The 57,671-nt window shown below is 60.7% G+C and carries 27 protein-coding genes and 3 pseudogenes (1 of these 30 running past the window's edge); 17 read left to right on the top strand and 13 right to left on the bottom strand.

Going from position 1 to position 57,671, the window contains the following annotated elements:
• The 3 genes from FQ187_RS24195 to FQ187_RS24180 all read left to right on the top strand — a co-directional run.
• A protein-coding gene (locus FQ187_RS24195) for a non-ribosomal peptide synthetase (RefSeq protein WP_149631406.1) crosses the window boundary here: on the top strand, window positions 1-10,902 show its 3' portion. The gene continues 87 nt to the left of window position 1, outside the view; 10,902 of the gene's 10,989 nt are visible here — the last part of the coding sequence; its start codon lies beyond the left edge, outside the window; it ends in the stop codon at window positions 10,900-10,902.
• Complete coding sequence (locus FQ187_RS24190; RefSeq protein WP_149631405.1) at window positions 10,902-22,664, top strand: non-ribosomal peptide synthetase; 11,763 nt, start codon at window positions 10,902-10,904, stop codon at window positions 22,662-22,664. The genes FQ187_RS24195 and FQ187_RS24190 overlap by 1 nt, the downstream gene beginning before the upstream one ends.
• A 164-nt stretch (window positions 22,665-22,828) precedes the next feature.
• Complete coding sequence (locus FQ187_RS24180; protein WP_149631403.1) at window positions 22,829-23,785, top strand: alpha/beta hydrolase; 957 nt, start codon at window positions 22,829-22,831, stop codon at window positions 23,783-23,785.
• A 67-nt stretch (window positions 23,786-23,852) separates the two neighbouring features.
• Here the strand turns inward: FQ187_RS24180 and FQ187_RS24175 are convergent, their stop codons facing one another.
• The 5 genes from FQ187_RS24175 to pvdM all read right to left on the bottom strand — a co-directional run bounded on the left by FQ187_RS24175 (window position 23,853) and on the right by pvdM (window position 31,893).
• Window positions 23,853-26,330, bottom strand: a complete 2,478-nt coding sequence (locus tag FQ187_RS24175) for a TonB-dependent siderophore receptor (RefSeq protein ID WP_149631402.1) — start codon at window positions 26,328-26,330, stop codon at window positions 23,853-23,855.
• 130 nt (window positions 26,331-26,460) lie between these two features.
• Complete coding sequence (locus FQ187_RS24170) at window positions 26,461-28,110, bottom strand: cyclic peptide export ABC transporter (protein WP_149631401.1); 1,650 nt, start codon at window positions 28,108-28,110, stop codon at window positions 26,461-26,463.
• A 98-nt stretch (window positions 28,111-28,208) separates the two neighbouring features.
• Window positions 28,209-29,087 carry a formylglycine-generating enzyme family protein gene (locus tag FQ187_RS24165; protein WP_149631400.1) on the bottom strand — a complete coding sequence of 293 codons (879 nt, stop codon included), beginning with the start codon at window positions 29,085-29,087 and terminating at the stop codon, window positions 28,209-28,211.
• Between the two features lie 145 nt (window positions 29,088-29,232).
• Window positions 29,233-30,513, bottom strand: a complete 1,281-nt coding sequence (locus FQ187_RS24155; protein WP_149631399.1) for an aminotransferase class V-fold PLP-dependent enzyme — start codon at window positions 30,511-30,513, stop codon at window positions 29,233-29,235.
• A 30-nt stretch (window positions 30,514-30,543) separates the two neighbouring features.
• Window positions 30,544-31,893: a pyoverdine-tailoring dipeptidase-like protein PvdM gene (gene pvdM, locus FQ187_RS24150; protein WP_149631398.1), complete on the bottom strand. Its 1,350-nt coding sequence runs from the start codon at window positions 31,891-31,893 to the stop codon at window positions 30,544-30,546.
• A gap of 196 nt (window positions 31,894-32,089) precedes the next feature.
• Between pvdM and FQ187_RS24145 the strand changes: the two genes are divergently transcribed.
• On the top strand, window positions 32,090-33,709 hold the full coding sequence (locus tag FQ187_RS24145; RefSeq protein ID WP_149631397.1) for a PvdJ/PvdD/PvdP-like protein: 1,620 nt from the start codon (window positions 32,090-32,092) through the stop codon (window positions 33,707-33,709).
• Window positions 33,710-33,842: 133 nt separating this feature from the next.
• Here FQ187_RS24145 and FQ187_RS24140 read toward each other — a convergent pair whose 3' ends face one another.
• Genes FQ187_RS24140 through FQ187_RS24130 form a run of 3 tightly spaced genes read right to left on the bottom strand, consistent with a single transcriptional unit; the run spans window position 33,843 to window position 38,391 of the window.
• Entirely contained in the window at window positions 33,843-35,237 is a 1,395-nt protein-coding gene (locus FQ187_RS24140; RefSeq protein WP_149631396.1) for an efflux transporter outer membrane subunit, read from the bottom strand.
• A 7-nt stretch (window positions 35,238-35,244) separates the two neighbouring features.
• On the bottom strand, window positions 35,245-37,218 hold the full coding sequence (locus FQ187_RS24135) for a MacB family efflux pump subunit (RefSeq protein WP_149631395.1): 1,974 nt from the start codon (window positions 37,216-37,218) through the stop codon (window positions 35,245-35,247).
• On the bottom strand, window positions 37,219-38,391 hold the full coding sequence (locus tag FQ187_RS24130; protein ID WP_149631394.1) for an efflux RND transporter periplasmic adaptor subunit: 1,173 nt from the start codon (window positions 38,389-38,391) through the stop codon (window positions 37,219-37,221).
• 320 nt (window positions 38,392-38,711) lie between these two features.
• Here FQ187_RS24130 and FQ187_RS24125 point away from each other — a divergent pair, with 320 nt between their 5' ends.
• The 6 genes from FQ187_RS24125 to FQ187_RS24100 all read left to right on the top strand — a co-directional run bounded on the left by FQ187_RS24125 (window position 38,712) and on the right by FQ187_RS24100 (window position 48,432).
• Window positions 38,712-39,194: a sigma-70 family RNA polymerase sigma factor gene (locus FQ187_RS24125; RefSeq protein WP_149631393.1), complete on the top strand. Its 483-nt coding sequence runs from the start codon at window positions 38,712-38,714 to the stop codon at window positions 39,192-39,194.
• Window positions 39,195-39,340: 146 nt separating this feature from the next.
• A complete protein-coding gene (locus FQ187_RS24120; RefSeq protein WP_149631392.1) occupies window positions 39,341-40,678 on the top strand; it encodes a lysine N(6)-hydroxylase/L-ornithine N(5)-oxygenase family protein in 1,338 nt (445 codons plus the stop codon).
• Between the two features lie 497 nt (window positions 40,679-41,175).
• A complete protein-coding gene (gene mgtA / locus FQ187_RS24115) occupies window positions 41,176-43,878 on the top strand; it encodes a magnesium-translocating P-type ATPase (RefSeq protein ID WP_149631391.1) in 2,703 nt (900 codons plus the stop codon).
• Window positions 43,879-44,050: 172 nt separating this feature from the next.
• Window positions 44,051-44,464 (top strand): response regulator, encoded by a 414-nt coding sequence (locus FQ187_RS24110; RefSeq protein WP_149631390.1) that lies wholly within the window; start codon window positions 44,051-44,053, stop codon window positions 44,462-44,464.
• Between the two features lie 110 nt (window positions 44,465-44,574).
• Window positions 44,575-45,201 (top strand): response regulator transcription factor, encoded by a 627-nt coding sequence (locus tag FQ187_RS24105; protein ID WP_149631389.1) that lies wholly within the window; start codon window positions 44,575-44,577, stop codon window positions 45,199-45,201.
• A gap of 12 nt (window positions 45,202-45,213) precedes the next feature.
• Window positions 45,214-48,432 (top strand): transporter substrate-binding domain-containing protein, encoded by a 3,219-nt coding sequence (locus FQ187_RS24100; protein ID WP_149631388.1) that lies wholly within the window; start codon window positions 45,214-45,216, stop codon window positions 48,430-48,432.
• A gap of 3 nt (window positions 48,433-48,435) precedes the next feature.
• Here FQ187_RS24100 and dkgB read toward each other — a convergent pair whose 3' ends face one another.
• The gene (dkgB, locus tag FQ187_RS24095) at window positions 48,436-49,239 is read right to left on the bottom strand and encodes a 2,5-didehydrogluconate reductase DkgB (protein WP_149631387.1); all 804 of its coding nucleotides are present in this window, start codon (window positions 49,237-49,239) and stop codon (window positions 48,436-48,438) included.
• Window positions 49,240-49,381: 142 nt separating this feature from the next.
• A complete protein-coding gene (locus tag FQ187_RS24090) occupies window positions 49,382-50,290 on the bottom strand; it encodes a LysR substrate-binding domain-containing protein (protein WP_129437126.1) in 909 nt (302 codons plus the stop codon).
• A gap of 104 nt (window positions 50,291-50,394) precedes the next feature.
• Here FQ187_RS24090 and FQ187_RS24085 point away from each other — a divergent pair, with 104 nt between their 5' ends.
• The 4 genes from FQ187_RS24085 (at window position 50,395) to FQ187_RS24070 (ending at window position 54,191) form a co-directional block, all read left to right on the top strand.
• Complete coding sequence (locus FQ187_RS24085) at window positions 50,395-51,261, top strand: pirin family protein (RefSeq protein ID WP_149631386.1); 867 nt, start codon at window positions 50,395-50,397, stop codon at window positions 51,259-51,261.
• A gap of 128 nt (window positions 51,262-51,389) precedes the next feature.
• Entirely contained in the window at window positions 51,390-52,016 is a 627-nt protein-coding gene (gene ycaC, locus FQ187_RS24080; RefSeq protein WP_149631385.1) for an isochorismate family cysteine hydrolase YcaC, read from the top strand.
• A 144-nt stretch (window positions 52,017-52,160) separates the two neighbouring features.
• The gene (locus tag FQ187_RS24075) at window positions 52,161-53,603 is read left to right on the top strand and encodes a mechanosensitive ion channel family protein (RefSeq protein ID WP_149631384.1); all 1,443 of its coding nucleotides are present in this window, start codon (window positions 52,161-52,163) and stop codon (window positions 53,601-53,603) included.
• 147 nt (window positions 53,604-53,750) lie between these two features.
• On the top strand, window positions 53,751-54,191 hold the full coding sequence (locus FQ187_RS24070) for a carboxymuconolactone decarboxylase family protein (protein ID WP_149631383.1): 441 nt from the start codon (window positions 53,751-53,753) through the stop codon (window positions 54,189-54,191).
• A gap of 10 nt (window positions 54,192-54,201) precedes the next feature.
• Here FQ187_RS24070 and FQ187_RS24065 read toward each other — a convergent pair.
• A pseudogene (locus tag FQ187_RS24065) lies at window positions 54,202-54,663 on the bottom strand (EmrB/QacA family drug resistance transporter); the annotation flags it as partial.
• Window positions 54,664-54,816: 153 nt separating this feature from the next.
• Here FQ187_RS24065 and FQ187_RS24060 point away from each other — a divergent pair.
• Window positions 54,817-54,918, top strand: a pseudogene (locus FQ187_RS24060) (7-cyano-7-deazaguanine synthase); the annotation flags it as partial.
• On the opposite strand, the gene FQ187_RS24055 reads toward FQ187_RS24060, so the two are convergent.
• Window positions 54,917-55,786 carry a queuosine precursor transporter gene (locus tag FQ187_RS24055; protein WP_149631382.1) on the bottom strand — a complete coding sequence of 290 codons (870 nt, stop codon included), beginning with the start codon at window positions 55,784-55,786 and terminating at the stop codon, window positions 54,917-54,919. The pseudogene FQ187_RS24060 and the gene FQ187_RS24055 overlap by 2 nt on opposite strands.
• Window positions 55,779-56,374: pseudogene (locus FQ187_RS24050) on the bottom strand (transcriptional regulator). Before FQ187_RS24050 ends, FQ187_RS24055 begins: the two are co-directional and overlap by 8 nt.
• Before the next feature lie 461 nt (window positions 56,375-56,835).
• Here FQ187_RS24050 and FQ187_RS24045 point away from each other — a divergent pair.
• Both FQ187_RS24045 and FQ187_RS24040 read left to right on the top strand, forming a co-directional pair.
• Window positions 56,836-57,222, top strand: coding sequence for a DUF6124 family protein (locus tag FQ187_RS24045; protein WP_149631381.1), 387 nt, complete (start codon window positions 56,836-56,838; stop codon window positions 57,220-57,222).
• A gap of 33 nt (window positions 57,223-57,255) precedes the next feature.
• Window positions 57,256-57,522 carry a hypothetical protein gene (locus FQ187_RS24040; RefSeq protein WP_149631380.1) on the top strand — a complete coding sequence of 89 codons (267 nt, stop codon included), beginning with the start codon at window positions 57,256-57,258 and terminating at the stop codon, window positions 57,520-57,522.
• The last annotated feature ends 149 nt before the right edge of the window (window positions 57,523-57,671 follow it).

Here is a 57,671-nt window from a genome sequence, read left to right as displayed (position 1 = left end):
AAGGAAGGCGTTGATTTCGCCCGGTTCCCCATTCCTGCCGACGCCTGCGCCGACGATCGACAGGCGCTGTCGTACGCCCAGCAACGCATGTGGTTTCTCTGGCAACTGGACCCGCAAAGCGGCGCGTACAACCTGCCCGGTGCGGTGCGTCTGACCGGGCAGTTGAACCTGCCCGCGCTGGAGCAAGCGTTCGCCAGCCTCGTTGAACGTCACGAAACCCTGCGCACCGTGTTCCAGCGCCAGGCCGACGACACGTTGCTGCAAGTACCGGCCAGCGCGCCGCTGGTCATCGATCTGGTGGATTTCAGCGCGTTGCCGGTCATTGAACGCGAGCGAGCAGTCGCCCAAGCGGCCGAGCAGCAATCGGTGCTGCCGTTTGATCTGGCAACCGGCCCATTGCTGCGCGTCACCTTGCTCAAACTCGCCGAGCAGGAACACGTCCTCCTGCTGACCCTGCACCACATCGTTTCCGATGGCTGGTCGATGAACGTGCTGATCGACGAATTCATCCGCTGCTACGACGCCTTTGAAGCGGGCGAACAACCGCAACTCGCGCCATTGCCGATCCAGTACAGCGACTATGCGTTGTGGCAACGTCGCTGGCTGGAGGCGGGCGAGCAGGCGCGTCAACTCGACTACTGGCAGGCGCAACTCGGCGACGAGCACCCGGTGCTGGAACTGCCCGCCGATCATCCGCGCCCGGCGATGCCGAGCTATCGCGGCACCCGTTACGAGTTCGCCGTCGACGGTCAGTTGGCCGAGCAACTGCGGGCCACGGCGCAGAAACACAACATCACCCTGTTCATGCTGCTGCTCGGCGCCTTCAACGCGCTGCTGCACCGTTACACCGGGCAGACCGACATCCGCGTCGGCGTGCCGATCGCCAACCGTAACCGCGCCGAGATCGAAGGCCTGATCGGCTTCTTCGTCAACACCCAGGTGCTGCGCACCCAGCTCGACGGCCAGACCCGCGTCGACGACCTGCTGCGCGCCATCAAGGAAACCGCCCTCGGTGCCCAGGCCCATCAGGATTTGCCGTTCGAGCGCCTGGTCGAGGCGCTGAAACTGGAGCGCAGCCTCAGCCACACGCCGCTGTTCCAGGTGATGTACAACCACCAGCCGCAGGTCGCGGACATTTCCACGGTCAGCACCGCGTCCGGTCTAGTGCTGGGCGTGATCGAATGGGAAGGGCGCACCACCCAGTTCGATCTGACCCTCGATACTTATGACCTCAACACCAATGAAAAGCGCGGCAAGCTGCACGCCGCGCTGACTTACGCCAACGACCTGTTCGACGCCGCGACCATCGCGCGCATGGCGCAGCACTGGACGCATTTGCTGCAGGGCATGGTCGGTGATTCGCAGCAACGCATCAGTGATTTGCCGCTGCTTGAGCGCGCGGAATACCAGCGCATCGTGCATGACTGGAACCGTGCTGACGAAAGCTTCCCGCAAGACCTGTGCATTCATGAGCTGATCAGCCAGCAAGTCGCCGCGAACCCGACTGCGTTGGCGGTGACCTTTGCCACGAAGCAGCTGACTTACGCCGAGCTCGACAATCAGGCCAATCGCCTGGCCCACAGGCTGATCGAATTGGGTGTCGGCCCGGAAGTCCGGGTCGGCGTGGCGATGCAACGTTCCGACAGCTTGTTGGTCGCGTTGCTCGCGGTACTCAAGGCCGGTGGTGCATACGTGCCACTGGACCCGGACTACCCGGCCGAACGTGTTGCCTACATGCTCGAAGACAGCCGCGCCCTGGTGCTGCTGACCGAGCAAGCTGTCGCCGCAACATTGACCGTCACCGCCGACACCCAAGTGTTGCTGATGGACGATAGGGCGTGGGCTGCTTACCCAGGCAACGCGCCGGTGACCCGCGTCACGCCGGACAACCTCGCCTACGTGATCTACACCTCCGGCTCCACCGGTAAACCCAAAGGCGTGGCCATCGCCCATCGCAACGTGCTGGCGCTGATCGACTGGTCGAAATCGGTCTACAGCCGTGAAGACATTCAAGGCGTATTGGCCTCGACATCGGTGTGCTTCGACCTGTCGGTGTGGGAGCTGTTTGTGACCCTCGCCAACGGCGGCTCGGTGATCATCGCCCGCAATGCCATGGAATTACCGCAGCTGCCGGCCCGGGATCAGGTGCGCCTGATCAACACCGTGCCGTCGGCGATCAATGCGTTGCAGCGCGACGGGCAGATCCCGCCGAGCGTGCACATCATCAACCTCGCCGGCGAACCGTTGAAGCAGAGCCTGGTGGACGCGCTGTATCAGCAGTCGACGGTCGAGCATGTCTACGATTTGTACGGTCCGTCGGAAGACACCACCTATTCGACCTGGACCCGCCGCGAGGCCGCTGGCCGCGCGAACATCGGCCGGCCACTCAAGCACACCGCCAGCTATTTGCTCGATGCTGACCTGCAACCGGTGCCGCAAGGTGTGTCCGCCGAGTTGTTCCTGTCAGGCGCCGGCATCACCCGCGGTTACCTGGCGCGTCCGGGCATGACCGCCGAAAAGTATGTGCCAAACCCGTTTTCCAGCAATGGCGAGCGCCTGTACCGCACCGGCGACCTGACCCGTTATCAGGCCGACGGCGCCTTGCAATACGTCGGTCGCATCGACCATCAGGTCAAGGTCCGTGGCTTCCGTATCGAACTGGGTGAAATCGAAGCGCGGCTGTTGCAGCAGGACGCGGTACGCGAGCTGGCGGTGCTGGCGCAGGACGGCGTCAACGGTCAGCAACTGGTCGCCTATATCGTTCCAACCGATCTGGCGTTGCTGGGCGACATCGACGCTCAAGCGACCCAGCGTGAAACCTTGAAAGCCGCGCTGCGCCAACACCTGCCGGACTACATGGTCCCGGCGTTTCTACTGTTCCTCGAACAGCTGCCACTGACTCCCAACGGCAAACTCGACCGCAAGGCCTTGCCAGCGATTGACGGTTCGCAGCAACAACGCGAACACGTCGCGCCGCGCACGGCGATGGAAAAATCCCTGGCCGCGATTTGGCAGGATGTGTTGGCCATCGAAAATGTGGGTCTGGAAGACAACTTCTTCGAACTGGGCGGCGACTCCATCGTTTCCATGCAAGTGGTCAGCCGTGCGCGTCAGGCCGGGATCGTGTTGAGCCCCAAAGACCTGTTTCAGCACCAGACCGTCCGCAGCCTGGCCCAGGCCGCCCGCAACGGGGAGCAACCGTTGATCGATCAAGGTCCGGCGGTTGGCGCGGTGGCGCTGGCGCCGGTGCAACAGAGGTTCTTCGAACAAGCGATCCCCGAGCGTCAGCACTGGAACCAGTCGCTGCTGCTGGTGCCGCGCGAGGCGTTGAGCGTTGAGGCGCTGGATCGCGCTCTTGAGCAATTGCTGACCCATCACGACAGCCTGCGCCTGCGTTATGAACAAACCGCCGAAGGCTGGCAGCAAATCTACGCCGCCCCGACCACGGAGTCGGTGTTGTGGCAGCGTCAGGCGCAATCGGTCGAGGATTTGAACGTTCTGTGCGACGAAGCCCAACGCAGCCTCGACTTGCAGCACGGCCCATTGATGCGGGCGCTTCTGGTAGCGATGGCCGACGGCACTCAACGTTTGCTGCTGGTCATTCATCACTTGGCGGTGGACGGTGTTTCCTGGCGCGTGCTGCTGGAAGACCTTCAGCAGTTCTACAGCGGCAGCCATGCTTCGATGGCGAAAACCAGCACCTATCAACGCTGGGTCGCCCGTCTGCAAGCTCACGTTCCTGCCTTTGAAAACAGCCTCGGTCACTGGCAGACCCAACTGCGCGACGCACCATCCGATCTGCCGTGCGACCGCCCAACCGGCGCGCTGGAAAACCGATTCGAACGCAAACTCGAACTCAAACTCGACGCCGAACAAACCCGCAAACTGCTGCAACAGGCCCCGGCGGCGTATCGCACCCAGGTCAACGACCTGCTGCTGACCGCGCTGGCGCGCGCGGTTTGCCGCTGGAACGGGCAGGGCAGCACGCTGATCCAGCTCGAAGGCCATGGTCGCGAAGACCTGTTCGATGACATCGACCTGACCCGCACCGTCGGCTGGTTCACCAGCCTGTTCCCGGTCAACCTGATGCCATCGAGCGATCTCGGTGCGTCGATCAAATCCATCAAAGAACAACTGCGTGCAGTGCCGGACAAAGGCCTCGGCTATGGCGCGCTGCGCTACCTCGGCACCCCGGCGATTCGCGCCGAATTGGCCGCGTTGCCGCAACCGCGCATCACCTTCAACTACCTGGGTCAGTTCGACCGTCAATTCGACGACGCGGCGATGTTTGTGCCGTCCACCGAAGGCAACGGCATCGCGCAAGATCCATCGGCACCGCTGGGCAACTGGCTGACGGTCGAAGGCCAGGTCTATGGCGGCGAGTTGTCGCTGAGCTGGGGCTTCAGCCGTGAGATGTTCGACACCGCGACCATCCAGCGTCTGGCGGACGAATACGCGCTGGAACTCAACGTGTTGATCGATCACTGCTGTGCCGTTGAAGCGCCGCAAGCCACACCGTCGGACTTCCCGTTGGCGCGGATCAATCAGGCGCAACTCGATGCACTACCGGTGGCTGTTTCGACCCTGGAAGACCTTTATCCACTGTCGCCGATGCAGCAGGGCATGCTGTTCCACACCCTGTACGAACCCGAAGTCGGCGCCTACATCAGTCAGCTGCGTCTGGACATCCAGGGCCTCGATCCAGTGCGATTCGCTCAGGCCTGGCAAACCGCGCTGAAGCGTCATGACATCCTGCGCAGCAGTTTCCACTGGCAGAGTCTCGACGCCGCGCACCAGGCGATTGTCCGCCACGTCGCGTTGCCGCTTGAAGTGCTTGAAGCGACCGACACCGATGCGCTGGCCGACGCTGAACGCGCCGAAGGTTTTGAACTGGGCAGCGCGCCGCTATTGCGCTTGAAACTGGCCCGCACGGGCGTCCATGACTGGCACCTGATCTACACCAGCCACCACATTTTGATGGACGGCTGGAGCAACGCACAGTTGCTGGCCGAAGTGATCCAGCACTACGCCGCCGGGCAATCACTGCCGGCACCGGCCGGGCAATATCGCGATTATCTGGGCTGGTTACAGCAGCAATCCGCCGCAGCGGGCGAGCAGTTCTGGACAGCAACATTGGCGCCGCTGGAAGCGCCAACGTTGCTGGCCGAAGCGTTGCGGCCACCGGTAGGCGCCGAGGGCAGTGAGGAATACCGCGTCACCCTCGACAGCCGCGCGACCCAGCGTCTGGCCGAGTTCGCCCGTCAGCAGAAAGTCACCCTCAACACCTTGCTGCAAGCGGCCTGGAGTCTTTTGCTGCAGCGCTACACCGGTCAGGATTGCGTGGTGTTCGGCGCCACGGTCGCCGGGCGTTCGGCGCCGCTGCCGGGGATCGAAGAGCAGCTCGGGCTGTTCATCAACACGCTGCCGCTGGTGTGCGCGATCAAGCCGGATCAAACCGTCAGCCAATGGCTGGGCGAGCTGCAAGGGCTGAATCTGGCCATGCGGGAATTCGAGCATGTGCCGCTTTACGACATTCAGGGTTGGGCGGGGCAGCAGGGTTCGGCGCTGTTCGACAGCCTGCTGGTGTTCGAGAACTTCCCGGTGGCTGAGGCGCTGAAACAGGGCGCACCGGCCGGGCTGTCGTTCAGCAACCTGCACAACCATGAGCGCACGCACTATCCGTTGACCTTGGGCATCGAATTGGGCGAAGGCCTGAGCCTGGACTTCAGCTACGACGCGGTACGGTTCAGTGCGGCGCAGGTCGCTGAGTTGTCGGCCAATCTGCAGCATCTGCTGACGCAACTGGTGGCGCTGCCGGACGCGGCACTGGGCACGCTGGAACTGCTCGATGTCGATGGCAAAAACGCGGTACTCGCGATCAGTCAGCCGGTGACGGTTGAGTTATCCACAACGCTTTTGGTTCACGAACAAATCGCGGCTCAGGCTGCCGCCACTCCGCAAGCATTGGCATTGCAGGTCGATGGTCAGACCTTGAGCTACGGCCAGTTGAACGCGCAGGCCAACCGCCTGGCACATCGCCTGATCGACAACGGCGCTGGTCAAGGCAAGCGTGTCGGTCTAGCGCTGCATCGCGGCCCGCAGCTGATCGTCAGCCTGCTGGCGGTGCTCAAAACCGGTGCGGCCTATGTGCCTTTGGACACGAAATACCCGGCTGAACGCCTGGCGTACATGATCGACGACAGCCGTCTCGACGTGCTGCTGTGCGAGTCCGGTCTGCTGGAAGAGGTGCCCGGCGTGCTACGCCTCAGCCTCGACGCCAACGCCGGCTACTCCGACAGCAATCCGCAAAACCATGCGGTCTCCGAAGATCTGGCCTACATCATCTACACCTCCGGTTCCACCGGCCAACCCAAAGGCGTGGCCATCGCCCATGCCGCGCTGCGCGAGTTCTGCCGGACCGCCGCCGACTATTCGCGGCTGTCGGCCTCGGACCGCGTGTTGCAGTTCGCGACCTTCAGTTTCGATGGTTTCGTCGAGCAATGCTTCCCGGCGTTGTGCGTCGGCGCGGCGTTGATCATGCGCGGCGACGATGTGTGGGATGCCGGGCGACTGGCCGCCGAAATCGTCCAGCAAGGCATGACCGTGGCGGATTTGCCGGCGGCTTACTGGTACTTGCTGGCCCGCGAATGCGCGAGCGGTGTGGTGCGCAATCTCGGTGAGTTGCGCCAGGTTCACGTCGGTGGCGAAGCGATGTCGGTTGAAGGTCTGCGCTCGTGGCATCAAGCAGGTTTGAGTCATGTGCGTTTGCTCAACACCTACGGCCCGACCGAGGCGACCGTGGTGTCCAGCATTCATGAATGCCATCTCGAGGATGCCAGCGACGCGTTCGGCATCCCGATTGGTCGAGCCATCGCCGGTCGCGCGCTGTACGTGCTGGACGCTGCCGGTCAATTGCTGCCAAACGGTGGCGTTGGCGAATTGTGCATCGGTGCGCCGGCCAGCCTGGCGCAAAGCTACTTCGATCGCCCGGCGCTGACCGCTGAACGTTTCCTGCCAGATCCTTTCGCCCGTGAGCCGGGCGCGCGGCTGTACCGCAGCGGCGACTTGGCGCGCTACAACGCTGACGGGAATCTGGAATACGTCGGCCGCATCGACCATCAAGTGAAGATTCGCGGTTTCCGCATTGAAATGGGCGAGATCGAAGCCTGCCTGCAAGCCCGTGAGGACGTGCGCGAAGCGGCGGTCATCGCTCAGGACGGCACGCAACTGGTGGCGTATGTCGTGGCCAACGGCGCGGTGGTTTCAGAGACGGAATATCTGCAAGGCCTCAAGGCCGTCTTGCGTCAGTCGCTGCCGGAATACATGGTGCCGAATCACCTGATCCTGCTGGCCAAACTGCCGCTCAACAACAACGGCAAACTCGATCGCAGAGCCTTGCCGCGAGCTGAAGCTGGCGATGCACAACGTGCGTTCGTAGCCCCGGCCGAAGGGCTGGAAACGCAACTCGCGCTGATCTGGCAGGACGTGTTGCAGGTCGAACGCGTGGGCCGTGACGACAACTTCTTCGAGTTGGGTGGACACTCGTTGCTGGTGCTTCAGGTGATCTCTCGCGTGCGTCAGCAGTTGCAGCTCGAACTGTCTGTAAGCAGCCTGTTCTCCGCCGCCAATCTGACGGAATTTGCCGAGCGTGCGGCACTGGCGAACGCCAGCGGCCAACCGGTGCTGCAACGTGCAGCGGTCGATCAGCCACAAATTCTGTCGTACGCCCAACAGCGCCAATGGATTCTCTGGCAACTGGACCCGCAAAGTTCGGCCTACAACATTCCCGCCGCACTGCGCCTCAAGGGAACGCTGAACCGCGAAGCCCTGCGCGAAGCCTTTGCGCAATTGCAGGCCCGTCACCAAACCCTGCGCACAACCTTTGAGCAGGACGGCCAGCAGGCGCGTCCCGTGCTGCACGACAATCTGGCGCTGCAACTGGAGGAACGCACGCTCGATCAGTCGTCGATCGACAATGCCGTAGCCGAAGAAATCGCCCGTCCGTTCGACCTGCGCAACGGCCCGCTATGGCGCGTGTTGCTGCTGCAAGTGAACACCGACGAACACGTGCTGGTGCTCACCGTGCACCACATCGCTGCCGATGGCTGGTCGATGCAGGTCATGGTCGATGAGTTCAGCGCGCTGTATCAGGCGGCCGTTGAAGGCAAGGCTGCGAACCTGTCGCGTCTGCCGGTGAACTACAGCGACTACGCCCGTTGGCAGCGTGACTGGCTGGAGGCCGGGGAGGGCGCACGCCAACTGACGTGGTGGCGCGAGCAACTGGACGGCAGCCAGGCACCGCTTGAATTGCCGAGTGAACTGACCCGTTCGGCCCGTCGCACCGAGCGCGGCGCCAGCCTGGTGTTGAACGTTGACCGCGAATTGCTCGCCGGTTTGCGTCAACGCGCCCAGGAACAGCAGGTGACGCTGTTCATGCTGTTGCTGGCGAGTTTCCAGACCTTGCTGCATCGCCAGAGCGGGCAGCCCCGCATCAGCGTCGGCGTGCCGAGCGCCGGGCGTTCGCGCCTCGAAACCGAAGGCCTGATTGGTTTCTTCATCAACACCCAAGTGCTGAGGGCCGAGATCGACGGGCAGCAGACTTTCAGCACCTTGCTGCAACAGGTCAAGCGTGTGGCATTGGGCGCTCAGGCCCATCAGGACTTGCCGTTCGAGCAGTTGGTCGACACCTTGCAGCCGGACCGCAGCCTCAATCACAGCCCATTGTTCCAGGTGCTCTATAACCATCAGCAGCAGTTGGGTGCGAGCGTTGAGCGTAGCGTCGCCGACTTGCAGGTCGAGCGTTTGCACTGGCAGCAGCACACCACGCAATTCGATCTGGTGCTCGACACTCAAGAGCAGGGCGAAGCGCTGGATGCCAGCCTGACCTACGCCACGGATTTGTACGATGAGGCGTCGATGCACCGCCTCGCCGAGCAGTGGCTGAACCTGTTGCGAGCGGTGGTCGCCGATCCGCAGCAGCGCGTCGCCGAACTGCCATTGCTGCAAGCACCGCAACGCGATGCGTTGATCCAGCACTGGAACCCGACGTTCCAGGCGCAACCGCCGTCGCCAACCTTGCATCACTTGTTCGAAGTTCAAGCCGCACAACGGCCGAACGCAATCGCGCTGGTTTACGAAGGCGTGCACCTGACCTACGCAGCGCTCAATGCTCAGGCCAATCGACTGGCGCGCAAACTGCGTGAACAAGGCGTCGGCCCCGAGGTGCGCGTCGGCATCGCCACCGAGCGAGCGATGCCGCTGGTGGTTGGCTTGCTGGCGATTCTCAAGGCGGGTGGCGCCTATGTACCGCTCGATCCGCAATACCCGGCCGAGCGCCTGAGCTACATGATCGAAGACAGCGGCATCACGCTGCTGTTGACTCAACAACACCTGATCGACGGTTTGCCGGCCTGCGACGGCGTGCAAGTGCTGAGCCTGGAGTCGTTGCAGCTGGACGCTTACAGCGACGACAACCTGTCGGCGCTGGCGTCCCCGGACAATCTCGCCTACGTGATCTACACCTCCGGTTCCACCGGTCGCCCGAAGGGCGCATTGCTCAGCCACGGCAACGTCGGGCGTCTGCTCACGGCCACCGCTGACGAGTTCAACTTCGGCCCGGACGATGTCTGGACGCTGTTCCATTCCTACGCCTTCGATTTCTCGGTGTGGGAGCTGTTTGGCTCGCTGTGCACCGGCGGGCGCGTGGTGATCGTGCCGTATTACATCAGCCGTGAGCCGCAAGAGTTTCACCGCTTGCTCTGCGATGAAGGCGTGACGGTGTTGAACCAGACGCCGACTGCGTTCCGCCAGTTGTTACCGATTGCCTGCGCCAGCGAGCGAAACCTGGCGCTGCGTCAGGTGATTTTCGGCGGCGAAGCGCTGGAAGTCGCGAGCCTGCGTCCATGGTTCGAACGCTTCGGCGACCAACAGTCAACCCTGGTCAACATGTATGGGATCACCGAAACCACGGTGCACGTGACCTACCGCGCCATCCGCCTGGCCGATCTCGACGGCAAGGCCCAAAGCCCGATTGGCCTGCCGATCCGCGACCTGCGCTGGTACTTGCTCGACAGTCAGTTGCAGCCGGTGCCGGTGGGCGTGGCGGGTGAGTTGTACATCGCCGGCGCTGGCCTGGCGCGCGGTTATCACGGACGTTTCGGCCTGACCGCCGAGCGCTTTGTGCCGAGCCCATTCGATGCGTCGCAGCGTCTCTATCGCAGCGGCGACCTGGCGCGTCAGCGTGCCGACGGCAGCATCGATTACCTCGGCCGGATCGACCAGCAAGTGAAGATCCGTGGCTTCCGCATCGAACTGGGTGAAATCGAAGCCGCGCTGCTGGCCCAACCGGGCGTGCGCCAAGCGGTGTTGAGCGTGCATACCGGCGATGGCGGCCCGCAGCTGTGCGCCTACGTCGTGGCCGAGCAAACCCCGCACGACCCGATTGCCTGGCGCGACAACCTGCGTGCCGCGCTCAAGGTGGATCTGCCGGATTACATGGTGCCGAGTCACTGGCTGCTGCTCGATGCCTTGCCGCTGACCGGCAACGGCAAGCTCGACCGCAAGGCCTTGCCGGTGCCCGACGCGCAGGAATGGCAGCGACCGTTCGAAGCTCCCGAAGGCGATCTCGAACAGCAATTGGCGGCGATTTGGGCCGACGTGTTGGGCGTGGCGCAGATCGGCCGGCGCGACAACTTCTTTGAACTGGGCGGGCATTCGCTGCTCGCCGCCCAGGCCAGTGCCCGTGTGGAACTGGAGCTGGGCATCGAGCTGCCGCTTCGCGCGCTGTTCGAATCCACCGACCTTCAGGCTTATGCCGCCATGGCCGGGCAACACGCCCCGGCTGACAACGATGCACGTCTTGATGCGCTTGAGTCGCTTCTCGACGAGATGGAGATCAACTGATGGAACACACCACTGCCCAGCGTATCGCCACCCGCTTCGCCGGCCTGCCTGCCGACAAGCGCCGCGAGTTTCTGCAACGCATGCAAGAGCAGGGCGTGAGTTTTGGCCAACTGCCGATTCCGCCCGCTGGCGAGCCGCAAACGACCTTCGAACTGTCGTACGCGCAGCAGCGCCAATGGTTCCTCTGGCAGCTTGATCCGCAAAGCTCGGCGTACAACATTCCGGCCGCCTTGCGTTTGCAGGGGCCGCTGAACGGAGCGGCGTTGCAGCAGAGCTTCGACGTGCTGCTGGAGCGTCATCAGAGCTTGCGCAGCCGTTTCGTCGAGGATGATGGTCAAGTGGTGCAGACACTGGCCGGGTTCACTTCGCTGCCGATCGAACAGATCGACCTGCGCGGTGAACCTCAGAAACAGCGTCTCGATCTGGCCATGAACGCGGTCGAGCAGGCCATCTCCCGGCCGTTCGATCTTCAGCACGGCCCGCTGTTGCGGGTCAGCCTGTTGCAACTCGATACCGAAGACCATGTGCTGTTGCTGACCCTGCACCACATCGTCACCGATGGTTGGTCGATGGGCGTGTTGGTCGAGGAGTTTTCCCGGCTCTACGCCGCGCATTGCCAAGGGCAGAATGCAGCGCTGGAAGCGCTGCCGATTCAGTATTCCGACTACGCCCTGTGGCAACGCCGCTGGATGGAAGCGGGGGAACTGGAGCGTCAACTCAACTGGTGGCGTGAAACACTGGGCAGCGAACAACCGCTGCTCGAATTGCCGACAGACCGTCCGCGTCCGGCGCAACCGAGTCAGCGCGGTGCGCGTCTGGATTTCGCCCTCGATGCGACCTTGGCCGGCGGTCTGATGAGCCTGGCCAAACAGCGCGGCGTCACGCCGTTCATGCTGTTGCTGGCGAGCTTTCAGGCCTTGCTCTATCGCTACAGCGGCCAGTCCGACCTGCGGGTCGGCGTGCCGATTGCCAACCGTAATCGCGCGGAAACCCGTGGCCTGATCGGTTTCTTCGTCAACACCCAGGTGATGCGTGCTGAACTGGACGGACGTCTGCCATTCAGCCAATTGCTCGACCAGACCCGCGCAGCTTCGCTGGACGCCCAGGACTATCAGGACTTGCCGTTCGAGCGTCTGGTGCAAGCCCTGCAAGGTGAGCGCAGCCTGAGCCACAGCCCGTTATTCCAGGTGATGTACAACCACCAGCAAGCCAAACCGGCGGCGGTCAGCGGTTTGCTCGCAGGGTTGCGCGTCGAAGCGCTGAACGCCACGGCGCACACCACGCAATTCGACCTGCAACTGGACACTCAGGAAGAGGGCGACAAGCTGTTCGCCAGCCTGACGTACGCCACCGATTTGTTCGATGCCGAGCGCATCGAGCATTTAGCGCGTCATTGGCGGAATTTGTTGGCCGGTGTGCTGGCGAACCCGCAATGCCCGCTCGCCGAGTTGCCGTTGCTGGATGCCGACGAGCGTCTGCGCATCCTCGATGACCTGAACGACACGGCTCAAACCTATCCGGGTGAGGTCTGCGTGCAGCGGCATTTCGAAGCGCGCATGGCTGAAAACGGGGAGGCGACGGCGCTGGTGTTCCAGGGCCAAAACCTGAGTTACGCCGAGTTGAACTTGCGCGCCAACCGTCTGGCCCATCACTTGCGCGCCCAGGGCGTTGGCCCGGAAGTGCTGGTGGGGATTGCCTGCGACCGCTCGTTTGAAATGGTCGTCGGCCTGCTGGCGATCCTCAAGGCAGGTGGCGCTTATGTGCCGCTGGACCCGGAGTACCCGATTGATCGCCTGAGCTACATGATCGAAGACAGCGGCATTTCGTTGTTGCTGACTCAGGAGCATCTGCTGGCGCAATTGCCGACGCCGGACAACGTGCGCACCTTGTGCCTTCACGCCGAGGCCGATTGGCTGAGCGATCTGCCGGGCTCCGATCTGCCCAACCTTGCTGTCGCAGAAAACCTCGCCTACGTGATTTACACCTCCGGTTCCACCGGCAAACCCAAAGGCGCGGGCAACCGCCATGTGGCGTTGCATAACCGTTTGGAGTGGATGCAGCAAGCCTACAACCTGCTGCCGAGCGACCGCGTGCTGCAAAAGACGCCGTTCAGTTTCGACGTGTCGGTGTGGGAGTTTTTCTGGCCGCTGATGAAGGGCGCCACCCTGGTGATCGCCGCACCGGGCGAACACCGCGATCCGCAACGCCTCGGCGCGTTGATCGTCGAGCAGGCGATCACCACGCTGCACTTTGTGCCGTCGATGCTCTCCGCATTCATCGGTGCCGACGAGGCGCTGGCTTGCACGTCTTTGCAACGGATCATCTGCAGCGGCGAAGCGCTGCCGATGGAGCTGCAACGCCAGACCTTGCGCCGCCTGCCGCAAGCCAATCTCTACAACCTGTATGGCCCGACCGAAGCGGCCATCGACGTGACCCACTGGACCTGCGTGGAAGAGGGGCGCGACAGCGTGCCAATCGGCCGCCCGATCGCCAACCTGCGTACCTGCATTCTCGACAGCGAATTGCAACCGTTGCCGCTGGGCGCGGTGGGCGAGTTGTACCTGGGCGGCGTCGGTCTGGCTCGCGGTTATCACCGCCGTGGCGCGCTGACTGCGGAACGTTTCGTGGTCGACCCGTTCGGCAGCGGCGAGCGCCTGTATCGCACCGGTGACCTGGCGCGCTATCGCGCTGACGGCGCCATCGACTACTGCGGGCGTATTGACCATCAAGTGAAGATTCGCGGTTTGCGCATCGAACTGGGCGAAATCGAAGCGCGCCTGCAAGAACATGCCGACGTGCAGGAAGCCGTGGTGCTGGCCCTCGATGGCCCGAGCGGTAAGCAATTGGTCGCGTACATCGTGCCGCAAGATCGAGCCTTGGTCAGCGCCGATGCCGAGCAGCAAGGCGCGTGGCGTGAAACCCTGAAAAGCCATCTGCTGGCGAGCCTGCCGGACTACATGGTGCCGGCGCAGACCGTGCTGATCGAACAAATGCCGTTGAGTCCGAACGGCAAACTCGACCGCAAACGCCTGCCAGCGCCGACCGCACACGTCAGCCAACGCGCCTTCGAAGCGCCCCGCAGCGAACACGAACAGGTGCTGGCGCAGATCTGGCAGGACGTGTTGGGCGTGGAGCAGGTCGGGCGTCAGGACAACTTCTTTGAACTGGGCGGCGACTCGATCATTTCCATTCAAGTGGTCAGCCGTGCCCGTCGTGCCGGCCTGAGCCTGCAACCGCGGGACCTGTTCCAGCAGCAAACCTTGCAAGCGCTGGCTACGGTAGTGAAAGAACAGGCTGCACCGCTGGCGCAACAAGGGCCGGTGGACGGTGTGCAAATACTCACGCCGATTCAGCGTTGGTTCTTCGACGAGCCGATTCCGCAGCGTGCGCACTGGAACCAGGCGGTGCTGCTGGTGCCGCGTGAAACCCTCGAACTTCCACGCCTGCAAGCGGCGCTGCAACGTCTGCTCAAGCAGCACGATGCCCTGCGTTTGCGCTTCAGCCAGGTCGATGGCCAATGGTCGGCGCGTTACGTCGGGGCCGACAGCGCCGATGTGATCGACATGCTCTGGACCGCCCGCGTGGCCAGCGATGCCTCGCTGGAATCGGTGTGCGACGAAGCCCAGCGTAGCCTTAGCCTACAAGACGGTCCACTGCTGCGCGTGGCGTTGATCGCCCAGGCGGATGGTTCCCAGCGGTTGCTGTTGGTGATCCACCATTTGGCGGTGGACGGTGTGTCCTGGCGGGTGTTGCTGGAAGACTTGCAGGCGGTTTATCAAGGGCAAGACCTGCCGCCGAAGACCAGCGCTTTCCAGGCTTGGGCCGACAAGCTTGACGCCTATGCCCGTTCCGAAACCGCTGCCGGCGAACTGAACTGGTGGCAAGCGCAACTGAGCGTCGCCAATGGTTCGCTGCCGGCCGCCAACGCCCAAGCCAGTCAGGCCGGGCATCTGCGCCAGGGCGTCAGCATCGGCCTGGACCGAGAGCAGACCCGCCAGTTGCTGCAACAGGCGCCAGCGATCTACCGCACCCAAGTCAACGACCTGCTGCTGACCGCGCTGGCCCGCACCCTCAGCCGCTGGACTGGTAACGATTCGGCACTGATTCAGCTCGAAGGCCACGGCCGCGAAGAGCTGTTCGACGACATCGACCTGACCCGCACCGTCGGCTGGTTCTCCAGCCTGTTCCCGGTACGCCTAACGCCGACCGCCGACCTCTCGGGTTCGATCAAGGCGATCAAGCAGCAACTGCGCGAAATCCCCGGCAAAGGCATGGGCTACGGCCTGCTGCGTTACATGGGCGATGCCGCGACCCAAGCGGCGCTGGCAGCGTTGCCGCAAGCACGCGTGACGTTCAACTACCTCGGCCAGTTCGACCAGAGCTTTGCCGACGACGCACTGTTCACCCCGGCGCGCGAATCCAGCGGTGCCGCGCAATCGGCGGACGCACCGTTGCCAAACTGGTTGTCGGTGGACGGTCAGGTCTATGGCGGTGAACTGAAACTCGACTGGACCTTCAGCCGCGAATGTTTCGATCAGTGTGAAATCGAAGCACTGGCTGCGGATTACCAAAGCGAGCTGCTGGCGCTGATCGCCCATTGCCTGAGCGATGGCGCGGGTGGCGTGACCCCGGCGGACTTCCCGTTGGCGCGCCTGACCCAGGCGCAACTCGACGGTTTGCCGGTGCCACCGGCGCAGATCGAGGACCTGTATCCGCTGTCGCCGATGCAGGCCGGTTTGCTGTTCCACAGCTTGTACGAATCCGATTCCGGCGCCTACGTGAACCAGCTCAGTGTCGAAGCCCGTGGCCTCGATGCCGAACGGCTCGGCCGCGCGTGGCAAGCGGTGCTCGACACTCATCCGATCCTGCGCAGCAGCTTCCATTTCCCCGATGGCTTTGAAGCGCCGGTGCAATTGGTGCATCGTCACCTGCAATTGCCGCTGACTTGCCTCGACTGGCGCAGCCGCAGCGATCAGGCCGAAGCGTTGGTTCAACTGATCGACAGCGAACGCTTGCAGCTCGATTCGACTCGCGCGCCGTTGATGCGTTTGACCCTGGTACGACTCGACGATGAGCGTCAGCAACTGATCTACACCCACCATCACTTGTTGCTCGATGGCTGGAGTAATTCGCTGCTGTTAAGCGAAGTCCTGCAGCGTTATGCCGGGCAAGACGTGCAGGCACCGAATGGGCGTTTTGCCGATTACATTGGCTGGCTGCAAAGTCAGGATGCCCACGCCGACGAGATCTTCTGGCGCGAGCAACTGGCGACCCTCGACAACCCGACCCTGCTGGCCCAGAGCCTGGCCCATGGCGACAGTAAAAACCTGTCGACGGCAGAGTTCGCCGACCACCGCCAGACCTTCGATGTCGCCACCAGCCAACGCTTCAGCGACTTTGCCCGTCAGCAAAAGGTCACCCTCAACACCTTGGTCCAAGGTGCCTGGGCACTCTTGCTGCAACGCTACAGCGGTCAACGCAGCGTCGCCTTCGGCGCGACCGTGGCGGGGCGGCCGGTGGACCTGCCGGGGGCTGAAAGTCAGCTCGGCCTGTTCATCAACACCCTGCCGGTGATCAGCTCGCCGGACGCGGTTGAAAGCGTCGGTCAATGGCTAACCCGTTTGCAGGCGCAGAATCTGGAACTGCGTGAGCATGAATTCACCGCATTGGGTGACATTCAGCGTTGGGCCGGGCGTGCCGGCGAGCCGCTGTTCGACAGCCTGCTGGTGTTCGAAAACTTCCCGGTGGCTGAAGCCTTGCAGCAGGGTGCGCCGGCCGGTTTGAGCTTCTCGATTCCACAGAACCACGAACGCACCAACGTCCCGCTGACGCTGGCGGCCACTGCCGAAAGCCAGCTCAGCCTGAACTGGAGCTACCAGTGCGCCCACTTCAGCGGCGAGGCGATTGCTCGCATGAGCGAGCATCTGGCCGCGTTGCTGGCGGCGATGGTCGCTGCGCCAGACACTGCATTGAGTGAACTGGACCTGCTGACCGCGCCGGAACGTGCGCAACAGTTAGTGGAGTGGAACCCGCCGTTCACCGCAACGGAAAACCCGCTCTGCGTGCATCAGTTGATCGAGGCCCAGGCCGTCATCCGACCAGACGCCACGGCACTGATCTTCAACGATCTGGAATTGAGCTTCGACCAACTCAACCGTCGCGCCAACCAATTGGCCCATCGCTTGCGCGCACTGGGCATCGGCCCGGAAGTGCGGGTCGGCCTGGCGATGCAGCGTTCGCCTGAGATGATCATTGGCCTGCTGGCGATCCTCAAGGCCGGCGGCGCGTACGTGCCGCTGGACCCGGCGTACCCGGCCGAGCGCCTGCGTTATCTGATGGGAGACAGCGGCATTTCGTTGCTGATCAGCCAATCATGGCTGCGAGAAAAACTGCCCTTGCCGGAAGGCTTGTCGGTGCTGGAAATCGACCACGAGCCGCTGGAGCAAATGTCGGAAGCCAACCCGGTCAACCTGACCTGCGGCGAAAACCTCGCCTACCTGATTTACACCTCGGGCTCCACCGGACGGCCGAAAGGCGTCAGCGTAGCCCAAGGTCCGCTGGCCATGCATTGCCTGTCGATCGGCGAGTTGTACGGCATGACCCCGGACGATCGCGAGCTGCAATTTGCCTCGATCAGCTTCGACGGCGCCCACGAGCGCTGGCTCACGCCGCTGGTGTTCGGTTCGGCAGTGATGCCGCGCGATGACGAGTTGTGGAGCGTGGAACGCACCTGCGCCGAGATCGAAAAGCATGGCATCACCATCGCCTGCTTCACCCCGAGTTACCTGTTGCAGATGGCCGATTTCATGGGCGAAGCGGGGCGTGATCTGCCGATCCGTTCCTACACCCCGTGCGGTGAAGGCATGGCCAAACATGCGTTCGACGAGGTCCAGCAGGTGCTGCAACCCAAGCGCCTGATCAACGGCTATGGCCCGACCGAAACGGTGATCACGCCGCTGATCTGGCTGGCGTATCCGGATACCGAATTCGACTCGGCGTTCATGCCGATTGGCCGGCCGGTCGGCAACCGTAGCGCCTATATTCTGGACGGCGGCTTGCAGCCGTTGCCGGTTGGCGTGGCGGGTGAGTTGTACCTGGGCGGCGAGGGCGTCGCGCGGGGTTACCATCAGCGTCCGGACCTGACCGCTGAACGCTTCGTGCCGGATCCGTTCGTGCCAGGTGCGCGTTTGTATCGCAGTGGCGACCTCGCGCGGTTCCGCGCTGATGGCGTCGTTGAATACCTCGGTCGTATCGACCAGCAAGTGAAGATTCGCGGGTTCCGTATCGAACTCGGCGAAATCGAAGCCTGCCTGCTGGAACACGAAGGCGTGCGTGAAGCGTTCGTGATCGATCGCGAAGGCCCGGTGAGCCGCCAGTTGGTTGGCTACATGGTGCCCCGCGATCCGCTCGCCGATGAGCACGATTTGCGTGAAGCGCTGACGGCTCACCTTCGCAGCCGTCTGCCGGCGCACATGCTGCCGGCGCATTTGATGTGCCTGGCCGCGTTGCCGCTGACGCCGAACGGCAAACTTGATCGCCAAGGCCTGCCAGCGCCTGAAGCAACCCGGCAGAACCACGATCAAGTCGCCGCTGCGTCGCCGGGCGAAGCGTTGCTGGTGGCGATCTGGCAAGAGCTGTTGGGGCTGGAGTCGGTGGGCGTCACCGAGAACTTCTTCGAGCTGGGCGGTGACTCGATCATCTCGCTGCAAGCGGTGAGTCGCGCCGGGCAGCGCGGGCTGGTGTTCAGTCCGAAGCAACTGTTCGAGCAGCAGACCATTCGGGCACTCGCTGCGGTGGCGAGCAGCCGTGAAGCCGCGTTGATCGAAGTGCCGAAAGTCGAGGCTTTTTCGCAGGTTCCGCACATCGACATCGCTGCCCGTGAAGGGCTGCAAGACTTGTATCCGCTGTCGCCGATGCAGCAAGGCATGCTGTTCCATTGCCTCGATTCGCCGGAGCTGAACCCCTACGTCAACCAGTTGAGCGTGGCGGTGGACGGGTTGCAGGTGCCGCGTTTCCGCGCCGCTTGGCAAACGCTGGTGGAACGTCATGAAGTGCTGCGTGCGGCATTCCGCTGGCGCGATGGTTTGGCCGATCCGCTGCAAGCGGTGTTCGCCGACGTCGAGTTGCCGATCGAAGAACTCGACTGGCGTGACCGCACCGACACCGAACAGGCCTTGAGCGAACTGGCGGCGGCGGAACAGGCCAAAGGTTTCGACCTGAGCTGCCCGCCACTGATGCGTTTCATCCTGGTTCGCCTGGGTGATGACCGTTACCAGATGATCTGGATCTACCATCACTTGTTGCTGGACGGCTGGAGCGCCTCGCGTCTGCTGGGCGACATGTTGCGCCTGTACCACAACGACACTCTGCCGACCCTGACCGGTCGCTACGCCGACTACATCGCCTGGCTGCAACGTCAGGACGGCGCGCAGGCGCAAGGGTTCTGGCGCGAGCGCCTGGCGTTGCTCGAGGAACCGACCATTCTGGCCAAGGCTTCGGGGGCCGCAGGTTCCGGTCACGGCGTGATGTACAGCAACCTCGACGCCGAGGCGACGCGCAAACTGCATAGCTTCGCCAAACGTCAGCGCGTGACCCTCAACACACTGGTGCAAGGCGCGTGGCTGTTGCTGCTGCAACGCCACAGCGGTCAGCGCAGTGTCGCGTTCGGCGCCACGGTGGCGGGGCGTCCGACCGGGTTGGCCGGTGCGCAGGACATGCTCGGTCTGTTCATCAACACCTTGCCGGTGATCCAGACGCTTGATCCGCAACAGCCGTTGGGCGAGTGGTTGCGTGCCTTGCAGGATTACAACCTGATGGTCCGCGACTACGAGCACACGCCGTTGTCGGACATTCAGCGCTGGGCCGGGCAGGGTGGCCAAGGCTTGTTCGACAGCATCATCGTGTTCGAAAACCATCCGGTGGATCGCGCCTTGAAAGGAGGTGAGGAAGGTGAGCTGCGCTTTGCCGAAGTCGGCAGTGGCGGGGTGACCAACTTCCCGATGGACTTGATGGTCAGCGCCAACGAAGAAGGCCTGGAGGTTGAGTACCTGTTCCTGCGTGATCGCTTCAGTGACGTGGAAGTAGAGCGGATTCGTGCGCAGCTCGAGGGTTTATTGCGTGCGTTGCCGGAGGATGCCACGCGCCTGCTTGGCAACATTGGCTTGCCTGAGGCGCGTTTGAGTCTGCCGCAGGTGTCCGACGACAACGCTGATTTGCTGCACGCGTTCAATCAGCACGTGCGCACTCAACCACAGAAAATCGCGTTGATCTGCGAGGATCGGGAAGTCAGTTATGCACAGCTTGAGGCACAGGCAAATGGGTTGGCGCAGCAACTGATCGGTCGCGGCATCGGGCCGGAAAGTCTGGTGGCAGTGGCGCTGCCGCGTTCCGAACGCACCATCGTTGCGTTCCTCGCGGTGCTCAAGGCCGGGGCAGCTTATCTGCCGCTGGACTTGGCGTACCCGGCCGAGCGACTGGCTTACATGCTCAGCGATTCGGCCGCCAGCCTGTTGCTTTGCGACAGTGATCTGGGCGAGCGACTGACCCTGGCTGATAGCCCGCCACGGCTGTTGCTCGATCAGCTGGCCATTGCTGGCAACACCGAATGCCCAGTTTCCAATCCGCTTGCGGGGCACCTGGCGTACCTGATTTACACCTCCGGTTCCACCGGCCAACCGAAAGGCGTGGCCGTGGCGCGCGGACCGATTGCCCGGCATTGCTGCGGCATCATCGAGCTCTACGAACTGGCGCCGCGCAGTCGCGAGTTGCACTTCATGTCGTTCGCTTTCGACGGTGCTCAGGAGCGCTGGCTGAGTGTGCTGTTGGCCGGCGGCAGTCTGGTGATCCGCGATGACAGTTTGTGGACGCCGGAACAAACCCTGGAAGTGCTGCATCGTCACGCCGTCAACGTGGCCTGCTTCCCGCCGGCGTACCTGCAACAGATGGCCGAGGTGGCTGAACGTCTGGGCAATCCACCCGCGGTCGAGGTGTACTGCTTTGGCGGTGATGCGGTGCCGGAGGCCAGTTTCGAGCAGGTCAAACGCGCCTTGCGTCCGCAGCGTCTGGTCAACGGTTACGGCCCGACCGAAACCGTGGTCACGCCTTTGTTGTGGCGTGCCGAGGTCAGCGAAACCTGCGATGCGGCGTATGCGCCGATTGGTCGTGGTGTGGCCGGGCGGGGCTTGTACGTGCTGGATGCCGATCTCAATCCGCTACCGGTCGGTGTCAGCGGCGAGTTGTACCTGGGCGGCGAATGCCTGGCGCGCGGTTATCACCAACGCCCCGGCATGAGCGCCGAGCGTTTCATCCCCGACCCGTTCGAGGCCGGTGGCCGCATGTACCGCACCGGCGACCTGGTGCGCCAGCGCGAGTGCGGGTTGATCGACTATCTGGGGCGTCTCGACCAGCAAGTGAAGATCCGTGGTTTCCGCATCGAACTGGGCGAAATCGAAGCCCGTCTGCGCGACTGCGCCGGGGTGCAGGATGCCGCCGTGGTGGTGCACGACACGCCGACCGGCAAGCAATTGGTGGGTTATGTGGTGGCGGCCGGTGCTGTTGGGCTTGATCGTCGCTTGAAGTCTGAACTGCAAGCACAACTGCCGGACTACATGGTGCCGGCGCGAATCATGGTGCTGGAGCGCTTCCCGCTGTCGGCCAATGGCAAGCTTGATCGTCGCGCATTGCCTACGCCTGAATGGGCGCTCGGCGGTTATCGCGCGCCGCGCAACGCACTGGAAACGGCGCTGACCGCGATCTGGCAAGAGGTGCTCGGCGTGCCGCAAGTGGGCATCGACGACAACTTCTTCGAACTCGGCGGCGACTCGTTGCAGGTGCTCAAAGTCATTTCGCGGGTACGCAGTCAGCCGCAACTGGGCTTTGAATTGAAGCTGCGCGACCTGATGCAGAAGCCGTGCATCGCCGAACTCAGTGGCTATCAGGCTGCCGAACCGGCGTCTGCGCCGGACCCGTTGCTGGCGCTCAATGCGCGGATCCCGAACGTGCCGGCGCTGTTCTGCCTGCACGCCGGGTTCGGCACGGTGTTCGACTACGAACCGCTGGCCCGCCGACTGGAAGGACGGCGCACGGTGTACGGCCTGCAATGCCGCATGCTGCTTGACCCGCAGTGGCAGGACGAGTCGCTGTTGGCGATGGCGCAAGCCTATGCGCAACGGATTCGCAGTCAGCAGGCCAAGGGGCCGTATTACTTGCTGGGTTGGTCATTGGGCGGGGCGTTGACGCAACTGGTTGCTCACGAACTGGAAACCCAGGGTGAGACGGTCGCGTTTGCCGGGCTGGTCGACAGCTACGTGGCGGGCTCCGCAGAAGCGGGGGACTGGCGCGAGGACCTGGGTGACTTCCTGAAATTTGTGCTCGGTCTGCCGGCCGATGAGGCTCAGGCGCTGATTGCGCTGAAAGCCGCTGACCTGAATGAGCACGAGGGTTCCACGGCGGTGATCGAGGCGGCCATGCACGGCTCCAATGAGCAAGCGGCGTTGGGCGTGGGGGAACTCACGCAGATCTTCGCCACCGGCTCACGTCTCAAGCAATTGGCACTGGCGCATCGGCAACTGCCGGCGATTCAGGTCACGGCGCATCGCTGGTGGGTGGCCGAGCGCGACGACGAACGTCGGGTGTTCGAGGCCCAGGTTGGCAGCCACGGCGTTGATCGCTTGTTGGCGGGCGGGCACTACGAGCTGCTGCGCGGTGAAGAGTTGCTTGACGAGCTTGAAGACTTGCTGGAACGCCGGCCAGCTATCGCATAACCCCCTGTGGGAGCGGGCTTGCTCGCGAAAGCGGTGTGTCAGGCAACATCAATGTCGCCTGAGATTGCCTCTTCGCGAGCAAGCCCGCTCCCACAGGATTCTCGCTCGTTTCAAAATTGTGTATTGCCCGATTTTTGACCTCTTTGTGTAGAAGGATTCGTCCCATGTCCGTGTTGCCAGAACTTGAAGCATTTCTCGAACTCGCCGAGTTCGGCCGGATGACCGGCAAAAGTCGCGCGATGCATGAACAGTCGCCGCAACAGGCACGGCTCGATTTCGAAGCGTCGTCGGGGTTTCTCGATGTGCCGCTGGACAGCGTTGCCTGCGAGGACTTCACCATCGCCGCTCGAGATGGCCACAGCCTGTCGGCAAGGGTGTATCGCGATGGGCAAACGGTCGATGGGCTGCAACCGGTGGTGTTGTATTTCCATGGCGGTGGCTACGTGGTCGGCAGTCTCGATTCCCATGATGCGCTGTGTCGGCGGTTGGCCTCCCAGGGCGGTTTTGCCTTGTTGACGGTGGATTATCGCCTGGCGCCGGAATGGCGATTCCCGACGTCGGTGCAGGATGCCTGCGATGCGGGGAACTGGCTGGTGCGCGAGGGCGCGGCACATGGCCTGGACGCAACGCGAGTGGCCGTGGCCGGTGACAGCGTGGGTGCGACGCTGGCGACGGTGATGTCGATCATGGCCGTGCGTGAACCTGAGGAACTGGCGTTGAAACCGAAGGCGCAACTGTTGGTGTACCCGGTGACGGATGCCACGACCAAGCGCGCGTCGCATCGGGATTTCGCCGAGGGTTATTTGCTGGAGACGCCGACGCTGGATTGGTTCTATGCGCATTACGGGCGCACGCCGCAGGATCTGGCTGATTGGCGGTGTTCGCCGTTGCTGGCGGAGGATCTTTCGGGTGTGGCGCCGGCGTTGGTGTATTTGGCCGGGCATGATCCGTTGCATGACGAAGGGCTGGCTTATGCGGATCGGCTGCGAACGGCGGGGAATGAGGTGACGTTGCTGGAACAGCCTGGGATGACCCATGACTTTCTGCGTATGGCGGGGTTGTTGGGGGAGGTGGAAGGGATTCATGCGGACGTGGCGGAGTGGGTGCGTTCGCGGCTTTGAATGTAGCCATAAAAAATGCCCGTATCTCGCGATACGGGCATTTTTCATTTCAGCTCAGCTCAGCCACTCAGAAATCATACTTCGCGGTGATCTGCAGGTTACGCGGCTCGCCGTAGAACGTGGTACCGAAGTTGCCCAGGCCGGTCAGGTACTTCTTGTCGAAAACGTTGTTGGCATTGGCGGTGAAGCTCAGGTGCTCGTCGTACTGATAACGGGTCATCAGGTCCACCAGGGTGTAGCCACCTTGCTTGAGCATGGTGCTGCCGCCCTCGCCACCGCCCACGTCGGGGCTGTAGCTCTGGCCGTAAAACGCGCTCTGCCAGCTGACACCGCCACCGACGGTGAACTGGTCCAGCGCGCCGGGCAGACGGTAAGTGGTGAACGTACGAATCACATGTTCCGGTTTGCTGGTGGCCAGCGGGAAACCGAAGATGCGTTGTTCGTCTTTGTCACGAGTGCGGGCGTAGGTGTAGCCCGCAGACACGTTCCAGTCCTGAGCCAGTTCGCCGGCCAGTTCCAGTTCCACACCATTGGTGGTGGCGCCGGAAGCTGCTTTGTAGACGTCCCGGCCGGTGTCCGTGTCGGTGGTGACGTATTGGGCGACGTTGTCCTGCTCGATGCGGAAGAAGGCCAGGCTGGCGTTCAATCTGCCTTCGAAGTAGGCCGCCTTCAGGCCGGTCTCGTAGCTGTCGCCTTCAACCGGCTCCAGGGTCTTGCCGCTGGCGTCCTGGTAGATTTGTGGCTGATAGATGCTGGTGTAGCTGGCGTAGACCGAGTAAGTATCGTCGAGGTCATAGACCACACCGGCGTAAGGCGTGACGACGCCATGTTCCTTATAGCTGGCGTGCGTGTCGGCTAGGCCGGCGCCCGGATAGTAGGAGTAATCCTCGTTGTACTTATAGGTGCTTACACGGCCGCCGAGGATGAACGACAGGTCGTCGGTCGGACGCAGGCGCGTGGCAAGGTAAGCGCCGTTCTGGCTTTGGGTGCGCTCGTACTTGCCGTTTTTCGGGAAGTCCTGTTTCGCCAGGTGGCCTTCCCAGTCAAAGATGCTGCCTGTCACCTGACCGAAGGCGCTGGAGTCGAAAGTTGAACCGGTCTGACGGGAGTGGGAGGCCATGAAACCTGCCACCAGTTCATGCTCGCGACCGCCCAGGCTGAATGGGCCCGAGACGTTCACGTCAGCTGTGTTCTGCACGCGATGGCCTTCCCAGCGACCCCAGTAAAAGAACATGCCTTCGCCGGTGGCGCGGTCCGGGCTGCCACCGCTGGCCGAGGCCAGTTGGGTGTCGTGATCGGTGGTTTTCTGGTCGAAGCTGGCCTTGAATTTCCAGTCATTGGCCAGCGCTTGTTCCAGCGATGCGAAGTAAGTGGTGCTGTCGAAATCACGACGGCTCCAGTCGGCACCCGGGTTGAAACTGCGAGAGAAGTCGGTGCGGCCGCCGTCGGAGAAGTACGGCGCGTTACCGGTCCAGGAGCTGCCGCGCGGGGTGGCACTGGACTTGTCGACGCCCAGGGTCAACAGGGTGTCATCGGTCAGGTCAGCTTCGAGGATGCCGTAGAACAGGTCTTTCTTCTGGCTGTAGTGGTCGATGTACGAATCTTTATCCTGGTAGGCGCCCACGAAGCGGCCGCGCACGCTGCCGGTATCGTTCAGCGAACCGGAGATGTCGCCTACGGTGCGGTAGTTGTCCCAGGAACCGGCGGTGGCGCTGACCGAGGCCTTGAAATCCTTGGTCGGTTTCTTGCGCACCAGGTTGACGGTGGCGGACGGATCGCCCGCGCCGGTCATCAGGCCGGTTGCGCCTTTGATGACTTCGATACGGTCGAGGCTGGCGGCGTCGTCGCTGTTGTTCGGGTTTTCACCGTAAACACCGTCGTACGGAATGTTGACGCCGTCGTACTGAAAGTTGGTGATGGCAAAGCCACGGGCGGAAAACTCGGTACGGTCGCTGTCGTACTTCTGCGTCGAGACGCCCGGCGTGTTGCGCAACGCGTCGGCGACGCTCGTCACACCCTGATCGTCCATCTGTTGACGGGTGACCACGGTCACCGATTGCGGGGTTTCGCGAAGGGTCAGCGGCAGCTTGGTCGCGGTGGTGGTGGCGCCGGTGGTGTAGGAACCGGTGTCTTCAGTGGTCAGGCCCAGGGCCTGGCCGGAAATGGTGGTCGCACCCAGTTGCAGGCTCGAGCCGCCACCGGATACCAGGGAGACGGTATTGCCGCTGATCTGGAACGAAATGCCAGTGCCTTTCAGCAGGGCGGCGAGGGCGTCGGACGGTTCCAGCGAACCGGACACCGCGCGAGACTTGATCCCTGCAACCTGATCCGGGCTGTAGAGAATTTGCAGATTGGCCTGCATGCCCAGCTCGGTCAGCGCGTTGGAAAGTGATTGACCTGCAATGTTCACTTTCACAGGTGCAGCATTGGCCATCGAGCTCCCCAGCAAGGTGGCGGTCAACAGTACGCTGGTGAACAGGGTGCGATGCAAAGTCGGGCGCTGTACGGCCAGCGCGAGAGGTGTGCGGCGTGTTTGAGGTCGCATTACTTACCTGAGCTCCTGAAAAAGTGTTGTGCAGAGTTTTTGTTAATAGGAATGATTATTAGACGCAGCGCGCACGTAAAACCGGAAAGAAACCGGAGAAATAAATTCATGAAGGCCGCGGTTTTCTGTTTCAGGCAGGAGCCAGCTCGGTGACGACCCGTCCGCTTTCCATGCGCACCAGTTGGTCCGCCACGTCGAAATAACGGTCATCGTGGGAGATCACGATGATGGTCTTGCCCAGACGTTTAAGGTCCGGCAGCAACTCGGTGTAGAAAATCCGGCGGAAGGTCGGGTCCTGGTCGGCTGCCCATTCGTCGAACACCAGCACCGGACGTTCCTCCAGCCAGGCATTGACCAGGGCCAGGCGTTTGCGCTGGCCGGTGGAGAGGTCGGTGGTGGTGAAGTGGCCGTCCTTGACGCTGACCTTGTGCGCGATCTCCAGCCGTTGCAGGTATTTGTTGGCCTCTTCGGGGATGTGCGTATCGCCCTGGACCACATCATCGAACAGGTAATAGTCGGCAAAAATCGTGGTGAACAACTGGCGATAGTCATCGCGGTTCTGCGCGTCGATCGCCTCGCCGTTGACGCGGATTTCGCCCTGTTGTGGTGTGTACAGGCCGAGCAGGAGTTTGATCAGCGTGGTCTTGCCGCAACCGTTCTCGCCGACAATAAAAGTGATGTCGCCTTGCTTGATCGTCAGGTTCACCGGCCCGAGCTGGAACGGTGCAGCACCTTCGGCAGCCGGGAAGCTGAAACGTACATCGGCCAGTTTCAGTTCGTGCACCGCTTGCTTGACGTTGCCTTTATCGCTCAGTAGCAGATGAGGTTCGGGAGTAGAAAACTGCTCCGACAATTCGGCGATGCGGCGGAAGGCGATCTGCGCGCGGCTGACGATCGGCAGGGTGCTGATCAAATGCTCCAGCGGGCCTTTCATGTAAAGCAGCACCAACACAAAACCGCTCATCACGGTTTTATCGGCACTCGGCCAGAAGGTTTGCAGGGCCAGGGCCAGGCCGATGACGACGAAGAACAGCATCGAGCCGAAGGTCTTGGCGATCACGAAGGTGTTAATCGAACGCACCTGGGTGTTGCAGATGAACTCGGCCGTAGCCTTGATGCCCGAGACGAACATGCGCTGGCGGCGTGGGCGATGAATGCGCAGTTCCTTGGCGCCTTCGGCAATCGCGTTGTAGTGCTTTTGCAGTTCATCTTCGGCCTCACGGGCGGCCATGAAACCCTGCACCCCTTTGCTCTGGGCGTAGGCCTGAATAGCGGTGCCGATCAGGATGGCGGCGACCATGATCAGGAACATCGGCCACGACAGAAGGGCCAGGTAGCCCATGCAACCCAGGGTCACGGTGACGGAAATCGCCAGCGGCGCGAAGGCGAAAGCGAAGTCGCTGATGGTGTCGACGTCGTGGGTCAGCACCGGGATCAAACGGTGGCTGCGATAGCGCTCGATTTGTTCGATCGGTGCCGAGAGGACCTTTTCACCCAACTGTTTACGCAGCTTGGCGATGATGTGCTGGCCGACATAGTTGGTGCCGATGTCCGAGCAGATCGAACTGGCCAGCGCCAGCAGGCACAGACCGGCGAACAGGGCGACAACGCCTTGGGTCAGGCCGGTGTCCGAATGCAGGGCGTTGTTGATGGTCGCCAGCAATACCGTGACGCTCAGGCCGCCGACCATGCCCAGGAAAATGGACGCGGCGACGATGAGCCGAAAGGGTTTCAACAGGGCGAACAATTCGCCGATGGCGCCACGGGTAGGCTGGGTCATGGAAGACAGTTCCTTGGGTCGTGAAGGCAGATACCCAGTAGAACGTCTGGTGGGAGGCTTAATTTAGCGGGGTGCCGACTGACGGAACAGCGTGCGGCTTAAAGGTCGCGCACGATGCGCAATCCCATCCAGTCACCACGCTCTTGCGGGTACTGGCTGTTGCGGTTGCCGGAGCGGGAGAACACCGGCGCTTCGCCCCAGTCGTTGCCGCGAATCCGCACGGCTTCGCATTGGGGCTCGACCCAGGCGCTGCCATCGGTGGGGGCACCGACGTAATCAGGGTGTTCGCAGTCTTCTACCCATTCGTAAACGTTGCCATGCATGTCGTACATGCCAAAGGCGTTCGGCGGGTAGCTGCCCACTGGCGAGCTGAAGCTGTAACCGTCCGCCGGGCCATAGGTGTTGGCGTGTTTGGCGATGCTGTATTCCTTGCCCTCATCGAACGGGAAGGGGAACGGCCCTTTGCTGCCGCCGCGCGCGGCATATTCGCGTTGGGCTTCGCTGACCATGTGGTACTTCTGCCCGGTCTTTTTCGACAGCCAGGCGACGTAGTTCTTCACGTCATCGAAGTTCATGCACACCGCCGGCTGGCGCGGACTTTGCGGATAGCGCGGCTTGCTGGCGACGCACTCGCGACCCGGCCGGGTGTCGCCATTGGCGATGGTCACGCCACTCTCGCGCACGTAGCTGTCCCATTCACCGGCAGTGACCTGGAAGCGGCTCATGGCGAACGGCTTGGCGAAGGTCACGTCATGCATCGGACCTTCATCGGGTTCGCGCCCGACTTCATCATCAGGGGTGCCCATGGTGAAGGTGCCGGCAGGCAGCACGACCATTTCCGGGCAGTCTCGGCAGTCTTTGAACACTTTGCCCGGTTGCGCGGGCGCGGCAGCCTGGGCGGTGGTCGACAGTAGACCGGCCATGAGGGCGGTCAGGGCGAGTGCCTTGAGCGGGCGGGGTAACAGATCACTGTTCATGCGTCATCTCGATTAAAGAAAAGCGGGGTGTCACGCTCGGTCCAATGTGGGAGCGGGCTTGCTCGCGAAGAGGGCGTGTCAGTCGACACCCATGTTGACTGGCAGTCCGCATTCGCGAGCAAGCCCGCTCCCACAGGGTTCAGCATCACGCGATCTTGCTCAGCAGCGCCATGAAACGGTCGATATCGTTTTCGGTGTTGAGCAGGCCGGGGGCGATGCGGATCACCGGGCCTACGTCGCGGTCCACCGAGTCGCAGACCACGCGGTTTTCCATCAGATGGACGGCGACTTTTTCGCAGTCGCGATCCTTGATTCGGAAGAAGGTAAAACCGGCCGACAGGTCCGGGCTTTTTGGTGTCACCAGTTCGATCTGCGGGTGCTCCAGCAAGCGGTTTTTCGCATAGGTATTGAGCGCGTGGATGCGCGCCTGGACCTCGGCCTTGCCCAGGTCCAGGTGCAGCTTGAAGGCTTCGTCCAGGGCCCAGCGATGCTCAAAGCTGTGATAGCCGCCGGGGGTCATGATGGTCGAGAAGGTGGTGGCTTCGGAGAACGTCGGGATGGTCGGCGTCACGTCCTTGAGCTCGGTCGAACGGGCGCAGATGATCCCGGTACCGCGCGGGCCGAACATCCATTTGTGCGTGCCGGCGATGAAGAAATCGCAGTGCATGTCGGGGAAGTCGAGGTCCTCGACGCCGAAGCCATGGACGCCGTCGACCACATACAGGATGCGGTCCTTTTCCTCGCGATGGCGGTTCTGTTCCTCCACCAGTTTGCCGATTTCGCCGATCGGCAGTTTCACGCCGCTGCCCGATTGCACCCAGGTCATGCCGAGCACTCGGGTTTCAGGGCGAATGCCTTTGGCAATCGAGCCCAGCACTTCGTCCACGGAAATGCTGTGACTGTTCTCGAACAGCTTGAGCTTGCGAACCTTGACCCCGTCCTTTTGCTGGCGATATCCCAGCGCATAGTTCGTCGCGTAGTGTTCGTGTTCGCTGGTGAGGATTTCCTGATCGGGGCGCACATGAATGCCGCCGTAGATCAGCGAAAGACCTTCAGTGGTGCTGCCGGTGAGGGCGATCTGCTCGGGCTTGGCCTTGAGGTAACGGCCGGCCCAGACGCGCACTTCCTGCTCGCGTGTTTCGGTTTCCCCCAGGTCCCAGTCCATGGCCCGACCGGGGTTGCGGTCGAGGTTGGCGCGGTGCAGGTCGATCGCCTCACGCACCGGTCTTGGGTGTGAGGTCACCAGAAAGTTGGCGAAGTGCAGGTAATCCGGGTCCTGATTGAACATCTGGCGTAGTTGCGCCCATTTATCCTTCGCCAGCGGCGCCGCAGTGGCGGCCAGCGCCGGCAGGTTCACGGCAGCACCCAGGGGCAGGCCGGCCGCGAGAATACCGGCCTGCTTGAGGAATGAACGACGGTTGGTCATGAGTTCGGTTCGCTTTTGCAAAAGAGGGGATCAGTTTTTCGCCACAGGCTTGGAAGACTTCTGCACCTGGTCCCAGACCCGCAGGAAGTTGCCGCCCCAGAGCTTGGCGATATCGGCTTCGCCATAGCCGCGACTGATCAGCTCGGCTGTCACGTTGCGGGCCTCGCTGACATCCTTCCAACCGTCCAGACCGCCGCCGTCGTTGAAGTCGGAACTGATGCCGACGTGGTCGATGCCGATTTTCTTCACCGCGTAGTCGATCGCGTCGCCGTAGTCCTTGAGCGTGGCTTTGGGCTCCTCGTCGACGATGGCATAGAGCTGACTGGCGTACTCGCCGAAGCGTTGTTCGGACCAGACTGTGATCACCGGATCCCCCGGCATCAGCGCCATTTCCAGGCCTTGCAACGGTTGCAGGTCGAAGCGTGCGCGCAGGGCGTTGAGTTTGTCCTGGGTGGCCTGGCTGAGCGGGCGGATGTAGGTCGGGAAACCGACAATCTGCACCACGCCGCCGCTGTTCTTGATCAGCTGCATTTCCTGGTCGCTGAGGTTGCGCGGGATGTCTACCACTCCGCGTGGTGCCGAGTGGGACGCGACCATCGGCGCACGGCTCAGCTGGGCAACTTGCTCCAGCGCCTTGGTCGACATCTGCGAAACGTCGATGATCACGCCGAGGTCGTTGAGGCGGTGCACGGCCTGCTTGCCAATCTCCGAGAGGCCGCCAAGGGCGTCGCGGGAATCGTTGAAAAACGGTAACGGCCGGGATGAGTCAGCCCAGGCGTTGTTGCCCACATAGCTGAAGCCGAACATGCGCATGCCACGCGCCGCCCACTTGTCCAGGGCGTTCAGGTCGTTGCCCAGCGGATAGGCGTTGAGCATGCTCATGAAGATCGCGAACTTGCCTTCGCCGTGCAGGCGTCGGAAGTCGTCGGGGGTGTAAGCGATGGCGACTTGATTGGGGAAGTCGCGAACCATCGTGCTGATGATTTTGTAGCGGGTTTCCTGCTCGAACCGTGCTTCGTCGACGAAACCGGCGGTGGGGCGGTGCGGGGCATTGGCGCCGTTCCAGATTTCCGGCCAGCCAAAGATCGTCAGGGCCGCGCCGGACAAACGTCCGCGCCCGGTCTTGACCAGGTCGAACTGCCCGGTGCCGTCCTTGTCGGCTTCATTGCCGGCGGTGCCGAAGTCCAGCGGGACGGTGACGTGGCTGTCGAAGGAGAGGATTCGCTCGTGCAGTTCATCGGCCTGTTTCATCACCTTGGCCGGGTAACCGGGATTGTCCTTGAACCAGTAATCCCAGGCCGCAAAGCCTGCACCGGCGCTGATCGCCAGGGCCAGCGGCAGGCCGATGTAAAGAGCCTTTTTCGAACGTGGTTTTGTCATTGCCGTCTCAGTCAGGTTCGCCGTTGGATGCAGGCACAGGGGCCTTTGCTATCTGGGAAGAACGAGTGGCTGAGTGAGAAATTTAGTGGGACTGATGGCCCCATCGCGGGCAAGCCCGCGATGCTTTTAAATTTGTAGCGGCAACAAACGTTCTAGCTTGGATAAAGCCTGCTTCATGGCTGACACAGGTAGGGCAATGACGATTTCTCGACGATGGTTCATGGCAGGCCTGGCGCTGACCGGCGCCGCCTTGCCTGCGGCTTTTTATGGGCATCGTGAATGGACGAAACCGGATCCGACGATCACCCCCGGCGAAGCGTCATTCGATGTCGCGGATGTCGCTGGCCAGCACTTGGCGAACACCTTGCGCGGTATCTGGCAGATTCGTTTCGAAGGGCCAGACGCTGGCATCGAAGGCCTGCCACGGGACGGGCTGGAGGTGTTTCTCGACATCGGTCACAAAGGTCGTGGCCTGAGCGGGTTCCTCGACACCGCCGAGCGTTTGCGTTCGAGCGAAGAGCCGCGTTATCGGGTACTCGGCGACCTGGCCGGCGCCAAACCGGCGCAATTGAGCTGGCGACTGCTCAGCGCCAACGGCGCAGCGGATTATGAATTCAGCATGGCGCTGGACGAAGTCTGGGCCGGTTTCGGCAACGCCGGCAGCGGCACCCTCAGTGGTCGCGTATTGAACCTGGATCGTCCGTTGATGCTGACGGCCCAGGACAATCGCTTCATTGCCGTCAAACGCATGTTCCCCGAAGCCCGCGAGCGCACCGGTCTCAATCCGACACTGCTGGCCTGGCTGGTGTCTGCGGAGCATCGACTGTTTCACCAGCTCTGGCATGCCTCGCGGGACAAATGGCACACCCTGTCCGAAGACAAGCGCGGTGCCCTGCGTGGCATTGGCTGGCAGCCTGGCCCGCGGGACAAGGAGCGTGATGCCCGTGGCGCGCGCAAGGATCGTAACGGCTCGGGGGTGGATTTCTTCTTCATGCACCGGCACATGCTTGGCAAAGCGCGCTCCCTGCAGGACCTGCCGTCCTGGCAACACTTCCCCTTGCCCCAGCCGGAACTGGCGCGTGATCGCGTTGGGTTCGCCCGTTATTTCGACAACCACGACGGCACTGCGCTGCCGCCGACCTGGCTGGCCGACGACGATGCCGAGTACTCGCAATGGGTCAGCGACATCAAGACCGCCGAGACCTACCACAGCAATTTTCAGGTCTGGGAATCGCAGTACCGCGATCCGCGTTACCTGTCGAAATTGACTCTGGGTCAGTTCGGTTCAGAGGTCGAATTGGGGCTGCACGACTGGCTGCACATGCGCTGGGCCTCGGTGCCGCGTGATCCGTCCAACGGCCAGGCGGTGCCCTTTGCCCGGGATCCGGCAGACTTTTCCGCACGCTGGTATGCGCCGGAAAACGACTTTCTCGGCGATCCGTTTTCGTCTCATGTAAACCCGGTGTTCTGGCATTTCCATGGCTGGATCGACGATCGTCTGGAAGACTGGTTTCGCGCGCACGAGCGCTTTCATCAGGGGGAGGTCAGTCGGCTTGAGGTCAATGGCGTGGCGTGGTTTGCGCCTGGGCGTTGGGTCGAGATCGACGACCCTTGGCTCGGCCCGAGCACCCATGGTTGCAGCACCACGCCGGGGTTACAGACCGGCAAGTCGGTGGAGATGGACCCGGAAACCATGAAGCTGGCGTTGCGGATTACCTTTGGTGATGACCAGAAGAAATTGGCGGATCTGTTCCGCAAGGTGCCGCAGCGGCCTTGGTATGCAAGGCATTTGAAGGCTAAACCGATTACGAGTTAAACAGGTGATACCGCGTTATCGTTCTTCGTCGGAACGCCGCCCGGAGCAAGCCCGCTCCCACATTTGGTCTGTGTACACCTCGGTCCAATGTGGGAGCGGGCTTGCTCGCGAAGGCGGCCTGACAGACGCCGCATTACAACGTCTGCCACCCGCCGCCGAGCGCCTTGTACAACGCAATACTCGCCTGCAACCGCGACAACCGCAGCTGCACATTCAAGTCCTGCGCCGCATACAGCGTGCGCTGTGTCTCCAGCACCGTCAGCAAATCCTCGGCACCGGCCTGGTAACGGCTTTGTGCAATGTTGAACGCCGTCTGCGCCTGGTTCAGCTCTTCACCTTGCCACTGCCGCTGTTCGTCCAGACCGCGAATGCTGTTCAACGCTTTTTCCACATCGGCGAAGCCATTGATGATCGCCCCGCGGTACGTCTCCAGCAGTTCTTCCTGGCGGGCCGTGGCCTTGTCGCGCTCGGCGCTCAGGCGACCATTGTTGAAGATCGGTGCGAGCAGTCCGGCGGTGAGGTTGTAGAAGGGGTTGCGCAGGACGTCGGCGGCGCGGTCGGCACCGGAGCCGATTTCTGCACTCAGGGTCACGGCCGGGAGCATGGCGGCGCGGGCGACAGTGACGTTGGCTTGTGCGGCGGCCAATTGCGCTTCGGCGCGGGCGATGTCCGGGCGTCGGCTGATCAGCGCGCTGGGCAGGCCAGCGCCAATGGTCGGCCATGACAATTGATCAAAGCGTTCCTGACCCAGAGACAACTCCTGCACCGGCCGGCCGAGCAGGGCGGCAAGGCTGATCTGTGCGTCCTGAGCCTGTTGCTGCACCAGTGGCAATTGCCGCTGTTGCGCGGCGACCAGGCTCTTCTGCTGCGCCAGTTCCAGCGCGGTTGCCGAGCCTGAGTCAAAGCGCGTCTGCACCAGTTTCAATACATTTTGCGCGTTCGCCAGATTCAGCTCTGCGATGCGACTTTGCTCACGCAACGACAAGCTTTGCGCGTAGCTGTTGGCCACGCCGCTGAGCAGCGTCAACTCCACCGTCGCCTGATCGAATTCGCTGGCCTGCAAGCCGAATTGCGCACTGTCGCGGGAGGCGCGTTGGCCGCCCCAGAAGTCGACTTCGTAAGTGGCGGTGAGGTTGGCGTTAAAGTAATCGACGGCCTTGTTGTCGCCGTCGGCATCGAGCTGGCTGTAGCCGTTGCCGCGCAATAGTTTCTGCCGATTGGCGTTCAGGCCGGCCTTGACCTCCGGCAGCCGCGTGCCGCCGGCAATCACCGTGTCGGCCTGAGCCTGGCGCACCCGAGCGATGGCGGCGGCCAGGTCGTAACTGCCGACCCGCGCCTGTTCGATCAGGCGATCAAGCTCCGGGCTGCCGAACTGCGTCCACCATTGCAGGTTGCTGCGAGTAGCGCTTTGAGTGTGTGGCGATTGCCAGGCAGCGGGCGGCTGGAGGCCGCTGTCCGGGCGCTGGGCGGGACTGCCGCACGCGCCGAGCAACAGGCAAAGGGTCAGCAGGCTGAGTTGCGGCTTCATAGATCGATCATTCACTGGTAAGGGCCGTGACCGGGTCGAGTCGGGCAGCTTTGCGGGCCGGCATGAAGCCGAAGACAACACCGGTGACCAGAGCGCAGCCGAAGGCGCCGAGCACCGCTATCAAGGAGAACGCGACGGCGACTTCGCTGAGGATCAGCACGCCGCCGACGATCAGCGCCAGGGCGATCCCGGCGAGCCCGCCGACCACCGAGAGCATCACTGCTTCCGTCAGGAACTGCCGGAGGATGTCGCGCTGGCGGGCGCCGGTGGCCATGCGGATGCCGATCTCGCGGGTTCGCTCGCGCACGGTCATCAGCATGATGTTCATCACACCGATCCCGCCCACCAGCAACGAAATCGCGGCAATCGAGCCGAGCATCAGCGACAGCGTATTTTGCGTGCGCGCTTCGGCCTGGATCATTGCCGCGTTGTTGGTCAGTTCGAAATCTTTCTTGCCGTTGTGCAGGCGCAGCATCAATTGCTCGATGGCTTTTTCGGTCTCCTTGACCTTGCGCGCATCGGCGGCGGCGATGGCTACGTATTCGGGATTGTGGGTGCCGAACAACCGCACACTCGCAGCGGAGTAGGGGATGGCAATGCGGTCGTCGCTGTCGGAGTCGCCCGAGCTGGCGCCTTTTTCCGCGAGCACCCCGACCACCTGGAACGGCACGTTCTCGATCAGGATGTATTGGCCAATCGGGTTGGCGACGTCCTTGAGCAACTTGGTTCGCACCTTGTGGCCAATCACCGCGACCGCCGCCGCATTGCGTTCATCGTCCTGGGTGAAGTAGCTGCCTTGCACCACCGGCCAGTTGAAGATCGCCGGGAAATTGGTGTCGTTGCCGCCGACGTAACTCAAGTGGTCGAGGTTGCCGAAACGCACCCCGGCCTCCTGGCCATTGACCGGCATGATCCGTGTCACTTGCGGCAGGCTTCCCACCGCAGCGACGTCATCCAGGGTGACGATACCCAGCGGCGTTCGCGGGTTTGGTGAGGAGCCACCGAGGTAAATGATGTTGGAGCCGAACGCGCCCATTTGCGCCATTACCTGGCGCTTGCTGCCTTCGCCGACGGCCAGCATCACCACCACCGACGCGACGCCGATGATGATGCCGAGCAGCGTCAGCGCGGTGCGAAAGCGGTTGATCCACATCACCCGCCACGCGGCTTGCACCGCGTCGATCAGTTCGCCTTTCCAGGCCCCGGTGGCTTCGGCGCCTTCAGTCAGGCGCTTGCGCAGATCCACCGCTTGCAGCGCACCAGGGTTGGCTGAAGTTTGTGCCTCAGGGTTGTCGCGGGCGCTGTCGCTGATGATCAGCCCGTCGCGAATTTCGATGATGCGTTTGGCCCGGGCCGCCACTTCGCGGTCGTGGGTGATGAGGATCACCACGTGGCCCTGGCTCGCCAGTTCGTCGAGCAGGGTCATGACCTCGGCGCCGCTATGGCTGTCGAGGGCACCGGTGGGTTCGTCGGCGAGGATGATGTGGCCGCCGTTCATCAAGGCACGGGCGATGGACACCCGTTGTTGCTGGCCGCCGGAGAGCTGGTGCGGACGATTGCCGGTGCGCGAGGCCAGGCCGAGGCGGTCGAGCAGGGCGGCGGCGCGGGCGTGGCGTTCGGCGGCCGGAGTGCCTGCGTAGATGGCCGGCATCTCGACGTTTTCCTGGGCCGAACCGGACGGGATCAGGTGATAACCCTGGAACACAAAGCCAAAGGCTTCGCGGCGCAGCCAGGCCAGTTCGTCGCTGTCGAGTGCGGCGACGTTTTCCCCGGCGAAACGGTATTCGCCCGACGTGGGGCGGTCGAGGCAGCCGAGAATGTTCATCAGCGTCGACTTGCCGGAGCCGGAGGCACCGACGATCGCCACGAATTCCCCGGCATGGATCGACAGGTCGATGCCGCGCAGCACGCGAACTTCCGGTGAATCGCCGCCGCCGTAGGCTTTGCGGATGTCCTGCAGGTCAATCAGGGGCGTCAGCATTCAGCCGTCACTCCCGTCGGCCGGGCCGATCAACAGGTGATCGCCTTCCTGCAAACCGTCGAGGATTTGCACCCGCAGGCGATCGCTGATGCCGGTGCGTACGTCGCGTTGCTCGATGCGGCCGTTTTTGGCGATGACTTGTGCGGTCTGATTGTCTGTTCCAGTGCCGGCTTGCAGGGCGGCGATGGGCGCGGTGAGGACGTTTTTCGCCTGCTCGGCGACGAAGAAGACTTGCGTGGTCATTTCCGCCATCAGCGCGTTATCGGCGTTATCGACGTCGAGCAGTACGGTGTACAGCACCACGCGAGCGCTGCCGCTTTTACTCGAACTGGCGGGGCTGCCGCCGCCCTGGCTGGTCTGGTCCAGCGGCTTGGGCGGCACCGGCAGAATCTGCCGCACGGTGCTGTTCCAGCGACGGTTGCCACCGCTGAGGGTGGTGAACCAGGCCGTCATCCCGGGTTTGACGTGACCGATGTCGGCTTCTGAAACCTCGGCCCAGACGGTCATCGGCGACAACTTGGCGATGCGCAGAATCAGTGGCGTCTGTTGCTGGGCGTTGAGGGTCTGGCCGACCCGGGCGTCGAGTGCAACGACGGTTCCGCTCATTGGCGCATAGATTCGCGTGTAACCGAGTTCCGCCTGATCACTGCGCAGGCTGGCCTGGGCCTGGCGGATCTGCGCCTGGAACATGTCGATACGAGCCTGGGTGGCGCGCAGTTCGGCCTCGGCGGTCTGCACATCTTCTTCGCGAGTTGCGCCACCGGCCTTGAGGTTTTGCTGGCGCTGGAATTTCTGCCGGGCGAGGTCGTGCTGCGCCCGTTGTTCCTGCAGCTGGGCCTTGAGGTTTTCGATGGAGAAACGCCCGGCGTCGAGTTTGGCCTGTTGCGTGGACGGATCGATTTCCACCAGCAACTGGCCTTCCTTCACCACATCGCCGACTTCCACGTGGAGCTTGTGGATCTGCCCGGACGCCTGGGCACCGACATCGACATAACGTCGAGGTTGCAGAGTGCCCAAGGCCGTGACGCTGCTCTCGATGTCGGTACGGGTGACCTGCACGGTGGCGAATTGGTCGCGGCCGGGCGGGATGATCTGCCAGGCGGCCACGGCGATAACGGGGATCAGACAAAGTGCTACAAGCAGGGCGCGTCGGGTCTGTCGGGGACGTTTCATGCAGGGTTCCGGCCAATGAATATCGGCCCGTCGCTCAGCCTGCGCACAAAATCGGGCAACAGCAGAGCGCTGTCGGAGGGCCGACAGAGACGGGGAGCTGTCCTGTAAACGATGACGGTGCCGGGGAATTTAGGCGCGGACACATCGCGTAACACGTGTAGCGCAAGACTATTTATGGGGCAAGGTGAAGCAATACTTTAAATCTATATGAGAATTACTATAAATTACGCGACTCGAACTGCCACTATCGTGCCACTGCCTATTTCGGCGGTCGCCGGTCTGGCTCAAGGATAGAAACCGCACCCCTGCGGCCGGGAGTCATGTTGGAAAACTACTATCGCGAGCTGGTGTGTTTTTTGAACGCCAAGCTGGGCAACCGTCAGGTGGCCGAAGATGTGGTGCATGACGCTTATCTGCGGGTTCTGGAGCGGTCCAGCGACACGCCGATTGAGCAGCCTCGGGCATTCCTGTATCGCACCGCACTCAATCTGGTGATCGACGACCATCGGCGCAATGCCCTGCGTCAGGTCGAATCCCTGGAAGTGCTCGACAACGAAGAGCACTACTTCACCCCATCCCCTCATCACAGCCTCGATCACGGTCAACGCCTGGAGATGCTCCAGCGTGCATTGGCGGAATTGCCGCGGTTGTGCCGCGAGAGTTTCCTGCTGCGCAAGATCGACGGCCTGTCACACCCGGAGATTGCTGAACACCTCGGTATTTCTCGCGCGCTGGTGGAGAAGCACATCGTCAATGCAATGAAGCATTGCCGGGTGCGGATGCTGCAATGGGATGCCCATTGATCCGACCCGATCAATCAAGCTGCATTAAATTTTTTTTCATTGTCCTCGTTCCCTTCAACAGACGATCTGCTGTCCTGCTCAAGGCCGGTCAGGTCACTTAGGCTTACTCCCCGCTGCTTCGGGGGTTCATCCAGAGGACACTGGAAATGACACAGGCAATTGCATCGCCCATCGTTCACGACCTGATCGGCGTCGGTTTCGGCCCTTCGAACCTGGCGCTGGCCATCGCTCTGCAAGAACGCGGGCCGAGTCAGGGCGAGCTGGATGTTCTGTTTCTCGACAAGCAGGCCGACTACCGCTGGCACGGCAACACCCTGGTGACCCAGAGTGAGTTGCAGATCTCCTTCCTCAAGGACCTGGTGACCCTGCGCAACCCGACCAGCCCGTACTCGTTCGTCAACTACCTCAAGCACCATGGTCGCCTGGTGGACTTCATCAACCTGGGCACCTTTTATCCGTGCCGAATGGAGTACAACGATTACCTGCGCTGGGTCGCCGGGCAATTTGCCGAGCAGAGTCGCTACGGCGAAGAAGTGCTGACCATCGAGCCGGTGCTGCACAACCAGCAGGTCGAAGCGTTGCGGGTGATCTCGCGTGATACCCAAGGTCAGCAGCACGTTCGCACCGCCCGTTCAGTGGTGGTCAGTGCCGGCGGTACACCGCGCATTCCCGAAGCGTTCAAGGCGCTCAAGGGTGACAACCGCGTCTTCCACCACTCTCAGTACCTGGCGCAGATGGCCAAGCAGCCGTGCGTGAACAACCAGCCGATGAGCATCGCGATCATTGGCGGCGGGCAGAGCGCGGCGGAAGCGTTCATCGATCTGAACGACAGCTTCCCGTCCGTGCAGGTGGACATGATCCTGCGTGGCTCAGCCCTGAAACCGGCGGACGACAGCCCGTTCGTCAACGAAGTGTTCTCGCCGGAGTTCACCGATCTGGTGTTCCAGCAGGCGAGCAGCGAGCGCGAACGTCTGGTCAACGAGTACCACAACACCAATTATTCGGTGGTGGACATCGACCTGATCGAACGCATCTACGGCATCTTCTATCGCCAGAAAGTCTCGGGCATTGCGCGCCACGCGTTCCGTACCCTGACCACCATTGAAAAGGCCACCGCCACCGAGCGCGGTATCGAGTTGGCCGTGCGCAACAACGCCACGGGTGAAGTCACCGTCCGTCATTACGACGCCGTGGTGCTGGCCACCGGTTACGAGCGCCAGATGCACCGCAAACTGCTGGCGCCGCTGGAACAATACCTGGGTGACTTCGAGGTAGACCGTAATTACAAACTGATCACTGACGAGCGCTGCAAGGCCGGCATCTATATGCAGGGCTTCTGCCAGGCCAGCCACGGCTTGAGCGATACCTTGTTGTCGATCTTGCCGATTCGGGCGGATGAGATTGCAGGGTCGCTGTATGACCATGGCAAGGCACGGGGGCATGGCCGTTCGGTGATGGACCTGCTGTTGGCGACTGCCAGCTAAGATTCTTTGCGCCTGATAGTCAGTCTTCGCGAGCAAGCCCGCTCCCACATTTTGACCTGTGTTCGCAGATCGAGTGCGGGCTTGCTCGCGAAGAGGCCCTGAAGAACAGCACAAATTCAGAATCCTGAACCCTTCCTGAAGAGCCCCGCGATTCCCCCTCCACACGCCTTTGCTTCGTTTACTCTGCAGAAATCGGGGCGTAAGCTTCGCGCGTTTTCAATCAATAGCGGAGACCCACAGTGGGTACTTGTTCGAGTGACAGTAGTCGGCCGGTTTCGATAACCGGCACCTTCCCGGCAAGATAACGCGCCACATTTTTGTGCCGTTGTCTCGCCGAAAAGCGAGCAGCGGCATCCCGATCGCGGCCAGTCATGGTCCGTGTCCCGACTTCCCTCTCATCGACGCTGAACCGTGCGTGATGTTCGACTGTGTGTCGTCATCGCGGTGCATCGACACGCCTGCTCGACGGTTTCCCGGCTGACCCTGGGGGAACTGCCATGAACCTGACCCTGCTTAAAGAATTCTTCGCCGGATTCCTGCGCACCCGCCACATCGCCCGACACTTCCGTCGACTGGCGCTGCTGGAAAACTTCACCGACACCACGGTCAGTCGCGAGGTGCCGCCCACCCTGGCGCAAACCCTGGTGAGCGCTGCCAATAGTGACACCGGCCAACTGCTGAACAACCTCGGCAGCCACACCGATGGCCTAAGCGAACTCGAAGCCGATGCACTGCGCGTGCAATACGGCCTCAACGAAGTCGAGCACGAACAGCCGCTGCCGTGGTGGACACACTTGTGGCACTGCTACAAAAACCCGTTCAACCTGCTGCTGACCTTGCTCGCGGTCATCTCCTGGCTGACCGAAGACATGAAAGCCGCCATCGTGATTTTCTCCATGGTGGTGCTCTCGACCTTGCTGCGCTTCTGGCAGGAAACCAAATCCAACCAGGCCGCCGACGCGCTCAAGGCGATGGTCAGCAACACCGCTACGGTGTTGCGTCGGGATGCGCAACGTACCGAGCTGCCGATCAAGCAATTGGTGCCGGGCGACCTGATCGTGCTCTCGGCCGGCGACATGATCCCCGCCGATTGCCGGGTGCTTGGCGCCAAGGATTTGTTCGTCAGCCAGGCCGCGATGACCGGCGAATCGATGCCGGTGGAAAAATTCCGCCGTCAGCAGGACAGTGACACCCGCAACCCGCTGGACCTCGACAACATTTTGTTCATGGGCACCAACGTGGTGTCCGGCACGGCCATGGCGGTGATTCTCACCACCGGCAACAACACCTATTTCGGCGCCTTGGCCCAGCGAGTTGGCGCTACCGATCGCGCGCCCACTTCATTCCAGACGGGCGTCAACAAAGTCAGCTGGCTGCTCATCCGGTTCATGTTCGTCATGGCGCCGCTGGTGTTGTTCATCAACGGCTTCACCAAAGGCGACTGGACCCAGGCGCTGCTGTTCGCGTTGTCGATTGCCGTGGGCCTGACCCCGGAAATGCTGCCGATGATCGTCACCTCGACCCTGGCCAAGGGCGCGGTGTTCCTGTCGCGTAAAAAAGTCATCGTCAAACGCCTCGACGCGATCCAGAACTTCGGCGCCATGGACGTGCTGTGCACCGACAAGACCGGCACCCTGACTCAGGACAAGATCTTCCTGGTGCGTAACGTCGATGTCTGGGGCAACGATTCCGATGACGTATTGGAAATGGCCTACCTCAACAGCTACTACCAGACCGGCCTGAAAAACCTGCTGGACGTGGCGGTGCTCGAACACGTGGAAATCCACCGTGAACTGAAAGTCGGCACAGCGTTTCGCAAGGTCGACGAGATCCCGTTCGACTTTACGCGCCGGCGGATGTCGGTGGTGGTCGCCGAGCGCGATCATTCGCACCTGCTGATCTGCAAGGGCGCGGTGGAAGAAGTGCTGGCGGTCTGCACGCGGGTGCGTCATGGCGTTGTTGATGAAGCGTTGAACGATGAATTGTTGGCGCGGATTCGTCAGGTCGCTGCCGCGTTCAATGCCGAAGGCTTGCGCGTGGTGGCGGTTGCAGCGCGGCCGATGATTGAAGGGCGTGACACCTACAGCCTGGCGGATGAACAGGCGCTGACGCTGATCGGTTACGTGGCTTTTCTCGATCCACCCAAGGAAAGCACCGCACCGGCCCTCAAAGCCCTGGCCGCTCACGGCGTGGCCGTGAAAGTGCTGACCGGTGACAACGAACTGGTGACCGCGAAGATTTGCCGCGAAGTCGGCCTGGAGCAACAAGGCCTGCTGATGGGCAACGACATCGAGCGCATGAGCGACGCCGAACTGGTGATAGCGGTGGAGACCACCAACGTCTTCGCCAAACTCACGCCGTCGCACAAGGAGCGCATCGTGCGTTTGCTCAAGGGCAACGGTCATGTGGTCGGTTTCATGGGTGACGGCATCAACGACGCGCCAGCCCTGCGCACCGCCGACATCGGCATTTCGGTGGACAGCGCGGTGGACATTGCCAAGGAAGCGGCGGACATCATCCTGCTGGAGAAAAGCCTGATGGTGCTGGAGGAGGGCGTGCTGGAAGGGCGCCGGACCTTCGCCAACATGCTCAAGTACATCAAAATGACCGCCAGCTCGAACTTCGGCAACGTGTTCTCGGTGTTGGTGGCCAGTGCATTCATCCCGTTCCTGCCGATGCTGCCGATGCACCTGCTGGTGCAGAACCTGCTCTATGACATTTCGCAGATCGCCATCCCGTTCGACAACGTCGATGAAGAAATGCTGAAAACACCACAACGCTGGCAGCCGGCGGACGTCGGGCGGTTCATGCTGTTTTTCGGACCGGTCAGCTCGATCTTCGACATCACCACGTTTGCCTTGATGTGGTACGTCTTCGACGCCAATACCCCGGACCATCAAACCCTGTTCCAGTCCGGCTGGTTCGTGGTCGGGCTGCTGACCCAAACCCTGATCGTGCACATGATCCGCACATCGAAAATCCCGTTCCTGCAAAGCCGCGCAGCGATGCCGTTGATGGTGATGACTGGAATCATCATGGCCGTCGGCATTTTCCTGCCGATGGGACCACTGGCGCACTACTTCAAATTACAGGCGCTGCCGTCGCTGTACTTCGTGTTCCTGCCGGTGATTCTGCTGGCGTATATGGGCCTGACGCAGGCGGTGAAGGGGTTCTATATCCGCCGGTTTGGCTGGCAGTAATGCTGCCAAATTCAGGAGCAAGGCTGAAGAACGACGGAATAGCCGTTCTTTCGATTTTCCTTCTGCCACCGGAGGAAGCGTCCTGGTTTTTAGGAAAAGTCCTACAGAAAGCTCGACGGGTCTTCCGTAGCCTTGCGCCCTCACGAATCCGATACCCTCCTGGGGGCCCACGTTGTCGAACAAAGCCTTACGTATCCTGATCGCCGACGAGTTGCATTTTCACCGCATGAAGGTCGAGCGACTGTTCAATCAACTCGACTACTACCGGATAGCACCGGTGCACAGCCTTGAAGAGCTGTTAACCCTGGTCGAATACGGTTGTGAGCCATTTGATCTGGTGGTCGTCAATGCCTCGCTGGCGGGCGGGGCGTTGAACCTGTTCGATTTTTTCCTTGATACCCAACAGGTTCATCACGCCTTGATCTATGACGGCCAGCAGGCGCAACTGCCGCCCATTCCTGCCTGCGTTCGACAGACGGTTGAGGTGAGCCACGCAATGCTGCCTGATCTGGCGTCTATTCAGCGGCTGATGGCGATCATCGACCCTCGTCTACCGTTTGTCGGTACTGTCATTTCTGTCAGGTAGCTGCGCCCGGTTTTCCATGCAAAAGTCTTTGCGCAGCCGGTACGTTCAACCGGGCCGGGCTTATGGGCATTGATTGCTCAATCGTCGTTTTTGTTGCACAGGGAGATGCCATGAAGTCAGTGCTGATTGTGGACGATCATCCGGTGGTTCGCGCCGCAGTCAAAATCGTACTGGTGCAGGAGGGTTTCCAGCAGATATACGAAGCGGCGAATGGTAATGAGGTCTTGCCGAAGATCCGCGAACACAAGCCTGAGCTGGTGGTACTGGACCTTGTGATGCCCTCGCTCGACGGGCTGGATGTACTGGCACGGATCAAGACCAGTGGGGTGCCCTGCCGAGTGCTGGTCTTCACGTCCCAGGAACCCATGTTTTATCAGGATCGTTGCATGCACGCCGGCGCCGCAGGCTATGTCGCCAAGTCCAATGACTTGCAGCACTTGCACAGAGCCGTGCACGCCGTGATGGCCGGTTACACCTATTTCGCCCAGCTACCCACGGCGTCGGTGTCGCTGAACTCGAGACAACTGAGTGAAAAACAGATGATCGATAAACTCTCCGACCGGGAACTGACGATCTTTCAGCATCTGGCCCGGGGCATCAGTAACAAGGCGATCGCTGAAATCATGCACTTGAGTCACAAGACCGTCAGCACCTACAAAACCCGTCTGGTTGGAAAACTCAACGTGGAATCGGCGGTGTACCTGAGGGATTTTGCCAAGCGTAATCACCTGATCTGAGTGAGCCCGATCATGCGCGATTGTTTGTGGGCCCTGTTGCTGTTCTGTGGACTGGTAGCACCGGTGACAGCGACCGATGAACCAAAGCTTTTGCATGTGCTGGGGCGTTCCGCGGTGGAGGGTTATCAGGTCCAGCTGGATGAAAAAGACTGGCAGTGGTTGCGTAGCAAACGAGTCTTGCGCCTCGGGGTGTCGGGGCCGGACTACCCGCCGTTCGAGATCACGCGTAACGTTGATGAGCTGGAAGGCATCACCGCAGACTATGCAGCACTGTTGGGGCAACTGCTGCACGTAAAAATCGACGTGCTTCGTTATCGCACGCGCGAGGCGGCCATGGATGCGCTCAAACGCGATGATCTGGACCTGCTCGGTACGTCCAACAACTTCGAGGCGGCTGACCCCGAGCTGACCCGATCCAGCGCCTATGCCGAAGATCAGCCGATGCTGGTTACCCGCGTGGACGACTGGATGCCCGTCGACCTCGCTGGCAAACGCATCGCCATGGTCGATGACTATCTGCAGGCGCAGACTGTCGAAGCCTTCTATCCCGATGCGAGCTTGCAACGCTACCCCTCGGCACTCGACGCGATCGGGGCGGTGGCGTTCGGGCAGGATGATGTGTACCTCGGGGACTTCATCAGCGCCAATTACCTCATCAATAACAACTACCTCAGTAACGTACGCCTGGTGGGGCCTTCCGGCCTGGACGCCAATCCGTTCGGCTTTGCCTTCAGCCGGGGCAACCCACGTCTGAAGAGCATTGTCGATAAGGCTCTGGCGGCGATTTCCATGGATCAGCGCACGGCCATCGAGCAGCGCTGGAGTGCCGGAAGAGCCAACATGGCGGGTCAGGAACGAGTACGTTTGAGCGCCAGTGAGCAACGTTGGTTGGATCAACATCCGACGGTGGAAGTGGGTGCCGTCGAGAGCTTTGCACCGCTGACTTTTTACGATGCACAGGGACAACTCAGTGGGTTGACCGCGCAATTGCTGACGCTGATCAGCCAGCGCAGCGGCTTGACCTTCAAGGTGCAGCGGGGTAACTCCCTCGATCAGCAGATCCAGGAACTCAAGGACGGCAAGATCGACGTGTTACCTGTGGTCACGCCCGGTATCGAACGCGAAGTCGAACTGCGTTTCACTCGGGCCTACTTGAACAATCCGTTTGTACTGGTCAGTGCGACCACCCCGGGAAGCCCCAGGACCCTGGATGATATGGCCGGTAAACGCCTGGCGATTTATCGCGGTCATCCGTTGCTCGGGTTCATCCGCGATCGAGCGCCAAATGTACGTCTGGTCGAAGTGCATAGTCCGGCGCAGGGTATGGAATGGGTGATCAAGGGCCAGGCCGACGGGGCAGTCAGCTCATTGATCGTGGCTCGGTATCTGATCACCCGGCAATACCGCGAGCGTCTGCGGATCAGCAGCACCGTGGGCGATGAGCCGGCGCGTATCGCTCTGGCCACCCACCGAGGTGCGCTGGAGTTGCACTCGATTCTGAACAAGGCACTGCTGAGCATTTCGCCCCAGGAGATGGATGAGCTGATAGCCCGCTGGAGCAATGATGTGGTGGTCGATGACAGCTACTGGCTGCGTCATCGCCAAGGCATTCTCCAGGCGTTTGCCGTTGCGGGTGCCTTACTGTTGCTCGCACTGGCCTGGATTGCCTGGCAGCGTCGGCAGATCACTCAACGCCAACAACTGCTAGGGCAATTGCAGGATGCCAAGAACGCCGCCGACGAGGCCAACCGCGCCAAAACCACCTTTCTGGCGACCATGAGTCATGAAATCCGCACACCGATGAATGCCCTGATCGGCATGCTCGAACTGGCGCAGAAGCGAGCGGAAGAGGGCTTCACTGATCGCTCCGCCATCGAAGTGGCATCCAATGCCGCGCAGCAATTGCTGGCGTTGATCGGCGATATTCTGGACATCGCCCGCATCGAGTCCGGGCATTTGTCGCTGACCCCTGAGCGGGCCAATCTACGCACGCTGGTGGAGTCGGTGTGCCGGGTTTTCGAAGGCCTGGCACGGCAGAAGAACTTGCAGTGGCGGGTCGAATTGGCCGAACACAGCGATCGTGACGTGTTAGTCGACCCCACGCGCTTCAAGCAGGTGCTGTCCAATCTGCTGAGCAACTCGATCAAGTTTACCCGTGAAGGTGAGGTGAGCCTGACACTGCGGGTAGAGCCCGGTGTGTCGGGGCATCTGGCAGTCAGTGTGCGTATTGAGGACAGCGGCATCGGTGTCAGTGTGGTCGATCAGCAACGACTGTTCAGCCCGTTCGTGCAGGCCGGTAACAGCCAGCAGTCAGGCCACAATGGCTCCGGTCTGGGACTGGTGATCAGCCGCACGCTGTGCGAAATGATGGGCGGCCGATTGCAGTTCGACAGCGTCCTCGGACTGGGTACGCAGGTCGATATCAGTTTTGATCTGATTGCGTTGAAACCGTTGACCTGCGGCGAGTGGGCGGATAGCGGATTGCAGGTGGCCACTCGGCTGCTGACGATTCTGGTGGTCGACGATTACCCGGCCAATCGATTGTTGCTCTCACGGCAGCTGAGCTACCTGGGGCATCAGGTGCTGGAGGTTGAAGATGGCGAGCGTGGTCTTGTGAAGTGGCGCGAGCATGAGCTGGATTTGGTCATCACCGATTGCAACATGCCGGTGGTCAATGGTTATGAATTGGCGGGTGCGATACGCGATGAAGAGCGCGCCAAAGGTTTGCCACCCACGCTGATTCTTGGGTTTAGCGCCAATGCGCAGCCGGAGGAAAAGACCCGTTGCCTTGAAGCGGGCATGGACGACTGTCTGTTCAAACCGATCCGGCTGGCAGATTTGAGTGCCTGGCTGGCGTCCCGATTTGTGAATGAGCCACCAGCGCCGGTTGAAGAGCAAGCAACGTTCGAGATCGACTTGACCGGCCTGGAGCTCTACGTCGCTGAAGACCGGACACTGATCAATCAGTTGTTGCGCGAACTGGCCGAGACCAATCGCTACGATCGTGATGATCTGCTGGCAGCGCACGTCAGTGGCAATCGTCCCCGGCTGCAAGACCTGGCGCACCGCATCAAGGGTGGAGCGCGCATGGTCCGTGCAGAACGTTTGATCGAGTGCTGCGAACATCTGGAACGTGCCTGCGCCGAAGGGCGCGCGACGTTGATCGACGAGGCCGTCGATCAATTGCAGCACGCCATGGCACGCCTGGATCAGAGCCTCAACAGAGACTGACGCTTAGTCCCAGTGGGGCGCGATGCCTTTGGGGCTGGTCAGTCGATGGCCACGATCCAGACCCGCGATCAGCGCCATGTCGGCGTCGCTCAAGGTCAGTGTGCGAGCGTGCAGGTTACTTTGCAGGTTGGCGCGTTTGGTCGACGAGGGGATCACTGCGTAACCCAGTTGCATGGCCCAGGCCAGCGTGACGTGTGCCGGCGTCGCCTGCAGGCGCTCGGCGATCTGCAGGATCACCGGGTCTTTCAGCACTTCGCCGTAAGCGAGGGTCATGTACGAGGTGATCTGGATGCCCTGGCTCTGTGCGAATTCGACGACCTTGCGGTTTTGCAGGTAGGGATGCAATTCGATCTGGTTGGTCGCTATGTGTTCGGCACCGACCGCGGCGATCGCCTGTTTCATCAGGTCGACGGTGAAGTTGGACACCCCGATCTGCCGGGTCAGGCCCAGTTGTTTGGCTTCGAGCAGGGCGCCCATGAATTCCTCGACCGGCACCTGATCTTCCGGAGACGGCCAATGGATCAGGGTCAGGTCCAGGTAATCGGTTTGCAGCTTTTGCAGGCTTTCCTTGAGGCTGTCGATCAGGCGATCCCTGGCGAAGTTGGCGACCCAGATTTTGCTGGTGATGAACAACTCGTCAAGGGCAATGCCGCTGGCGGCAATGGCCTCACCGACCTCGGCTTCGTTCTCGTAGATTTGCGCGGTATCGATGACTCGATAGCCGAGTTCCAGGCCAGTGCTCACCGAATCGATGACCACCTGGCCTTGCAAGCGAAAAGTACCAAGACCGAATGCGGGAATAGACATCAATGACTCCAGGGGTTGCAGTGGGAATGGACACGAGTATCCGCGCCCGTACCCATGAGAAAAACCGCTGGATCGACAAAGCAATGTTGACCGCAAGTCATGAATCTCTTTGCCCGCTGCCGCGAAAAGCTTGCCGCTGCTCCTAGGCAATATCGCTGTGGCTGAATTCCTCGCCCAGAAAATCGATCAATGCGCGCACCGACGGCAGCAGCCCGCGGCGTGACGGGAAGATCGCATGCACGATCCCGCATTTGGGTGCCCAGCCCGGCACCAGTTCCACCAATCGGCCCGCCGCAATGTCATCGCGCACCACCACGCTGGGCAGGTGAGCGATGCCAATCCCGGCCACCACGGCGTGACGCAATGCCAACAGGTCATCGGTGACCATTCGTGGCGCATGCCGAATCACCGCGCTGGCGCCGTCCGCCCCAAACAATTCCCACTGATATTCACGCTGCGCCGCGCCCCAATGCAGGCTCGGCAACCCGCTGAGGTCAGCCGGGGAGGCCGGTGAAGACAGGCGCGACACAAAGGCCGGGCTGCCCACCAGGCACTGGGTGCTGTTGCCCAGCACCTTCATCACCATGTCGGTATTTTCCAGCGGCGGAAAGCGCACCCGCAGGGCGATGTCGAACCCCTCGTGGATCAAGTCGACCCGGCGGTTGGTGCTCTCGATGAACAACTCCACCAGCGGGTACTTGAGCATGTAGCGGGTCAGCATCGGCCCGACCCAGGAGTTGAGCAGCGCGGTCGGGCAACTGATGCGCACCAGACCCTGGGGTTCGGAGCGGTTGCGTTCGATCAGTTCGGCAGCGCTTTCCGCTTCCACGCGCATCGCCAGGCAACGCTGGTAATAGGCCTGGCCGATTTCCGTCAGTGAACAATGCCGGCTGGTGCGGTGCAGCAGGCGTACGCCGAGGCGCTCCTCGAGCTCGGCAATGCGTCGGCTCAGCTTCGACTTGGGCATGTCCAGCGCCCGGCCGGCCGGGGCGAAACCGTGGTGTTCCACCACTTGGGTGAAGTAGTAGAGGGTGTTGAGGTCTTCCACCATCGTTCTCCGTATAGAACGCTAAGGCTGATTTTTGCAGTCTAGTGCATCAAAGGGTTCAGTTTTAAGCTTTGGCCATCGCGTCACACACCAGATTCGGAGGCGGAATGAAAAACATCATCGGTATCTACACCAGCCCACGGACCCATTGGGTCGGCGACGGTTTTCCGGTTCGCACGCTGTTTTCCTACGACAACCTGGGCAAACACATCAGCCCGTTTTTGCTGCTCGATCACGCCGGTCCCGCTGAATTCACCCCGACCACCGAGCGTCGTGGCGTTGGTCAGCACCCGCACCGTGGTTTCGAGACGGTGACCATCGTCTACAAAGGCGAGGTGGAACACCGCGACTCTACCGGCAGCGGCGGCAAGATCGGCCCTGGCGACGTGCAATGGATGACCGCAGCCTCGGGGATCCTCCACGAAGAATTTCACTCCGAAGGTTTCGCCAAAACCGGCGGTACCCTGGAAATGGTTCAGCTGTGGGTCAACCTGCCGGCCAAGGACAAGATGGCCGACGCCGGTTACCAGACGATTCTCGATGGCGACATCCCGAGCATCCCGCTCAAAGACCAGGCCGGCAGCCTGCGCTTGATCGCCGGTGAGTTCGACGGTCACACCGGCCCGGCGCGCACGTTTACTCCGATTGACGTCTGGGACCTGCGCCTCAACGGCGGCAAGTTGCTGACCCTGGACCTGCACGAAGGTCGTAACACGGCACTGGTCGTGTTGCGTGGCACGGTTCAGATCAATGATCAGGAGCTGGTGCGCGAAGGGCAGTTGGCGTTGTTCGAACGCAATGGCCAGCAGCTCAGCCTGGAAGCCAATAACGATGCCGTCGTGTTGCTGCTCAGTGGCGAACCGATCGACGAACCCATCGTTGGCCATGGCCCGTTCGTGATGAACAGCGAGCAGGAAATCCACCAGGCCTTCGCTGACTTCCAGTCAGGCCGGTTCGGTCGGATAAGCGGTTGAACTCATTGTTGTAACGCTGTGGCGTGCCGGGCGTGGGCAACTACCTTTGCTTGGCCGCGTTTTAACGAACTATCAGGTTTCTCTCACGCCGGCCCGTTCGGCATCGATAAAAAGCGAGGATTACTCCCATGACTACCTCTTACAAACGTCTCGACAAGGATAACGCCGCCGTTCTGTTGGTCGATCACCAGGCGGGTCTGCTTTCTCTGGTGCGTGACATCGAGCCGGACCGTTTCAAGAACAACGTGCTGGCCCTGGCTGACCTGGCTAAGTACTTCAAGTTGCCGACCATCCTCACTACCAGTTTCGAAACCGGCCCCAACGGCCCGCTGGTGCCCGAGCTCAAAGCGCTGTTCCCGGACGCGCCGTACATCGCCCGTCCTGGCCAGATCAATGCCTGGGACAACGAAGACTTCGTCAAGGCGATCAAAGCCACCGGCAAGAAACAACTGATCATCGCCGGCGTGGTAACCGAAGTATGCGTGGCGTTTCCGGCGCTGTCGGCACTGGCTGAAGGCTTCGAGGTGTTCGTGGTGACAGACGCTTCCGGCACCTTCAATGAACTGACCCGTCAATCGGCCTGGGACCGCATGTCGTCCTCCGGCGCACAGTTGATGACCTGGTTCGGCCTGGCCTGTGAGCTGCATCGCGACTGGCGCAACGACGTGGAAGGCTTGGGCACCTTGTTCTCCAACCACATCCCGGACTACCGCAACCTGTTTACCAGCTACAACGCCCTGACCAATAGCAAGTAACCCCCGACCCACATCGCACAGATTGTAGGAGCTGCCGAAGGCTGCGATCTTTTGATCTTTCTAGATCGCCAAAAGATCGCAGGCTTCGCCAGCTCCTACAATCTGTGCGATGTTTGCGTCATTGGTTCTTGCTGGAGTTGCTTGATGCTGTCACTGCTTACCGATCACCCGTTGCTCTGCGCGATGGTTTTGATCCTTATCGATCTTGGGCTGTGGCGCCTGCTCAGTGCCAATGGCAGTCAATGGAAACTGGTCGTGCGGCTGGTGATTTTTTCGTTGTTCAGTGTCCTGCTGTTCAACGAAGGCATGAACCCCATGGAAACGGCGCCCTGGGTCGACAACGTCCCGCTGCACCTGGCGGCCACCGGATTGCAGATCGGCTGGTGGCTGTTCGGTGCACGCACCCTGACGGTGCTGATCGGCGCGGTGATGATGCAACGGGTCGGGCACACCGGGCGCTTGCTCCAGGATCTGCTCGGCGCTGTGATTTTCCTGATTGCGATCATCGCGGCACTGGCGTACGTACTCGATCTGCCGGTCAAGGGTGTGTTGGCGACGTCCGGTGCGTTGGCAATCATCGTCGGCCTGGCCTTGCAGAGTACCCTCAGCGACGTGTTCTCCGGGATCGTCCTCAACACCACCAAACCCTATCAACTGGATGACTGGATCTCCATCGACGGCACCGAAGGTAGGGTTATCGACATCGACTGGCGCGCCACGCGCCTGCAAACGGCCCAGGGCAGCATGGCGGTGATCCCCAACTCCCTGGCGGCCAAGGCCAAGATCATCAACTTCAGCCGGCCCAGTGACATTTTCGGCGTATCCATCAGCCTGCAATTGAGCCCGCACGCTCGTCCGCAAACGGTGATCGACGCGCTGGAACGGGCGATGCAAGGATGCCGCTATTTGTTGATCAAACCGGCGCCGTGCGTCGCGTTGAAAGGCTCCAGCGCCACCGGCGTGGAATACGAAATCAGTGGTTTCGTGGTCTCCATGGACCAGAAACGCATGGTCCGTAATCTGCTGTTCGACCTGGCATTCCGGCACTTGCAGGCCAGCGGTGTCAGCCTGTTGTCGAACGTCGAACCCAATGCACCTGCGAACCTGTCACGGCCACGGGCATTGCTGGACGCGTCGAACATTTTCTCGACCCTGCGTCAGGAAGAGAAAGAAACCTTCAGCCAGAACATGACCCTGCAAAACTTCCGCGCCGGTGAAATGATCCTGCCGGCGGGGGAGGTCAGCGATCATTTGTTCATCATCGAATCCGGCGTCGTGTCGGTGGAGCTGAGCCGCGACGGGGTCAAGTTCGAAACCGGGCGCATGGGCCCGGGAGAGGTGATCGGCGAGGGTGGGATTTTGTCGGATACGGCGATGCCGGCGGACTTTAGTGCCAAGACGTTCTGCAGCTTGTACCGGATCGAGAGGGAATACCTCAAACCGTGCCTGGAGGCGCGGCATGACATCAGCGAAGCGATGAAGACGTTGCTGGATTTCCGCTTGAATATGGCCCAGAGGTTGACTCAAGAAGCGCCTAAGGTTGTGCAGAAGAAGGGATTTCTGCATTGGCTGCGCAATCGAGCGTAGGGGCTTGAAGGTCATGGGCGCGGGTGCAATCGAGTGAGCCGTCGGCGGGCGTCCCATTGGCATCCTCAACTTCCCAATAATTGGCTATTTGCTGCAAGTCACTGCGCGATTAACGTAGCTCCACACCCCTTTAGACTGGAACTCACCATGAAACCTCGCATCGATTTCTACACCGCGTCCCCTGATGCACTCAAAGCCATGATCGCGCTGGAAACCGCTGTGTCGAAGCTGCCTCTGGAAAAGACGCTGATCGAACTGGTCAAGCTGCGCACCTCGCAAATCAACGGCTGCGCGTTCTGCCTGGATATGCACAGCGCCGATGCCCGCAAGGGTGGTGAGGCCGAGCGTCGCCTGTACACGCTGTCGGCCTGGCGTGAAACGCCGTTCTTCACCCCGCGTGAACGTGCGGCGCTGGCCTGGACCGAATCCCTCACGCTGCTGAGCCAGACCCACGCTCCGGACGAAGATTACGAACTGGCTACTTCCGAGTTCAGCCCCAAGGAAATGGTCGACTTGACCGTGGCCATTACCACCATCAATGCCTGGAACCGCCTGGCGGTAGGCTTCCGCAAAATGCCTCAGGAATAACACTCAAAACTCAATGAGCATCCGCACTCGGCGCGGCCGGTGGTTGCACCTTGCGCATCAAGGGCACCATCGCCGTGGCGATAATGAAGCAGACCATGATCATCAGGAACGCATCGCCGTAGGTTTGCGTCTGCGCTTCGCGGTAGGTCAGCAGCCAGAGCTGATGCAGGCTGGCGGTGACGCCCGCGTCACCGCTTTGACCAAGGGCGGCGAAGTTGTTGCCGACCTGGGACAGCCATTGGTTGAGTGCTTCATTGGTGCTGTTGAGGTTTTCCGCCAACCGGGTGAAGTGCCGGTTGGTACGGTCATTGAGAATGGTCGCGCACGCGGCGATGCCGATGGCACCCCCAAGGTTTCGCATCAAGTTGAACAATCCCGACGCATGTTTAAGCCGCGCTGGCGCCAGTCCGCCGAGGGTCAGGGTGACCGCGGGCGGCACCGCCAGTTGCTGGGCAATCCCGCGCAGCGCTTGGGTTGGAAAATCCCTCGGGAATCCAGCATGGAAATGACACAAACGGAAATCGGAGACGGTTATTTCGGAAACCTCCCACACCCAGAGTTTGAGCTTCCGGGTAGGGTCAACGGCCCCGGCACCCTGCCGAGACACCCCAAGGAAGAACGAACCATGACCAGAAAGGCCGTTATCGTTTTCAGCGGCGGACAAGACTCGACCACCTGCTTGATCCATGAATTGCCGATGTACGATGAAATTCATTGCATTACGTTTACCGGCTTGGCATACATTTCTGAAATAGTGATCTTGCTCCATATGCTGGAAAAATATTAAAAACAGCAAAAAACATTTTTATCGCTATCTGGATGTAAATGATATTAAGTATTTCGTTATTGAGCATGGATCCGTAAAAAGCAATATAGCAAAAAATAAAGCTGTCTATTATCACCGCAAAGAAAGTGCTGAAAAACACTCGCAAAAATAGAAATCTGGAGTTGGTAAGTTCTTTTATTCTGCAAAGCAGATACGAGTTTACGTATTCGGATATTAGGAATGAGACAGAGGACGCTACTAAAATAGACGACACATGGCCAATGACTTCGTTATAGGAAGCGTCATGTTTCCAGCCAGGCAGCCCCGGAAAGTAGGTCGATGCACCAAGTAATACCATAATAAATATGTTGCATGAAAATACAAAAAGAATAGCTTTTTTAGCAAGTCTGAGGCCGTAAAATTCATTTAACAGATCCACTATTAAAAACGTCAGCGGATAAAGAAAAACTCCCGGCGTGACAACAATGTCAAATTGCTCCAAGTAAACGGGTTTCGCTGCACCGATATTTGCAAAAATGTAAAGCGTGAAAAGTAGGAGGTTTAGTAGAACGTACATGGTCCACGACTTTTCATGGCGGTCGGTCATTTCGTAGGCTGTCAACGCAGTCCCGCGCGAATAAAATTTTCTATATATGTCTTTTATTTCCGCTTTGTTTAAATTGTCTAGTATGTCGCTTTTTATGAGCTTGCCTAGATTTACCTTGATAATTTTCCCTGTGGAAATAATCATAATTACTGCGAGTTCTTTGCTGTTTTCAAATCCTAATAGCTTGTACTTGCTATTTTCGATTGGGCTATTATTAGCCATTAAACCTTTCCTCTATAACTTCTCCCACGGTGCAAACGGCATCGGAATCAAGAAAGCTTTCATTGGTTATAAATAATTTTTTTGTTGTTTTGTCGTACATCAGCTTTTCTCTATCGTTATTTGAATCCCCTTTTTTATTATCAACAAGTCGCCAGGTTCATTGGCGCCACTGATTTCGTTTTCCAAAAGCACACCGATTAAATTGCACGCTATACCAAAATAGTATGTCAGTGGGTGAAGTGTGGCTAGCTCGCCAATTCTTTTGTCTAGACTTTGAATTAGCAAGCTCTCTTTGATTATAGGTACTGCCGATGGGTTCATGTTTCCTTGCATGGAAACACTATTTTCTATAATTTCTTTTTCCTGAAAGTCTACGCTCTCTATTTCTTTATACGAGACGCCAAAAAAATCAGAATTCTTGCGAATTGTGGACTGTTGAACATTTACAACCTTTCCCTCCAATATGTTGTATATCGTAGTTCTGGTTAAGCCAATGGAATTGCATAAAGATAGCTGCGTCTCTCCTCGACTTTTTATTAAATATTTGATGTTGTTTTTTAAGTTTTCTGTTTTTTCTTTTCTGTGCATTGAAGAATTACCATTTATTTGTAGCTGCAAAAAAAGCTCCCGATCTAAACGAAACAGTCATGGTGATACTATTTGGGGGAGCCCTGCGTCCTTCATGCATGAATTATGTACAAAATAATGTCGGGCGCACGGTGGGTAAACGTTAGATAATGTTTCGCGGCGAGGCGTGCCGGCAAAATAGAGAAATTTCTTACAGAAATGAGGAAGCGGGGTGAGTTTATGTGTGGCACAGTTTTTAGCGATCAATAGCCTCTATTTTTTGTAGCTGCCGTGTTGCGTAGGGATGCGCGAATATTAACCACTTATAATCATTTTTCTGCACAGATGTTAACTTGTTTGATTAACAAAGTTAAATTTATTATTAATGTATTTACCTCTCTAATAACACGCGTACAGTAAGCATCCTTGTCCCGGCTGGCAGTATGGGACTTGCATTTTTTAACTTTGCAAGGAGCTCTGTTATGAAAAAATCCGTCACCAAATCCGCAGAATCACCAAACGATTCCCCCAACGACACCGTCGCTTCATCCAGTCCCGCCAAAGTCGCCGAACAACTCGTCAGCGTGCCCCTGCGCACTCACACACGTCCCGCATCTGCCAACTGTTTCTTCGCCGTCGTTCCGGATGTCGACACGGAAGCCCTGCTCTGTCACGCCTCTGAAACCCTCGCTTCGCTCAGTGTCATGGCCACCGATCTCGCCCGTGAACTGGAAGGCCCGCGTCGCCATGTCATTGTGGGTATTCAGCAACTGTCGGCGCTGGGCGAATTGCTGGTCAATCGAGCGCTGGACAACCTGGAACCGCCCCGGGGATTGTCTGAAGGTCGCCCAACTGCCAACGCTGAATAATCGTGTGCCTTTACCCAATGGAGGTTTTTCATCATGGATCGATACATGCCTATCACTGGCATCGACTGCAACGTCCCGTCATTGCTGATCGACACTGAAGCACCGCTGGACGTGTTGCATAAAACCGCGGCCTACCGCATTCGTACCGCAACGCAGCTGCTGGAGAACATTGCGTTTGGCGAAGGTGTCCACAGTGAGCTGGCGCGGGTGTTGGTGACTTCACTGCGCGATGGCTGTGATTTGATGGATGTCGTCGGCCGACGATTGCAGGGGCAGGTTTCAGCGCAGGAAAACAGGTAGTGCCCATCAGTTAAGCCGTAAAACGATCTGTAATTGGATGGACTCGCCCAAGCCGAGGCGTCAATGCGCCACGGTGGCAGTCTAAACAGCCAACGACAGCGAGGGCGAGTCCATGAAAAATCATAGTTCGATTGATCAATCCCTGTCTT

The organism is Pseudomonas sp. ANT_J28, assembly GCF_008370005.1.
Lineage (GTDB): Bacteria > Pseudomonadota > Gammaproteobacteria > Pseudomonadales > Pseudomonadaceae > Aquipseudomonas > Aquipseudomonas frigoris.
Note: the sequence above shows the minus strand (reverse complement) of the source record. Positions and strands in the feature narration are given on the sequence as shown.

Coding starts and splice junctions, on each gene's coding strand:
- FQ187_RS24190 (WP_149631405.1), top strand. CDS start 10,902: ATGGAACACACCACTGCCCAGCGTATCGCCACCCGCTTCGCCGGCCTG.
- FQ187_RS24180 (WP_149631403.1), top strand. CDS start 22,829: ATGTCCGTGTTGCCAGAACTTGAAGCATTTCTCGAACTCGCCGAGTTC.
- FQ187_RS24175 (WP_149631402.1), bottom strand. CDS start 26,330: ATGCGACCTCAAACACGCCGCACACCTCTCGCGCTGGCCGTACAGCGC.
- FQ187_RS24170 (WP_149631401.1), bottom strand. CDS start 28,110: ATGACCCAGCCTACCCGTGGCGCCATCGGCGAATTGTTCGCCCTGTTG.
- FQ187_RS24165 (WP_149631400.1), bottom strand. CDS start 29,087: ATGAACAGTGATCTGTTACCCCGCCCGCTCAAGGCACTCGCCCTGACC.
- FQ187_RS24155 (WP_149631399.1), bottom strand. CDS start 30,513: ATGACCAACCGTCGTTCATTCCTCAAGCAGGCCGGTATTCTCGCGGCC.
- pvdM (WP_149631398.1), bottom strand. CDS start 31,893: ATGACAAAACCACGTTCGAAAAAGGCTCTTTACATCGGCCTGCCGCTG.
- FQ187_RS24145 (WP_149631397.1), top strand. CDS start 32,090: ATGACGATTTCTCGACGATGGTTCATGGCAGGCCTGGCGCTGACCGGC.
- FQ187_RS24140 (WP_149631396.1), bottom strand. CDS start 35,237: ATGAAGCCGCAACTCAGCCTGCTGACCCTTTGCCTGTTGCTCGGCGCG.
- FQ187_RS24135 (WP_149631395.1), bottom strand. CDS start 37,218: ATGCTGACGCCCCTGATTGACCTGCAGGACATCCGCAAAGCCTACGGC.
- FQ187_RS24130 (WP_149631394.1), bottom strand. CDS start 38,391: ATGAAACGTCCCCGACAGACCCGACGCGCCCTGCTTGTAGCACTTTGT.
- FQ187_RS24125 (WP_149631393.1), top strand. CDS start 38,712: ATGTTGGAAAACTACTATCGCGAGCTGGTGTGTTTTTTGAACGCCAAG.
- FQ187_RS24120 (WP_149631392.1), top strand. CDS start 39,341: ATGACACAGGCAATTGCATCGCCCATCGTTCACGACCTGATCGGCGTC.
- mgtA (WP_149631391.1), top strand. CDS start 41,176: ATGAACCTGACCCTGCTTAAAGAATTCTTCGCCGGATTCCTGCGCACC.
- FQ187_RS24105 (WP_149631389.1), top strand. CDS start 44,575: ATGAAGTCAGTGCTGATTGTGGACGATCATCCGGTGGTTCGCGCCGCA.
- FQ187_RS24100 (WP_149631388.1), top strand. CDS start 45,214: ATGCGCGATTGTTTGTGGGCCCTGTTGCTGTTCTGTGGACTGGTAGCA.
- dkgB (WP_149631387.1), bottom strand. CDS start 49,239: ATGTCTATTCCCGCATTCGGTCTTGGTACTTTTCGCTTGCAAGGCCAG.
- FQ187_RS24090 (WP_129437126.1), bottom strand. CDS start 50,290: ATGGTGGAAGACCTCAACACCCTCTACTACTTCACCCAAGTGGTGGAA.
- FQ187_RS24085 (WP_149631386.1), top strand. CDS start 50,395: ATGAAAAACATCATCGGTATCTACACCAGCCCACGGACCCATTGGGTC.
- ycaC (WP_149631385.1), top strand. CDS start 51,390: ATGACTACCTCTTACAAACGTCTCGACAAGGATAACGCCGCCGTTCTG.
- FQ187_RS24075 (WP_149631384.1), top strand. CDS start 52,161: ATGCTGTCACTGCTTACCGATCACCCGTTGCTCTGCGCGATGGTTTTG.
- FQ187_RS24070 (WP_149631383.1), top strand. CDS start 53,751: ATGAAACCTCGCATCGATTTCTACACCGCGTCCCCTGATGCACTCAAA.
- FQ187_RS24055 (WP_149631382.1), bottom strand. CDS start 55,786: ATGGCTAATAATAGCCCAATCGAAAATAGCAAGTACAAGCTATTAGGA.
- FQ187_RS24045 (WP_149631381.1), top strand. CDS start 56,836: ATGAAAAAATCCGTCACCAAATCCGCAGAATCACCAAACGATTCCCCC.
- FQ187_RS24040 (WP_149631380.1), top strand. CDS start 57,256: ATGGATCGATACATGCCTATCACTGGCATCGACTGCAACGTCCCGTCA.